This is a genomic window from Pseudooceanicola marinus (genome assembly GCF_002786295.1).
Lineage (GTDB): Bacteria > Pseudomonadota > Alphaproteobacteria > Rhodobacterales > Rhodobacteraceae > Pseudooceanicola > Pseudooceanicola marinus.
In genome coordinates this window covers 169,690-224,290 of record NZ_PGTC01000016.1, presented here as the reverse complement: position 1 = coordinate 224,290, position 54,601 = coordinate 169,690, and the positions used below count along the sequence as shown (strand labels likewise).

Below are 54,601 nucleotides of genomic sequence, written 5' to 3'. Positions count from 1 at the left end.
CTTGGAGGCGCCGGCCGACTTCAGGATGACGTCGAACTCGGTCTTTTCTTCTTCGGCTGCGCCGGCGTCGCCGCCTGCGGGGCCAGCCATCATGACGGCGCCGCCAGCTGCGGGCTCGATGCCGTACTCATCCTTCAGGATGGTTTTCAGTTCTTGTGCTTCCAGCAGGGTCAGACCAACGATGTCTTCTGCCAGTTTCTTCAGATCAGCCATTTGACTTCTTTCCGTATCTCTAGATGTGTTCCAACGTGTGGGCCTGCGGCCCTACGCCGGTTCTCATGTTGCTTACGCCGCCTCGCCACGCTCTTCGATCGTGGAGAGGATGGAGGCGATATTCGAAGCAGGGGCGCCAATGGCACCGGCAATGTTCGAAGCGGGTGCGCCGATGCAGGACGCGATCTGAGCGATAAGCTCGTCGCGCGAGGGCATCTTCGACACGGCTTCGACACCGGCCCGGTCCAGAGCGTTCTCACCCATTGCGCCGCCGAGAATTTCGAACTTCTTGTTCTCTTTGGCGAAATCTTCCGCGACCTTCGCAGCTGCGACAGGGTCCTCGGAATAGGTCAGAACGGTCATGCCCGTCAGGAATTCGGCCATGCTCTCGCAGGGCTTGCCTTCCAGGGCGATCTTGGCGAGCCTGTTCTTGGCGACGCGCACTGCGCTTCCGGCCTCGTTGGCCTTGGCACGCAGAGACTGCATCTCAGCAACCGTGAGACCGGTGTAGTGAGCAACCACCACAACGCCAGAGCTTTCGAAGATCTGGCCGAGTTCCTCGACCACTTTCTCTTTCTGGGCTCTATCCACAGTTTCACTCCAATCAGGGAGGTGTGACCCTCCGGCTCAGTTCTGCCGGGACTTACGTCCCGGCAAGCGGGTCCGTAACGGGGTCCGTCCAAGATCGTCCCGGGGAGCCGCACACGAGCGGGCCCGAAGAAATCTGGTGCTTACCCGTCTCAGGCAGGAATTATGAAGAGCAGATCCCCTTCACCCACCGTCTCGGACGAATCGTCGGGGCGGTCCGAATCCCGGATGCCCTGACAGAGCGGGCTTCTAGGGCTTTTGCCCGTGCTTGTGAAGACCCTATTCGCAAAGCCGGGCAAACCTGGGCACAGACAGCCCAACCGGCGCATCGCGGCATCGGCGGCATGCGCCCTGCCCCGCTCGCTGGACCCTGTGGTCACAGCCGATATACTCCGTCTTCCCAGCTCCCGGAAGGGACCCCGCCAGGAGACCCGCATGGCCCGCACCCCCGCCCGATCCTCCGCCGCCGGACGCAAGACCGCGAAGGGCCGACCGGCCAGCATCGCGGACCTGCGCACCAAGCTGACGAAGGCCCGCGCCCGCGGCATGCCCGCCGCGCTGGAAGATCGCGGGCGACGCATCCTGGACGCCTGGCTGGCCAGCGCCGAGACCCAGGGCCAGCCCTTTCGCGACATCCGGGCCGAGCTGGCCTCGGGCGAGGCCGCGCGCAAGCTGGCGGCGATGACCGGCGAGCAGATCCGCGCCAACAACCCCGAGCAACTGGTCAACGCCGCCTGCGCCGAGGGCTGCGCCTTTTGCTGCATCCTGCTGGAAGGCGACGGCGGGCTGATTACCGAGGCCGAGGCACGCCGCATGCATGCCGCCCTCGCCCCGCTGGCCGGCCAGCCCGATGGCCGCGCCTGGAACGCCAACGCCTGCGCGGCGCTGGATCCGGAGACCCGTGCCTGCCGGGTCTACGACGCCCGCCCCACGGTCTGCCGTTCCTTCCTGTCGGTCTCGGTCGAGGCCTGCCGGATCAATGCGGAGGGCGGCGAGGAAGACGGCTCCGGCATGCTGGGCAATCACCTGGACTACCTGGCGATCCTCGCCCTGTCGCGCGACGTGATGAAGGGCACCGCCCTGGTGCAGACCTTCGCGCTGGACCAGTTGGCCCGCGCCACGGTCGAGGGCGCCGACCTCGCCAGCGCCCTGAAGGCTGCGCGCCACCCCACGCGCGAGCTGGAGGAGACCTGCGAGGACATCGGCAACTCTCCCGACTGACCCCGCACCGGGGGCCGGACGGCCCTGCCCCATCCCCTTCGTCCAAGCAAAAAGGGCCGCGCACATGGCACGGCCCTTTCCGGAAACTGTTGCGGCAGAACTTAGTTCTGGGCGTAGTATTCGATGACCAGGTTCGGTTCCATCTGGACGGGGTAGGGAACGTCCGACAGGCCGGGGGTGCGCACGAAGGTCGCGGTCAGCTTGGAGGTGTCGACTTCCAGGTAGTCGGGCACGTCACGCTCGGGCAGCTGGATGGCTTCCAGGACGGCGGCCATCTGCTTGGACTTCTCGCGGACCTCGATCACGTCGCCTTCCTTCACGCGGTAGGAGGGGATGTTCACGCGCTTGCCGTTCACCAGGACGTGGCCGTGGTTCACGAACTGACGGGCCGCGAAGACGGTTGCGACGAACTTGGCGCGGTAGACGACGGCGTCCAGGCGGCGCTCCAGCAGGCCGATGAGCAACTCACCGGTGTCGCCCTTGCGACGCTCGGCTTCGCCGAAGATGCGGCGGAACTGCTTCTCGGTCAGGTCGCCGTAGTAGCCTTTCAGCTTCTGCTTGGCGCGCAGTTGCAGGCCGAAGTCGGACATCTTGCCCTTGCGGCGCTGGCCGTGCTGGCCGGGGCCGTATTCACGGCGGTTCACCGGGGACTTCGGACGGCCCCAGATGTTTTCGCCCATGCGGCGGTCGATCTTGTACTTGGCAGACGTGCGTTTGGTCACGGCTGATCTCCTTCTTGAGTTACGAAGGGCGTTGTCCTCTCCCCGGACCTCCCCCTTGCGGGACAGGCGACCCGGGTTGACAGGGATCCCCTTGCGGGGGCCACCAACACCAATGGAGCCGCGCTTATACGGGCAAACGGGACAGAGTCAATCGGCCCGCCCCGGTTTCTTCGGCTTTCCGCGTCACGCCCCACTCCCCCGGGCCGAGGCCGCGCAACGCCTGAAGGTAACTCATGTGACCAATTGCCGGGCACGGCCGCGGCAAGGCCCCGCCGAGGCGGACGGCAGGACGCAGGCCGATCTTGCAACCATCAGGTGAGTGCGGGACACTTCATACTAGAACGACCGAGTCGCCCATGGCGCGAACAGCCGACGTATTACTTGGACGTTACTTGGACGCACCGCAATTGGCACTTGGCCGCTGCCCTGTATTGGCGCCGCAGCTTGGGGCCACCAACAGTTTTTGACATTCTCATTTCACCTTGCGCCGCATATCCGCTGATGAATTGGCGGTCATGGGAGTAGCCCCCAATTCAAAACCTTAACGACGCGGGCTGGGGATTATCGGGTCGGGGCGCTCTCTGAAACCCTCGACAATACAAAGAAGGCCGCCGCGCATTCGCGCAGCGGCCGGCTTCTTCAATATACCTCAATTAGGGGGGGTAGCAGATTACAACCGCACCGAACGGCCGCCACGCGGCCCGGCCAGCAGCCAGATGATGAAGCCCAGGACCGGCAGGATCAGGATTAGCAGGGTCCACAGGATCTTGGCCCCGCCCGACGCGGCAGAGGTCAGCACCTGGTAGATGGCGTAGATGTCGGCGATGAGGACGATGAGTCCCAGAAGTCCGTATTCCATGGGTCAACTCCGTGCGGTTGTGCTCAATTTCTTAACTGGAAAGTGAACGTCCGAGCAGGGTCATAGGTTCCCGCGGCGCAGCCGGTGGCCCGTGGCCATCCAGATCATCACCTTGACCATTGACGCGGCTTCGCGCAGCCGGGCACGCTGCAGGCGCAGGCCCGAGGGACCATCGGTCGGGCTGGAGCTGGAGGCCGTCAGCCCCAGGTGACGGGCGATCAGTCGCGCTCGCGGCGCGTGGTAGGCATCGGTGACGATGACCACCTCCCGCAGGTCGGGACAAAGGCGCAGGGCATTGCCGATATTGCTGATCGTGTCAGTCGAGCGGCTCTCCAGCAGCAGCGCCTGCGCCGGCACACCCCCGTCTATCAGGATCGCGGCCATCACCTCGGCCTCGGACGGGCCATGGCGCCCGACCCCGCCACAGGGGATGACCCGCGCCACCTCGCCGCGGTGAAACAGGTCGGCGGCATGTTCCACGCGACGGCGCAGCCTGGGCGATGCGGAGCCATCGGGCCGCACCGCCGCCCCTAGGATCAGGGCCGTGCGGGTCACACGCCCCTCACCGCTTGCGCCGTTTCACGTTGCCGCCCCGCTGGCCGGGGCGACCGGCGGTGGACCGCCCGCGTGACTTGGTGGCTGCCTCCGAGGCGGCCTCGACCGCCGACTGCCGAGCCATGGGATCGTCGCCCACGACCAGGTCCACGGCTTCCAGCCGCTTGACCTCGTCGCGCAGGCGGGCGGCCTCCTCGAACTCCAGGTTCTCGGCGGCCTTGCGCATCTCGTCGCGCAGCCCCTCCAGGTGCGCCTGCAGGTTGGCCCCGACCAGCGGCTTGTCGACCTTGGCGGTGACGCGGTTCATGTCCACATCGCCCTGGTAGAGACCGGCCAGGATATCGTCGACGTTCTTCTTCACCGTCGCCGGCGTGATGCCGTGTTCCTCGTTGTAGGCGATCTGCTTCTCTCGCCGCCGCTCGGTCTCGGCCAGCGCCCGTTCCATCGATCCGGTGATACGGTCAGCATACATGATGACCCGCCCGTCGGCGTTCCGCGCCGCCCGGCCGATGGTCTGGATCAGCGAGGTCTCAGAGCGCAGGAAGCCTTCCTTGTCGGCATCGAGAATCGCCACCAGCCCGCATTCGGGAATATCCAGCCCCTCACGCAGCAGGTTGATCCCGATCAGCACGTCGAAGGCCCCCAGGCGCAAGTCGCGCAGGATCTCGATCCGCTCGATCGTGTCGATGTCCGAGTGCATGTAGCGGACCTTGATGCCCTGCTCGTGCATGTATTCGGTCAGATCCTCCGCCATCCGCTTGGTCAGCGTCGTGCACAGGGTCCGATACCCCTGTGCGGTCACGCGGCGCACCTCGTCCAGCAGATCGTCGACCTGCATTTCCACGGGTCGGATCTCCACCTGCGGATCCAGCAGGCCCGTCGGGCGGATCACCTGTTCGGTGAAGACGCCGCCGGTCTGCTCGATCTCCCACTTGCCGGGGGTGGCGGAGACGAAGACGGACTGGGGCCGCATCGCGTCCCACTCTTCGAACTTCAGGGGGCGGTTGTCCATGCAGGACGGCAGGCGGAAACCGTGTTCCGCCAGGGTGAACTTGCGCCGGTAGTCGCCCCGGTACATGCCGCCGATCTGCGGAACCGAGACGTGGGATTCATCTGCGAAAACAATGGCATTGTCGGGGATGAACTCGAACAGCGTCGGCGGCGGCTCGCCCGGCGCACGGCCCGTCAGATAGCGCGAATAGTTCTCGATCCCGTTGCAGACGCCGGTGGCCTCCAGCATCTCGATGTCGAAGTTGGTGCGCTGTTCCAGCCGCTGCGCCTCCAGCAGCTTGCCCTCCCCCACCAGCTGATCCAACCGCTGGCGCAGCTCCTTCTTGATGCCGATGATGGCCTGGTTCATCGTCGGTTTCGGCGTCACGTAGTGACTGTTGGCATAAACGCGCACCTGGTCGAAACTGTCGGTCTTCTGCCCGGTCAGCGGATCGAACTCGGTGATGCTCTCCAACTCCTCGCCGAAGAACGACAAATTCCAGGCGCGATCCTCAAGGTGGGCCGGCCAGATCTCCAGGCTGTCGCCACGCACCCGGAAACTGCCGCGCTGGAAGGCCTGATCGTTGCGCTTGTACTGCTGCGCGACCAGATCGGCGATCACCGCGCGCTGATCATATTCACCGCCCACCTTCAGGTCCTGGGTCATCGCGCCGTAGGTCTCCACCGACCCGATGCCGTAAATGCAGGAGACCGAGGCCACGATGATCACGTCGTCCCGTTCCAGCAGCGCCCGGGTGGCCGAGTGGCGCATCCGGTCGATCTGCTCGTTGATCTGGCTTTCCTTCTCGATATAGGTGTCCGACCGCGCGACGTAGGCCTCGGGCTGGTAGTAGTCGTAGTAGCTGACGAAGTACTCGACCGCGTTGTCCGGGAAGAAGCCCTTGAATTCGCCGTACAATTGCGCCGCCAGCGTCTTGTTCGGAGCCAGGATGATGGCCGGGCGCTGCGTCTGTTCGATGACCTTGGCCATGGTGAAGGTCTTGCCGGTGCCTGTCGCGCCCAGAAGGACCTGGTCACGCTCGCCATCGATCACGCCCTGGCTCAGTTCGGCAATCGCCGTGGGCTGGTCGCCCGCAGGGTCGAAGGTGGTGTTCATCACCAGCCGCTTGCCGCCCTCCAGCTTTTCGCGCGACTTCACGTCGGGCGCAGGGGCGTGCATTAGCGCCGGCAGGCTGTCGTTGTGGGCGTAGGCCATGGACTCTCCGATCGGGTTTGTTCCAGATTTGTCCTCTTTTCGCGCAGGTTCAACCCCGGCTGCCGCCATGATCCTGACAAAGGGCCCTCGGGCCCTGCGCCGCTTGCTCTTCGTCAAGAAATTCTCGATAAGGAAGCGTCATTTCAGGAGGCTTGCCATGCGCGCACGAATCTACCGCCCCGCCAAGACCGCCATGCAATCCGGGACCGCCAAGACCCACAATTGGGTGCTTGAGTACTTCCCGGAGACGCCGCGCGACATCGACCCGCTGATGGGTTGGACCTCATCCTCGGACACCCAGACGCAGGTCAAGCTGCGCTTCGAGACCAAGGAGGCCGCCGTCGAATACGCGGCCGAGCACGGGATCGACGCGGTGGTCACAGAACCGCATGAGCGCAAGCCCAACGTGCGTCCCTTCGGCTATGGCGAGAATTTCGCCACCAACCGCCGCGGCGCCTGGACCCACTGACGACCTCTCTCGCGGCCCGTTACCGGGACAGCCGACGCGGGCCGCGCAGACATTTGACACCCGATTAAGGATCGACTAAGGCGTCGACCTGAACGGGGCATACGTCCGATCCTTTACATTTCGAATACCCGACTCCACTGCAATCACAATTGCAGTGGCCAGTACCTTTTGGCACTGACATTTACCCCCTCCAATCACCTGAAAATCAATAATTTTCAAGCACGGTTTGATTATTGAACCGGCACGTCAGAAGATTCCGATGCTGTGTGAGCAACTAATCTCAGGCTTGTTACGTTTACATATTGCGCACCAGCCACCGGCACATGTAGGCGGACAGAGGGGACATTTTATTTGACGCGTTTAGAACGCTTGCTCGGACGGAATGGGGAATATCCGCTCATGGCATTACGAATTTTCACCTGCCGGGACTGCGGGCACCGTATGAGGTTCGCCCACGACCACTGCGGGAAATGCTACTGTCACAAGGAAACTTACCAGCAACCGATGCTATGGTATGGGGTCATTGCCGTGCTGTTCGTGCTCTTGATCCTCGGGCTGGTGCAACTGATCTCCAGCCAGATCTAGACCGGCCCCAGACCGGGGCTTGCCAAGCGACGCGGTTTCGCTGAAAACGCCCTCGTGGCCCCGTAGCTCAACTGGATAGAGCAGCCGACTTCTAATCGGCAGGTTGAGGGTTCGAGTCCTTCCGGGGTCGCCACTTCAAGACAGGCGACCTCGCCCGCTCCTGAACCGCCCATTCAGCTCCGCAAAACGGACCAAAATGTCAGAGACCAGCCGGGCGACCAGGCCCTGGTGGTCGTCGGCACCGCTTGAAGACAGAAGGCGCCCCGGAGCCATGCGGAACCGGGGCGCTTTCCATTTCGGGTGCGGCCCCAGTGAGACTGCGGCCCCTCACAAGCACAGTTCGCATGTTCAACCGGCGATGCCTGCGCTCCGTAGTCCGACAGTCGCGCCGCTGGCGGCGTACCGGACAGATCAACCGGCGCGCAGCTGTGCCGGCATACCCTGCACCTGCGTCTCCCAGGCGCTGCCGCCCGGGCGGATGTGCAGGGTCGACATCTGCTCCCGCAGCATGGCGCTCTTCTGTGACAGGCTCCGGGTCGCCTCCGCCGTCTCGATGGCAATCGCGGCGTTGCGCTGTGTCACCTGATCCAGGTTGGTGACGGCGCTGTTGATCTCACCAATGGTCGTTGTCTGCTGCGAAATTCCGCGGACGACCTCATCGATCTGCTGTGTCATCGCCTCCACGCGGTCGAAGATGCCGCGCAGTTCCGTGCCGGTTTGCCGCACGAGGCTGGATCCATGGGTCACATGGTCTGAACTCTGATCGATCAGAGCCTTGATTTCGCGCGCCGATTCCGAGGTACGGCTTGCCAGCGAACGCACTTCGCTTGCCACAACGGCAAACCCCAGCCCGGCCTCGCCCGCGCGTGCCGCCTCGACCCCTGCGTTCAGCGCCAGCAGGTTGGTCTGGAAGGCGATGTCATTGATCACCGACAGGATCTCTGCAATCGCCTTCGACGAATGTTCAATCCTCTCCATTGCATTGGTCACCTGGTCCATCAGGTCACTACTCGTCTGGGCCGCATTGCGGGTCTCGTCCGCCGAACGTTTCACGCCGCTGGCGCCGTCCGCAGCGACCCGCGCACTGGTGTTCAGCTCCTCGATTGCCGCAGCGGTCTGTTCCAGCGTCGCCGCCTGGCTTTCTGTCCTGCGTGAGAGATCGTCGGTCGTACTGCCGATCTGCTGGCTGACCCCTTCGACGTCGACCACCACAGATTGCACTTCGCCGATGATTTGCCCGAGATTCTCCAGGGAGGTGTTGAAGGCCAGGGTCAGCGTGTCGAGGTCGGGCACGCCAGGCGGTTGCACGCGAACGTTCAGATCACCCTGGCTCAGTTTCTCCAGCGCCGCGCTGATCCGTTCAATCGCGGTACGTCGCACAGTCACGTCGGTCGCGATCTTGGTCACCCGCACGATTTGACCCGAGGCATCACGTACCGGTGCATAGGTCGCCTGGATCCAGATCCGCTTGCCGTCCTTGGTGATACGGGGAAACTGGTCTGCAACGGGCTCGCCTGCCCGGAGACGCTCCCAGAAGCGGGCATATTCGGCTCCGGCGGCATAGGCGGGATCGACAAAGATGGAATGATGCTGACCGACCACCTCTTCCGCGCTGTAGCCCAGCACATCGAGGAAGTTTCGGTTTGCCCCGAGAATCCGTCCGGAAGGTTCGAAATGAATGACTGCCTGGGTCTTTTCCACGATCTGAAGGATCGCCGACTCATCGACCGATAGTCCGGCGGCAGCCGTCGTCCTGTTCCCGAATAGGCCCATGCCTTTCGCTCCTCGTGAGGTTCCGTCCAGGGGGTTCTAGTCCGTGGTTCTTGCTGCCGCGTTAATTGACGCGCGTCTCATTGGTCAAACTGTGGACAATAAGTCCGGGCCTTGGCTTCTGATGAGCCTCCCAGACTTTGCCGGGATCCGGATCCACCGGTCGCTTACGCGGCCTGGGCCATGTTCCGCTGGTGGTGGGCGATCGCCTCTTCCAGGTCTCCGTAGATCGTCAACCGCCCCCCTTCGAGCACGGCCCCCATGTCGCACAGCTCTCGCAACTGTGGCATGGAATGGCTGACGACGATGGCCCCGGCGCGGGTCAGCCGCTCCCGGAACAGGTCCGCGCTGCGACGGCGAAAGGCCGCGTCGCCCACTGCGGTGATCTCATCCACGAGATAGGTGTCGAAGCCCAGGCCCATGGACAGGCCAAAGGCCATGCGCGCGCGCATGCCCGAAGAAAAGGAGCTGTAGGGCAGTCGGATCCGTGCGCCGAGCTCCGCAAAATCCTCGACGAACTGCAGCAGGGCATCACTGTCCACCCCGTGGATCCGGGCGACGAAACGAACGTTCTGCACTCCCGTCAGGCGCGGATGAAAGGCCCCGGCGAAGCCCACGGGCCAGGAGACCGTCCCGGTGGTGATCACTGAGCCGCTGCTGGCGTCTTCGGTGCCCGCGATCATCTTCAGCAACGTCGATTTCCCGGCCCCGTTCCGCCCCAGAAGGGCGATCGAGCGGCGGGCTGGAAAGGTGGCACAGATCCGATCTGCCACCAAAACGCGCTGCCCGTCCCTGACATAGACCTTGCTCAGGTCCTGCAGCCGGATCATCCGGCGCCCCGGTCGCGCACGGCGTAGGCGCTCAACACGGCGATGGACCAGCCAAGCGCAAGGAAAATCCCCACGCAGAGCAGCAGAAGGCCGCGTTCGGGATAGCGCGCGGTTTCCGCCCGAGTCGGCTGCACATGGGCCGCCAGGTAGCGGCTTTGTCGGCGCGCCTCCGATTGCGCCGCGTCGAAACGCGCCAGGGCCGCACGGTGGGTCGCCTCGGCAAACTCGCGCTCCACCGCCAGTTCCTCATAGCGGCCGACAAGGCCGGCGAAGGCTTGCTCACCGCCTGCGGGACCGGCAAGGCCTAGCCGTGCGCGCTCCGCCTCTATACGGCGCTCGATCGTGGCGATCTTCAGCTCGGCATTCGCCGTTTGCACCTGGTGGCGCGCCGGACGTGCGAGCAGCATGTCCAGCTCCAGCTGGGCTTCGACAAGCTGGCTCTGCAACTCTCCCAGAAGGCCCACTCGTGTCGCCAGCTCGGCACCGGGGTCGACGATCTGGTGGCGGTTGCGGAATTCGGTCATCGCGCGGCGCGCGGCCTTCAGCCGGGTCAGCGTCAGCTCCACCTCCTGTCGCGCGTAGGCGATGGCGTCTTCCCGCGCAGAATCTGACAAGGCATTGATCATGCCGGAGCTTTTCTCAACAATCTGATCGGCGATCGCCGTCGCATCCTCGGGCGTGAAGGCCAGAACGCGCAGTTCGATCAGCCCGGTGCCACCATCGTAAAACACCTTCACCTTGCGCCGCCAATGATCCACCAGTCTCTCGATCGAGGCATCGGGGGGCAGTGCGAAAACCGGGTCGCCCTCCTGCCAACCGACGCCGGGGCGAGACCAGATTGCCCGCAGGTCCAACGCCCCTCCGACCGCGGCGACGAGATCCTGGCTTTGCAGGTAGCTGTAGAGAATGTCGATATCCGAGGTGCTGCTGCCGGACAGCTCCGATAGGCCGCCGAGGAAATCCAGGCTCGGCGTCTGCTCTTCCGAGCGCACGGTAAAGGCCAGGGACGAGGCATATTGGTCAGCCGCCCGCACCCAGAGATACCAGATCGCCAGGATCAGCGGCAGCACCACGCAGAGGATGAAACTGACGACGACACGCTTGCGTCGACGCGCCGCAGGTCGCCGGAACGGACGCTGCGCGCGGCTCGGCGGCGCTTTCTGCGGCGACAGCGCCGGAAGGCTCGGCGCCGCGACGGTATTTGCGGTTTGTTCATTCATCCGGGGAAGACTAGCCGGGCAAACGTCAGAGAAGGGTTAACAACACCCGTGTCAGAGGAGATGCCCCATCCCCCGCCTTTGGCGGTCCGCCCGCCGCGGCGCGGGGACAGCTTCCGCGTGATCCTCGCCCTGATGCTGAGGGAAATGGCGACCAGCCATGGACGCTCGCCCGGAGGCTATCTATGGGCGGTTATCGAGCCCGTGGCGGGCATCGCACTGTTGTCGTTCATCTTCTCGGTGGCGCTGCGCAATCCGGGCCTCGGCGTCACCTTCCCGCTGTTCTACGCGACCGGCATGCTGCCCTTCGGTATGTTCACCCTGCTGGTGTCGCGCACCGCCGGCGCGCTGGAATTTTCCCGCCCGCTCCTCGCCCTGCCCCGTGTCGGCTGGCGCGAGGCGATCGCCGCGCGTTTCCTGCTGAATCTCATGACCCAGGTGATGATAAGCTACATCCTTCTGGCCGGGATCCTGTGGATATTCCGCACCCGGGCCATCCTGGATTTCGGCGCGATCCTGGAGGCTTACACCCTTTGTGCCCTGCTGGGCCTGGGCTTGGGCACGCTGAACTGCCTGCTGCAGGGGATGATTCCCGTCTGGGTCCATTTCTGGTCCATCCTCATGCGGCCGATGTTCATCATCTCGACCATCTTCTTCCTGTTCGAAAGCGTGCCGCAGCCCTGGCGCGACTGGCTTTGGTGGAACCCGCTGGTGCATGTGGTCGCGATCCTGCGGCGGGGCATCTATCCCAGCTACGATGCAAGTTGGGCCTCCCCCGTCTACGTCGCGCTCTGGGGGCTGATCAGCCTGGTCTTCGGCCTGCTGTTCCTGAGGCGCCACCACCGCGAAATCCTGCGCCGCTAAGACGGCGAGCAGCCCCGCATTGCGCCCCACTTCCCTCCCGGTGCAGGAGACAGGGAACACATAGACACGCGCAGGCGCCAGTGCCCCGGCCGATCCGAAACAAACGGAGATCCTGGTCCCGCTCGCCTAGCCACCGTGCGACACCCCGTCCGGCACGAGTTCGCTTAATACGCGGCGTGTGACCGGCACTGCCGGCCTTCGTCAGCGCCACGATCCGGCTCAGAACCAGCGACCGATCTTCAGCTTCCCGCCGTCGATCGATACCGGGGTCCCGACAAAACTTGCTGGATCGGTGGTGATCGCGCTACCGCCATTGGTGCAGATCTGCGTACCGTCGGCCCAGCGGGTATAGGCGCCGTTGGCATTCGATCCGCTCTCGATCACCGCCCCCGTGGGCACACCGCCGCTTTGCGCCACCGTCCCCACCGTCTCGGCGCGGGTCACCAGCGCGGACCAGTTTCCCCAGGACGCCCCATCATGGCTGCGCAACCACAGCGTCCCGTCGGCAGCCGCAAAGATCTGGCGCGTGCCGCTACCGCCAGGCAACGCCATCAGGCTGCCGCCCGACGGATCGCCCACGGGGCAGTTTGCCCCCGAGGCTGTGAAGCCAAAGATCCCGCCCGTCACACAGCCGTTCGCATCATCCCCCGGGGCCGCCACAGCGCCGCCGCCCATCCCGAAAGCGCCCACGGCCAGCAAACGCCCGGCGCTCGCATCCCCCGCCGAGGTCTGCACGGCCGCACCGCTCGCCAGACCTGTCGCGCCATCGAACCGCAGGGCAGTCACCCAAGCGCTGCCATCGGCCGACACCTTGACGGAGAAGTCCTCCTCCCCGGCAAGGCCCATCTCGGCCCGGCCGCTCCACCCCGACTGGTACAGCAGGCTGGCCGTGTCGCCTGACCCCGCCTTGTTGATCTTCAGCTGGTGACCGCTTCCCGCGTGGGTCAGCAGGGTTGCCGCGGCCGACACAGCCAGCCGATTCACCGCATCCGAGGCGGTGCTGATACCCAGTTCGGCGGCCTCCAGCGGCAGACCGCTGTCGTCTTGCCAGGCGCCGCCACGCCAGGTCACCAACCGGTCTTCATCCGATACCCAGGCACGCCAACCGGGCTGCGGCTGGTGGAAGACCCAGGCAGCCCCATCGAACTGCGCCACGCGGTCGTCCTCGCCCGCCCAGGCGCCCGTCGCACCGCCCGCCACGATATAGCGGTCGCCCTCCGCAGGATCCGTGGGGGGCGCGGTCAGGTCGCGGTCGTACACGGCCAGCTGCACCAGCGCGTCGAGGATCAGCAGCGCCTCGTTATGGGTGACGTGTTTCTGCGCCTGACTGGGTTGCAGGTAGGGCATGGACAGGCTGGCGGACAGTTCCGGCATCGGGGGCTCCTCGCGTTCATCCGGCAATCGGAGAGATCGCCCAGACGCTAGGCGCGCAGGGGTAAACAGCCCCTCTTGCCACCGTACGCCGACCGGGCCGGTGTGCCCTCGTCAGGGTGCCTCGCCCAGCAACCCCAGCAGGTAGGCCCCGTAGGCATTCTTGCCGAAGACCTCCGCCCGCGCGCGCAGGTCGGCGTCATCGATCCAACCCTGGGCATGGGCGATCTCGTCCGGTGAGCCGATCTGCTGGCCCTGCCGTTCCGACAAGGTGCGAACGAAGTTGCCCGCGTCCAGCAGCGAGCCATGGGTGCCGGTATCGAGCCAGGCATAACCCCGCCCCATCTGTTGCACCTGCAGCGCACCCTCGGCCAGATAGCTTTCGAGGACCGAGACGATCTCCAGCTCGCCCCGCGCGGAGGGCGTGACCCGCCGCGCCCGCTCAGGCGCCGTGCCATCCAGAAAATAGAGCCCCGTTACCGCAAAGGGCGAGGGCGCGACGGGGGGTTTTTCAACGATAGTACGCACCTGCCCCTGCGCGTCGAAATCCACCACGCCATAGCGTTCGGGATCCGCCACGCGATAGCCAAAGACCGTGCCACCTTCGGCCTGGCCGGCCGCCTGCAGGAGCTCGGGCAGACCATGGCCGAAAAACAGGTTATCGCCCAGCACCATGGCCGAGGGGGCTCCGTCCAGGAACGCCTCAGCCAGGAGATAGGCCTGGGCCAACCCCTCCGGCCGGGGCTGTTCGAGCCAGGTGAACGACAGGCCCCAGGCACTGCCATCCCCCATAAGCCTTTGAAACTGCGCCTGATCCTCCGGCGTGGTGATGATCGCGATGTCACGGATCCCGGCGAGCATCAGCACCGACAGCGGGTAGTAGATCATCGGCTTGTCGAAGACCGGCAGCAGCTGTTTCGACACCCCCATGGTGATCGGGTAAAGCCGCGTGCCGGACCCTCCGGCCAGGATGATCCCCTTGCGTGGCCTGCTCATGCCGCCTCCTCCAATTGTTCCAAGACCGCGGCGAGGCCGGCCTTCCAGTCCGGCGGGTCGATTCCAAAATCCGCTCCGATCCGACGACAGTCGAGCCTGGAGTTGCGTGGACGGGTGGCCGGGGTCGGATAGGCTTCGGTGGCGATCTCATTCACGGTCACCGCGCGCCCGGCACGAGCGAAGATTTCGCGCGCGAAGCCGGCCCAGCTGACGGCGGGAGCCCCGGCAAAATGGTAAAGTCCCCCCGGCCGGCCATCGGCCATCTGCCGCCCCATCTCCAGCAGGGCCGCGGCGATGTCTGCTGCCGGGGTCGGCCCACCCACCTGGTCCGCCACGACGGACAGCTGATCGCGGGTCTCAGACAGTCGCAGCATGGTCTTCACGAAATTCGTCCCATGGGCCGAAAACACCCAGGAGGTGCGCAGGATCGCCCAGGATCCGCCGGCGTCCTGCACCGCGCTCTCCCCGGCCAGCTTGGTCGCGCCATAGGCATTGCAGGGGGCGGGCGTCATTGTTTCCCCCCAAGGCAACGCGCCACTGCCGTCGAAGACATAGTCGGTCGAGACATGCAGGAAGGGCAGGCCCCGGGCCGCACAGGCCCGCGCCATTTCCCCCGGGGCTTCGGCGTTCAGCCGGTTGGCCTCCGCCCGCTCCGTCTCGGCGCTGTCAACGCCGGTGAAGGCGGCGGCATTGATGACGATCCGGGGTGCATGGGCCGCGATGGCCGCCTCTGCCGCGCCCGGGTGCCGCAAGTCGCAGGCCTCGTGGCCCAGGGCGATCACCGGGGCGCGAGCCGCCAGTTCGGTCGCCACCTGGCCACTGCGCCCGAAGACCAGGATCGGCCCCGTCGCACTCATGCCCCGGCCCCCAGCCCCAGACGCCGACCAAGGCCCGCGCGTTCCAGCAGCGGCTGCCACCAGTCGCGGTTCTCCAGATACCAGTCGACTGTCCTGGACAGCCCCTCCTCCAGCGAAACCTGCGCCCGCCAGCCCAGCTCGGTCGCGGCGCGCCCGGGATCGATGGCATAGCGGCGATCATGGCCCGGCCGGTCGGCGACAAAGGTAATCAGCTCCGCATGCGGGGCGCCGGCTGGCCGGCGCAGATCCAACAGCCGACAGATGCGGCGCACCAACTCCAGGTTCGTCACCTCCGCCTCGGCGCCCAGGTTGTAACTGCGCCCGACCTTGCCCCGGGTCAGCACCCGCAGCAGGGCCTCGGCGTGATCCTCGACGAACAGCCAGTCACGCACATGACCGCCATCGCCGTAGATCGGGATCGGCTGCCCCGCCAGCGCCGACAGGATCACCACGGGGATCAGCTTCTCCGGGAAATGGAAGGGGCCGTAATTGTTGGAACAATTCGACAGGACCACGGGCAGGCCATAGGTCCGCCCCCAGGACCGCACCATGTGGTCCGAGGCGGCTTTCGACGCCGCGTAGGGCGAATTGGGGGCATAGGGCGTTGCCTCAGTGAAACGCTGCCCCGGCGCCTCCGGCAGGCTGCCGAAGACCTCATCCGTGGAGACATGGTGAAAGCGGAAACCGGCGGGCCGCCCCCGCCCTTCCCAGTAGCCCCGCGCAGCCTGCAGCAGAGTCGCCGTGCCCGTCACGTTGGTGTCCACGAAACCGCCCGGTGCATCGATGGACCGGTCCACGTGACTTTCGGCGGCCAGGTGCATCACGGCATCGGGCGCATGGTCGCGGAAGATCCGGCGCAGGGCCTCCGCATCGCGGATGTCGGCACGTTCGAAGGCATAGAGCGGGCTGTCGGCGACGCTGGCCAGGTTGCCCAGACAGGCCGCGTAGGTCAGCGCATCCAGGTTCACCACCGCATGCCCCTGGGCCACCGCGTGGCGCACCACGGCCGACCCGATGAACCCTGCGCCTCCTGTCACCAGGATCTTCATGCCATGCCCTCCGTGCCGGTGAAGGGACTCTGCACATCGCGCCACCGCGGCGCGGACGCATCCTTGTCCGACAACACTGGGCGATCGACGCCCCAGTCGATGGCCAGATCGGGATCGTCCCAGCACACCGCGCCTTCGGCCTCCGCGGCATAGAAATCGGTGCATTTGTAGCAAATTTCAGTGCCCGGCTCGCGGGTGACGAACCCGTGCAGGAAGCCCGGCGGGATCCACAGCTGTCGACCGTTCTCGAAGCTCAGCTCGACCCCGACCCAGTGCCCAAAACGGGGCGACCCGGGGCGGAAATCCACCGCCACGTCCCACAACCGTCCGCGCCCGCATCGCACCAGCTTGCCCTGGGCATGGGGCGGCGCCTGAAAATGCAGACCGCGCAGGGTGCCAGGGGCCTCCGAATAGGACTGATTGTCCTGGACGAAGGTCAGATCCAGCCCCGCTTCGGCCATGCGGGCGGCGTTCCAGGTCTCGCTGAAAAACCCACGGGAATCGCCGAAACGACGAGGGGTCAGCATCAGGACCTCGGGCAGATCCGTCGGGGTGATGTCCATTCTGGCACCGTTTCCTTGCGCCCGCGTCGGGGCTGGCGTCTGGGCTGTCCGGTCCGGGCCGAACGACCAAAGGCATAGCGGACGAAGCGTTTATTTTTTCTTTGCATAGCAGAAGCACGGGGTCACGCCTCCTGCTTTTCGGACCAGGATCGGGGAACGGGCCCCGATTGCGGCACTGGCGGAGTGGCTTCGACGCAACAGATTGCAAGTCAAAACACTTCCCTCGGGAACGTTAACGGTCCGAGATGTGTTGGTCCGTCAAATTCGTCCGCATACTCGCTGTCGAATGTCCCCGTGATTCCCAAAGGTTACCGCCGATGACCAGCCGCCGTTCCTTCCTCGCCTCCGCCCTCGCGGCCCCTGCCGTTCTTGCGCTGGCCGGCCCCGCCGCCGCCGTGCAAAGCCCGCCGATCCTGGCCGCGCAGCGGGTCAGCTTCTCGCGCGACTACGCCGAAGGCTCCATCGTGATCCTGCCGCGGGCCTATTTCCTCTACCATGTCACCGCCCCGGGCGAGGCCATGCGCTATGGCATCGCCGTGGCCCGTCCTGGCCTGGGCTTCACCGGCACCGCCGTGATCGGCCGCAAGGTGGAATGGCCGTCCTGGCGCCCGACCCCCGACATGATCGAGCGCGACCCGGACATCTACGGCAAGTTCAAGGGCAACACCGACCGGATGCCCGGCGGTCCGGGCAACCCGCTCGGCGCCCGCGCGCTTTACCTCTACCAAGACGGGCGCGACACGGCGATCCGCATACACGGCACCACGCAGCCCAATTCGATCGGGCGCAACGCCTCCTCGGGCTGCTTCCGGATGCTGAACGAAAACGTCATCTCGCTTTATGAACAGGTGCCGACCGGCACGCCGGTCACCGTGCTCTGACCGTCGCGCCATGCGCCTGCCCGGCCTGACGGCCCTCTCGACGTTGATCCAACTGGTCCGCCGGCTGCCCCTGCTGCTGGCGGTCTTGGGTATTGTAGCCTGCGCCCCCCTGCCCGGCCCGGACCGGGCGGGCACCTTCCCGCTGCTGCAGGACGGCAACGCGCGCCCCGGCGTCAAACGCGCCATCGTGGCGATCCCCGGCGCCTTCGCCTCCGCCAACATCTTCGCCCCCGTGCTCGACTGGCAGGTGCCCGACAGCACCGTCATCGTCTACCGCTTCCCGGACATGGACGGGCTGCCGCTGGACCACCGGGTGCAGATCGACGGCTCGGCCCAGCTCATCGCCGACTACGTCAACGACCTCGGCGCGCAGGAGGTCTACCTGCTCGGCTATTCCACCGGCGGTCCCATCGCGATCGAGACCGCGCAGCGGATCGAGGCGCCGGAGGTCTCCCTGGCCCTGATCTCCACCGCCGGGCCGGCGCCGTCAGGCATCCTGTCGTCCATGCGATCAGGGGTCGAGGTGGTGCGCGCCATGCTGCGCACGGGATCCCTGCGCCCGCGTGATGCCTGGACGGAGAACTACCGCACCCTGCTTTACGGCGACGAGGGACTCAACGATCCGGCCCGGGCCCGCGACAGCGCCGCGCGGGCCGAGGCGCAGCGGGAGAACATGTCGACCCCCTCGCTGCGGCGCACCTTCGCCCATACCCTCAGCCTGATGTTCTGGACGCTGGATCGGCCCGGCGCGCTGGCAGATGCCCGTGTTCGCCTCTTTCACGGCGATGCGGACACGGTGTTTACCCCTGCCATGGCCCGCCGGCTGGCGTCCCGCCTTCCGGCGGATCAGATTACCTACTATCAGGGACAGGGCCATCTGCTCTTCGTGACCTCGCAACGGCTCTTCGACGACATCCACAGCTTCTTCTTCGACGAGGACTGAGCCTTGACCGATCCCGCCCGCGCCCCGGCCCCCGACACTTTCGACGTGATCGTGCTGGGCGCCGGGCCCGCGGGCGCAGCGGCGGCCATGACCGCCTGCCGTCAGGGCCTGACGGTCGCCCTGGTCGACAAGGCGTGCTTTCCCCGGGCAAAGCTCTGCGGCGGTGGCGTGACCGGTCGATCTGCCCGCTATTTCGAGGAGATCTTCGGCACGCCCCTGCCGCCGGAGCTGATCGACACCAAGACCGCGGTGGAGTTCCACGCCGAGGACCGCCCCCTGGGCGCGCTGCCGCAGATCCCGCCGATGCACCTGACCATGCGGTGGCATTTCGATGCCGACCTGGTGGCGCGGGTGCTGGCCGCCGGGGCGACGGACCTGACCGGCTGCCGCGTCGCCGAAATCGACACCACCACCCCGGCGCTGACGCTCTCCGACGGGCGGCGCCTGACGGCCCGTGTCCTGATCGGGGCCGACGGGGTCAATTCGCCGGTGGCGCGGGCGCTCTTCGGGCGGGCCTATGATCCCGCGCGCATCGGCTTCGGGTTGGAGGTCGAGGCCCCCGCACCGCCCGGCAATGCTGACCGCCCCCTGCGCATCGACTTTGGCGCCGCCCAGTGGGGCTACGGGTGGGACTTCCCGAAAAGCGGCAGTTCGACCATCGGGATCGGCGGGGTGCTGTCGCGCAACGGGGACATGAAAGGGGCCATGGCGGCCTACCTCGACCTGCTGGGCCAGGATCCGACGCAGCCGGTAAAGGGGCACCACCTGCCCTTCGGCGACTTCCGCAGGCGCCCGGGACGTGGCGCGGTACTGCTGGCCGGCGATGCGGCCGGGCTGGTCGATCCGATCACCGGCGAGGGGATCGCCTATGCGCTGAAAAGCGGGCAATTGGCAGCACAGGCCGCCGCCCGCGCGCTGGCCGAGGATGCCCCCGCGACGGCCCTGCGCCGCTACCGCGCGACCCTGCGCCCGATCCACCGGGCGATCCGCCAGGCGCGGGCCATCCGCCTGCTGCTCTTCGCGCCGCTCTTCCGCCCGGCCTTCCTCGCGGCCTTCCGCCGCTCCGGGCACCTGCGCCATCTCTACATGCGGCTGCTGGCGGGAGAGATCGAATATCCCGACCTGGCGCGTGCCACGCTGCGGCGCCTGCCCGCCTTCCTCACCGGGGCCCTGCAGCGAGGCGGAACAAAGCCGCCGCCTGCGCGAGACGCTTGATTTATCGCCAGAATCGGCGAAAGATTTTCGGGCAACGGACCAGCGATGACAGGGGCTCTTTAGGCCTCTCTCCGCCGCCGCGCACCGGGCCGCTCTGCCGCATGTCGCGGGCAGGAAAGTCGGCGCATCCCCCGAAACGGGCAGGACCGCCGAACCAGGGTGGATCAGACAGATGAAAACCGGAATCGTGAAGTGGTACAATGAAACCAAGGGCTACGGGTTCATCGCACCCGAAGGCGGCGCGAAGGACATCTTCGTGCACATCTCGGCCCTGCAAAGCTCGGGCCTGCCCGGGCTGTCGGATAACCAGAAAGTCCATTTCGACCTGAAGGAAGGCCGCGACGGTCGCCTGTCGGCGATCAACGTCTCGGTGGACTGATCCGAGCGGAAAGCCCTGTGGCATCCGGGGCGGGGGCGCAGCGCCCTTTGGCCTGCGGCTCAATTCACCCGGAATATTTTCGGCAAGGAGAAGAACGGGCGCCGGTGACGGGGCCCTGCTTTGCGTGCGGTCAGCGATCAACCCGCGCCAGTAGATCCTCGACCTGCGGGCCAAGCGCCTCGACGATCCGCGCCACGCCCTCGGCATTCGGATGGATCCCGTCGGCCTGCAGGAAGGCACGGGCCGCGGCCGGGTCGGGCGCCTCCGGATCACCCATCAGGGGCGCGAGGAAGCTGGGCACGTAGACCGCATCATGGGCCTCCGCCAGCTCCGGATAGAGGCCGTCGAAGGCCTGCTGATAGGCGGTGCCGTAGTTGCCCGGCGCCTGCATCCCCACCAGCATCATCGGCAGGTCGCGGACGGCGATCTCCGTCAGGATGCCGTCCAGATTGGTGCGGGTGTCCGCCGGGTCGAGACCGCGCAGCAGGTCGTTGCCGCCCAGTGTCACCATGACCGCATCCACGTCAGGCGTCAGGGACCAGGCGATACGCGACAGCCCGCCCGCGGTCGTGTCGCCAGAGACACCGCCGTTGATCACCGTCACGTCCTGGCCCCGCTCACGCAGCCAGCTCTCCAGCTGGGGCACCAGCCCCTCGCCCTGGGGCAGACCGTAGCCCTGGGTCAGGCTGTCCCCGAAGGCCAGCAGCTGCAACGGCTCGTCCTGTGCAGCCGCCACGCCAGGCAGCGCCCAAAGCCCTGCCAGTAAAGAAAATGTCACGAATGCGCCGGGTCTCTTGCCCCGTGTCCCCCTGCGCCCATATCCAAGAAGACGCGCCGCAAGGTGCCGCCCCCGAGCAAGACAGGACACCGCCGCCATGACCCATCCGGACCCCGTGATCGAACTGTCGGGCGCCGCCCTGTCGCTGGCGGGCAACGCCGGCCCGGTCGAGATCCTGCATGGCATCGACCTGACGGTCGCGCGTGGGGAAACGCTGGGGCTCATCGGGCCATCGGGGTCGGGCAAATCGTCTCTCCTCATGCTCATGGGCGGGCTGGAACGCGCCAGCGCCGGCACCGTCCGGGTGCTGGGGCAGGACCTGACCGGCCTGTCCGAAGATGCGCTGGCCCGGGTCCGCAGGGATCATATGGGGGTGGTCTTCCAAAGCTTCCACCTGATCCCGACGATGACGGCGCTGGAAAATGTCGCGACGCCGCTGGAACTGGCCGGCCACGCCGATGCGTTTGAGCGCGCGGCGGAGGAACTGGCCCAGGTCGGCCTGGCGCAGCGTGCCGATCACTACCCCAGCCAGATGTCGGGCGGCGAGCAGCAGCGCGTGGCCCTGGCCCGAGCTGCCGCGCCCCGGCCCGAGATCCTGCTGGCCGACGAACCTACCGGCAACCTGGACGAGGCCAATGGCGGCGCCATCATGGACATGCTCTTCGGCCTGCGCGACCGCCACGGGGCGACGCTGGTCATGGTGACCCACGCCCCCGACCTGGCGGCGCGCTGTGATCGCGTGGTGCCCCTTCGGGACGGACGCATCGCCCTGCAGGACACCCCGGCATGAGCGACCTGACCCGTGCCGCCCGCCTGGCCGCCCGCGAGCTGCGCGGCGGCCTCTCCGGTTTCCGCATCCTCATCGCCTGCCTCGCCCTCGGGGTCGCGGCCATCGCCGCCGTGGGCTCCGTCCGCCAGGCCATCGAAAGCGGTCTGGCCGAACAGGGAGCCGAGATGCTGGGCGGCGACGCCGAGGTCTCCCTGACCTACCGTTTCGCGGACGCCGACGAACGCGCCTGGCTGGCCGACCGTGCCACGGCGGTCTCCGAGATCGCCGATTTCCGCTCCATGGCCACCACGCCCGGCGCGGACGGCACACGCGCCCTGTCACAGGTGAAGGCCGTGGATGACGCCTATCCGCTGGTCGGAGAGGTCGCGCTGGATCCCGCCATGCCGCTGGCAGAGGCGCTGGCAGGCGACGGGGATCGCCCCGGCGTGGTCATGGCACCTGCGTTGATCTCGCGCCTCGACATCACCCCTGGCAACGCGGTTGAGATCGGCGGCGTGGCCTTCACCCTGATGGCCGCGCTGACCGAGGAACCCGATGCCAATGCCTCGGGCTTCACCCTCGGACCGCGCAGCCTGGTGGCCCGCTCCGCGCTGGAGGGCAGCGCCCTGCTCGCCCCCGGCACGCTTTTCGACTCACGCCTGCGCCTGGTGCTGCCGAACGATACCGACCTCGATGCGATGCAGGCCGCGGTGGCCGAGCGTTTCGCCACCAGCGGCGCGCGCTGGCGGGATGCGCGCAACGGCGCGCCAGGCATCTCCTCCTTCGTGGAGCGGCTGTCGGCCTTCCTCGTCCTCGTCGGGCTGGCCGGGCTGGCCGTGGGGGGCGTGGGCGTCTCGGCGGCCGTGCGCGCCTACCTGGCGGGCAAGATCCGCATCATCGCCACGCTAAAGACGCTGGGGGCGACGCGGCGGGTGATCTTCCTGACCTATTTCCTGCAGATCGGGGCCCTCGCGGCGCTTGGCATCCTGCTGGGCCTGATCCTGGGCGGCGCCCTGCCGCTGCTGCTGGCCCCGACACTGGGGGAGATGCTGCCGATCCCGGCCGACTTCGGCCTCTACCCCGGTCCGCTGGCCGAGGCCGCGCTTTACGGCGCGCTGACCGCGCTGATCTTCACCCTCTGGCCCCTGGCCCGGCTGGACGAGGTGCGCGCGGCGCAGCTCTTCCGCGATCCCTCCGGCGGGCGCGGCTGGCCCCGGCCCCGCTTCCTGGTGCTGCTCGCCGTGCTGCTTGCGGCGCTGGTCGCCAGCGCCGCCTGGCTGTCGGGTGCGGTGGAACTGACCCTCTGGACCTTCGCGGGCATCGCGGTGGCGCTGGTGCTGCTGGCCGCCGCAGCCGCGGCCCTGCAGCGCGCGGCCCGCACCCTGGCCCGTGCCGCGCGCGGCCGCCCGGCGCTTCGCTGGGCCGCCGCCGCCATCGCCGGGCCGGGAACAGAGGCCCTGCCCGTGGTGCTGTCACTGGGCCTCGGCCTGTCGGTGCTGGCCTCCGTGGGCCAGATCGACGGCAACCTGCGCGCCGCCATCGCCGAGGAACTGCCCACCCGCGCGCCGTCCTTCTTTGCGGTCGACATCCAGCCCGGGCAGCTCGATCCCTTCCTCGACCGGGTAACGACGGACCCGGCCGTCAGCCGCGTGGATCGCGCCCCGATGCTGCGCGGGGTGATCACCCAGATCAACGGCCAGCCCGCGGCGCAGGTGGCCGGCGAGCACTGGGTGCTGAACGGCGACCGCGGCGTCAGCTATGCCGATGCCCTGCCCGAAAACACCACCGTCACGGCGGGGGAGTCGTGGGGCGAAGGTTATGACGGCCCGCCGCAGGTCTCCGTCTCCGCCGAGGAGGCCGAGGAGATGGGCCTGAGCCTGGGCGACCGGCTGACCGTGAACGTGCTGGGCCGCGACATCGAGGCCGAGATCACCTCCTTCCGCGCGGTGGATTTCTCCACCGCCGGGATGGGTTTCATCCTGGTGATGAACCAGGCGGCACTGGCGGGCGCCCCGCACAGCTGGATCGCCACGATCTACGCCGAGCCACAAGCCGAAGCGGCGATCCTGCGCGACCTCGGGCGCGATTTCCCCAATGTGACGGCGATCTCGGTGCGTGACGCCATCGCGCTGGTGACCGACCTGATGGGCTCCATCGCCGCCGCGACCTCCTGGGGGGCCGGGGCGACGCTGGTCACGGGGTTCCTGGTCCTGATCGGCGCGGCGCTGTCGGGGGAACGGGCCCGGCGATACGAGGCGGCGCTGCTGAAGACGCTCGGCGCCTCGCGCGCGCGGATCCTGGGCAGTTTCGCCCTACGCGCGGCCCTTCTGGGCGCGGGCGCGGGGCTGGTGGCCCTTCTGACCGGTATCCTCGGCGCCTGGGCGATCAGCCACTTCGTGCTGGAGACGTCTTTCCGGGTGATCTGGCCCAATGCCCTGGCGGTGGTGCTGGGCGGGCTGGCGCTGAACCTGGCCGCAGGACTTCTCTTCGCCTGGCGGCCCCTCTCGGCCCGCCCGGCCCAAGTGCTGCGGGCGCGGGACTAGCGGGCGCTTCGCCCCCGGCCCTTGCGAGCTTCCCCCAGAGTATTTTCAGCCATCGAATAGGGAAAGAGAGTCCTTATTCCATACAATGGCCAGAAATACTCCGGGGGAGTCTCCAACGGAGACGGGGGCAGAGCCCCCCTGCCCGGCGGATCTCCTACTCTGCCGCCTCTGCATAATCCGACATCGGCGGGCAGGTGCAGGTCAGGTTGCGGTCGCCCCAGGCGTTGTCGACGCGGTTGACCGGCGGCCAGTACTTGTCCACCCGGAAAGCGCCGGGGGGGAAGCAGCCCTGCTCGCGGCCATAGGCGCGGTCCCAGTCGGCCGCGACCAGATCCTCCACCGTGTGCGGGGCGAACTTCAGCGGGCTGGCGTCGGGCGCCACCGCGCCGGACTCGATCTCCGCGATCTCGGCGCGGATCGCCAGCATGGCATCGCAGAAGCGGTCGAGCTCGGCCCGGGTCTCGCTTTCGGTGGGTTCCACCATCAGCGTGCCGGGGATCGGGAAGGACATTGTGGGCGCGTGGAAACCGCAGTCGACCAGCCGCTTGGCGATGTCATCCACGGTCACGCCCGCGCTTTTCTCGAAGGGGCGGGTGTCGAGGATGCACTCATGCGCCACCTGGCCGCGCGGCCCCTTGTAGAGAACCTCATAGGCCCCTTTCAGACGCGCCGCGATGTAGTTGGCGTTGAGGATCGCGACCTTGGTGGCCTGGGTCAGCCCGGCGCCGCCCATCAGCAGGCAATAGGCCCAGGAGATCGGCAGGATCGAGGGCGAGCCGTAGGGCGCCGCCGAGACGGCGCCGGTGCCGCCCGTCGTCACATGGCCCGGCAGATGCTCGACCAGGTGCGCCGCCACCCCGATGGGGCCCATGCCGGGGCCGCCGCCGCCGTGGGGGATGCAGAAGGTCTTGTGCAGGTTCAGGTGGCTGACATCGCCGCCCAGGTCGCCGGGCCGCGACAGGCCCACCATGGCGTTCATGTTGGCGCCGTCGATATAGACCTGGCCGCCGTTCTCATGGGTGATCTTGCAGACCTCGCGCACCGTCTCCTCGAAGACCCCATGGGTGGAGGGATAGGTAATCATGCAGGCCGCCAGATCGGCGGCGTATTTCTGCGCCTTCTCCAGGAAGTCGCCCAGGTCGATATCGCCATTGTCGCGCGATTTCACCGGCACGACCTTCCAGCCCGCCATATGGGCCGAGGCCGGGTTGGTGCCATGGGCCGAAGTGGGGATCAGGCAGATATTGCGATGCCCCTCGCCACGCGCCGCGTGGTAGCGGCGGATGGTCAGAAGCCCCGCATATTCCCCCTGCGCGCCCGAGTTGGGCTGCATGGAGAAGCCCGCGTAGCCGGTAATGTCACACAGCTTGGCGGAGAGATCCTCGAAGAGCTGCGCATAGCCGCCCGCCTGCTCCTTCGGCGCGAAGGGGTGCAGGGCTGCGAACTCGGGCCAGGAGATCGGCTCCATCTCCACCGCCGCGTTCAGCTTCATCGTGCAGGAGCCCAGCGGGATCATCGCCCGGTCCAGCGCTAGGTCACGGTCGGCGAGACGCCGCATGTAGCGGGTCATCTCCGTCTCGGCCCGGTTCATGTGGAAGATCGGGTGATCGAGATAGCTGCTTTCGCGCACGAAGCCCTCGGGAATGCGGTACTCATAGGGTTCCACCGCATCCGCCCGCTCGATCCCGAAGGCCCGCCAGACGGCCTCGATCGTGGCCGGGCGGGTGCATTCGTCCAGCGCGATGCCGACCTTCGTGTCGCCCACGGCCCGCAGGTTCAGCCCCTCGTCCCGGGCCGATTTCAGCACGGCGGACTGCAACGCGCCCACCTCCACGTGGATCGTGTCGAAGAAGGCCTTGGGGCCGACCTCGAACCCGGCCTCCTCGAACCCTTTCGCCAGGCGCACCGCCTTGCGGTGGATGCGCTGCGCGATGCCCTTCAGGCCCTGCGGCCCATGGAAGACAGCATACATCGAGGCCATGACCGCCAGTAGCGCCTGGGCGGTACAGACGTTCGACGTGGCCTTCTCGCGCCGGATGTGTTGTTCACGCGTCTGCAGCGCCAGCCGGTAGGCGCGGTTGCCGCGGGCGTCGATGGAGACGCCGACGATCCGGCCCGGCATCGAGCGTTTGTACGCATCACGACAAGCCATGTAGGCGGCATGCGGGCCGCCATAGCCCAGGGGCACGCCGAAGCGCTGCGTGCTGCCCACGGCGATGTCCGCGCCCATGGCGCCCGGTTCCTTCAGCAGGCAAAGTGCCATGATGTCGGCAATGACGATGCCCACGGCCTTGGCCTCGTGCAGCGCCTCCATCTGGGGGGTGAAGTTGGTCAGCCCGCCGTGGGTGCCGGGATACTGGAAGACGGCGCCGAAGACCCGGGCAGCGTCCAGATCCTCGGGGGCGCCGACGATCACCTCGATCCCCAGCGGTTCGGCGCGGGTGCGGATCACGTCGATATTCTGCGGATGGCAGTTCTCATCCACGAAGAAGGCCCCGGCCTTCGACTTGGCCACCCGCTGCGCCATGGTCATGGCTTCCGCCGCCGCCGTCGCCTCGTCCAGCAGGGAGGCATTGGCGATGTCGAGCCCGGTCAGGTCGCTGACCATGGTCTGGTAGTTCAACAACGCCTCCAGCCGGCCCTGGCTGATCTCGGGCTGATAGGGGGTGTAGGCGGTGTACCAGGCCGGGTTTTCCAGGATGTTGCGCTTGATCGCCGGGGGCGTGATCGTATCGGCATAGCCCTGCCCGATCAGTGAGGTGAAGACCTGGTTCTTCGCCGACACCCCACGCAGGAACTTCAGCAGATCCGCCTCCGACAGGGCCGGGCCGAAGTCCAGCGGATCGTCCTGGCGGATGCCCTTCGGCACGGTTTCGTCGATCAGCGCGTCCAGGCTGTCGGCGCCGATCACCTGCAACATCTCCGCCATCTCGTCCGGCGAGGGGCCGATGTGGCGGCGGTTGGCGAAATCATAGGGGCGGTAGTCGGTGGGCGTGAAGGGCATCTGAGGCTCCTTTGCGGCAGGGGGCATCCCACAGGCAGGATGCAGAAACAGGGCCAGTGCCCGGAGCGGGCATCGGAGGGGGCACCCCGGAGATCCGGGGCTGTTGCGGGGCGATGGGACCCGGCCCTGGCCGGGTCCGGGTCGATCAGGTCAGGATCAGCCGACGTACTTCATGTAGGCGGCTTCACTCATGTATTCGTCCATCTGCTCGGGCTCGGCCGGCTTGATCTTGAAGAACCAGGCGTCGCCGGTCGGATCCTCGTTCACCTTGCCCGGGTCCTCGACCAGGGCCTCATTGACCTCGACGATCTCGCCGTCGATGGGCGCCAGGATGTCGGAGGCGGCCTTCACGCTTTCGATCACCACCACCTCGTCGTCCTTGTTCACCTGGGTGCCCACCTCGGGCAGCTCGATGAAAACGATGTCGCCCAGCTGTTCGGCGGCATGTTCGGTGATGCCCACGACGACCAGCTCGTCTTCGGGGCGCAGCCATTCGTGTTCTTCGGTGAATTTCATATCCATGGTCTCCCTGGTTTGTCTCGGGCCGGGCGGCTTTGGCGCTCCGGTGTGTCGGGTTGTGTGTCAGCGTTTGAAGTTGGCGGGCAGGAAGGGCAGCGAGGCGACACTGACGGGCAGCATCTTGCCACGCAGGGCGCCCTCGACCGCGGTGCCGGGCGTGGCCAGCGCGGCGGGCAGGTAGCCCATGGCGACGGGGCCGGCAACCGAGGGGCCGAAGGCGCCGGAGGTGATCCGGCCCACTTCGGCGCCCGCATGATGCAGTGTCACGCCCTCGCGCATGGGCGCGCGGCCCTCGGGACGCAGGCCGACGCGCAGGCGGGCCGGGCCGCTGTCCAGCTCGGCCAGGATGCGTTCGGCCCCGGGGAAGCCCCCCGCGCGGTCCCCGCCGGCGCGGCGGGCCTTCTGGATGGACCACTGCAACGCGGCCTCGATGGGGCTGGTGGTCTCGTCGATGTCATGGCCGTAAAGGCACAGGCCCGCCTCCAGCCGCAGGCTGTCGCGGGCGCCCAGCCCGATGGGCAGCACGCTGTCATCGGCCAGCAGCGCACGCGCCACGGGTTCGGCGGCCTCGTTGGGGATGGAGATTTCGAACCCGTCCTCGCCGGTGTAGCCAGAGCGCGAGATCCAGCACTCGGCGCCCTCCAGCGTGACATAGCCCACGTCCATGAATCGCATCTCGGCCACCTCGGGCGCCAGACGCGCCAGCGCCGCCTCGGCGCCCGGGCCCTGTAGGGCCAGCAGGCAGCGGTCAGTGATCTCCTCGACCTCGATGCCGGGCAGATTGGCGCGCATATGGGCAATGTCGGCGGCCTTGCAGGCGGCGTTGACGACGACGAACAGGTGATCGCCGCGATTGGCGAACATCAGGTCGTCGAGGATCCCGCCCGCATCATTGGTCAGCAGGCCATAGCGCTGGCGGCCCTCCTTCAGGCCCAGCACAGCGGCAGGCGTCAGGCTCTCGAAGGCCAGGGCCAGGGTCTCGGCATCGGCGCCGCGCAGAATCACCTGGCCCATGTGGCTGACATCGAAGAGGCCGGCGGCGGCGCGGGTGTGCTGATGCTCCTTCATCACGCCGGCGGCATATTGCACCGGCATGGCATAACCCGCGAAGGGCACCATCTTGCCGCCCAACTCGGCGTGCAGCCCGGCCAGCGGCAGGTCGATCATTTCATCGGCAGGTGCATCCTGGCCCATTGGTCACTCCCTCAACTCCCGGGCCAATGCGCCGGGCATCATCGCGCGGCCACGCCACGCCTTGATGCCCCCTCTGTTCTTCTGCCTGAGATCGCTATCCCTTCGGCGGACCCGTCCCGGGCCTCTCTCCAGAGTCTGACTGTCGGGCGGTCCTGAAGCCTGAGAGTTTCCGGGGCGGTTGCTCCTTCGGCACCGGCCTTGCGGCCAGTTCTCCCGTTCCGACAGGACCCGGATACCGTCAAAGCCGCGCGTCGTGCAAGCCTCTTCAAGCGTCGTATTCCCCCGGACCGCCAAAAGGGCCGAAAAAGTCAGGCCGGGCAGGCGACGGGGCTCAGAAGTTCGGCAAGGCCGGGATTGTCGCAGACCAGCTCATCCAGGGTGACCCCGTCCAGCGAGGTGTAGAAGGCCTGGGTGGCCTGGTCGATCGCCTCTCGCAGGCGGCAGACATCGACCAGCGGGCAGGTGTTGGCCTGGTCGGCGAAACACTCGGCGATCGGCACGGCCGATTCCACGGCGCGGAACACGTCGCCCACGCGGATCTTGTCCGCCGGGTGGCCCAGGGTCATGCCGCCGTTGCGGCCCCGCTGCGTCATCAGGAAGCCCAGCTGACCCAGTCGGTTGATGACCTGAGCCAGGTGGTTTTCCGAGATATTGCAGGCCTCGGCGATCTCGGCCTTGGTGACCAGCCGTCCCTTGTTCACCGCGCAATACATCAGTACGCGCATGGAGATGTTGGTTCGTTTCGTCAGCCGCATGTCATGCCCTCTCGCCTGGCTCCCCGGGGGGCCCTCCCCTCGCTTGCGTCTTCGCGACACATTCGGGCCAGCATGGCACGCAATGCGTCAGCGATACCTTTGACCACTCCGCTGCAAGATGTATTTGACCTGCATCAAAGGAGGCAGAAATTGACCCAGGACCCGCATTTCTTCGGCTATGGCAGCCTCGTGAACCGTCAGACCCATGTCTACGGCGGTGCCCGCCCGGCCACCGCACGCGGCTGGCGGCGCCTGTGGCGCCATTCTGGCGATCACGAGGTGGCGATCCTGACGGCGGTTCCCAGCCCGGGCAGCGAAATCGAGGGGCTGATCGCGGCGGTGCCCGGTGGCGACTGGGTCGCGCTGGACGCGCGCGAGGCGGCCTATGACCGGCTGATCGCCACGCTCGACATCACCCCGCCCGATGCGCCGGCGATAGCGCCCGAGATCGCCATCTACTCGATCCCCGCCGACAAGCATCCCGCCGCCCCGGCCCCGCGCGCGATCCTGCTGTCCTACCTCGACGTCGTGGTGCAGGGCTACCGGGCCGAGTTCGGGGACGCAGGTGTCACGCGCTTCTTCGACACGACCGACGGCTGGGACATGACGCCCATCCTCGATGACCGCGCCACGCCGCGCTACCCCCGCGCGCAGCGGCTGACAGCGGAGGAGACGGAACTGGTCGATCACCACCTGGCCCGACTGCGGGTGGCGCGCCTTTCGGACTAGGCGGCACGCGCGCGGCCCGGTCCGGTCGCCTCCGGCGGGAGTATTTTCAGCTTTCGGATAAGACGGGCGCACCGCGCGGCCCCCGCGCCCTTTCTCTTATCCGACAGCCGGAAATACTCCGGGGGAGGCTTCGGCACGGAGCCGGGGGCAGCGCCCCCTGCCCGGTCAGAGTGGCGAGGCCATCTGGTTACGCCGCACGTAGCGGATCACCTCGAGCACGATGGCCGAGATCATGCCGATGTTGAGAAAGCCGTTCACCGCCGTCATGCCCCCCAGGATTCGCCAGTCGTTCGGCGCCAGCAGGTCGCCGAAACCGAGGGTGGTGAAGCTTTCCAGCGCGAAGTAAAGCGATTCCTCCAGCCCGCCGAAGACCCCCAGCCAGAGGAAGGCCAGCGCCCAGATCCAGACGCTGATGGTGATCATCGCCAGCGCCCCGATCACCGTGCCGACCAGCACCAGCGCCAGCTTCGGACGGTGCGGCGGGCGCATCAGCCAGCGGTGCAGGCGCGCCACCAGCGCCTCCAGCGTGACGAAGACCACGGCCGAGACGAGAACCGAGATGATGACCAGGACCGAGCCGATCCAGATCTGGTGAAACAGCGAAGCCATGGGCGTCGCGACCCTCCTCCACAGGTGTCGTCGGACGGTCTTGCCACGAAAGCATGACCTGCGCCAAGCACGGGGCAGATCGGCGCGACGATCCCGCGCGCCCGGACCGGGTCTTTCAGAGCGCCGCGCGCCCGCCGATCCACACCGCCTGCACTGCCCGGTCATCGCCCATCATGATGGTGGGGAAGACCGCCTCCCAGATGTCCCCGGCCTGGGCTTCGCGCTGTGCGATAGCCGGTGTCGAGGCGAGATCCAGGACGACCACATCGGCCTCCGACCCCGGGGCCAGGGTGCCGATGCGATCAGCCATGCCCAGGGCGCCGGCCGACCCGGCGGTCGCCAGCCACAGCAGTTGCGCCGGATGCAGCGGATTGTGCCGCAGCTGGCCCACCTCGTAGGCCGCGGCCATCGTCCGCAGCATGGAGAAATCGGACCCGCCGCCGGTATCCGTGGCCAGGCCCACCCGGATTTTGGTCTGGGTGATCCCCTTCATGTCGAACAGGCCCGAGCCGATGAAGGTGTTGGAGGTCGGGCAATGCACCATCGCCGCACCCATCTCGTCCAGCCGGGCGATCTCGCGCGGTTCCAGGTGGATCGAATGGCCGTAGAGGCCGTTGCGGCCCAACAGCCCGTAGGCCTCGTAGGTATCGAGGTAATCGCGCGCCTCGGGGTAGAGGCCCTTCACCCAGGCGATCTCGTCGGTCTGCTCGCTTAGATGCGTCTGCATCAGCACCTCGGGGTGCTCGGCCCAGAGCGCCCCCAGGGCCTCCAGCTGTTCGGGTGTGGAGGTGGGCGAGAAACGCGGCGTGATGGCATAGCCGATCCGCCCCTGGCCGTGCCATTTCTCCAGCAGGGCCTTCGACTGGTCATAGGCCGTCTGCGCCGTGTCCCGCAGCCCCTCCGGCGCGTTGCGGTCCATGCAGGTCTTGCCCGCAACGACCCGCTGGCCGCGCTTGCCGGCCTCGGCAAAGAAGGCCTCCACGCTTTCGGGATGGATGGTGCAGAAGCTGACCATCGAGGTGGTGCCATGGGCCGTGGTCAGGTCGAGGTAGCGCGCCGCGATCTCGGCGGCATAGTCGAGGCTGGCGAACTTCATCTCCTCGGGGAAGGTATAGGTGTTCAGCCAGTCGATCAGCCGCTTGCCCCAGCTGGCAATCATCGCCGTCTGCGGAAAATGCACGTGGGCGTCGACGAAGCCGGGCAGGATCAGACCCTTGCCATAGTCCACCACCCGCGCGTCGGGATGATCGGCCTTCAGCGCATCGGCGGCGCCGCGGGCGAGGATCTGGCCGCCCTCGATCAGCAGCCCGCCATGCTCTTCGTAGGACACGCAGTCCGCCCAGGGCGCCTTGAAGGGATCCGCGGTGAAATCCATCACCCGCCCCGTCATAAGAACTTTTTCACCCATCGCACCCATCCCGGTCCCGTCCCTGCCAATTGGCCGCCAACGCGACGACCGCCGCTCAGATTATCCTCTGCAAAGGGGCGGGTAAACGTGCCTCGCCCATTGTTTCCGCGCCCCGGCGTCCGATATGGTCGGGGCAAAGCATAGAGGGCGGCGCATGACCGAGATCGAGCAGGAAATCGACCCCGAAACCGCCCCCGAGGCCGGCACGGAAGAGCAGGAGAGCTATACGCTCGACCGGCGCAATGTCGCGGCGATTCTCTATGCCGTGGACACCGGCGACCGCGCGCAGTTGCTGGAGCTGATGGAGCCGCTGCACGCGGCGGACATCGCCGACCTTCTGGAACAGGTCAACGCCTATGACCGGCGCCGGCTGGTCCTGCTTTATGATCGCGATTTCGACGGGGACATCCTGTCGGAACTGGACGAGGGCATCCGCGAGGAGGTCATCCAGCTCCTGACGCCGGACGTGCTGAAGGAAGCTGTCCGCGACCTTGATTCCGATGACGTGGTCGACCTGGTCGAATACCTGGAGGAACCGCAGCAGGAAGCGATCCTCGGCGCTCTGGAGGACAGCGACCGGCACGCGGTCGAACAGGCGCTGAACTACCCCGAGGAATCCGCAGGCCGCCTGATGCAGCGCGAGGTCGTGGCGGTGCCCGAGTTCTGGACCGTCGGCCAGACCATCGACATGATGCGCGAACGCGAGGACCTGCCGGAACAGTTCTACCACGTCATCCTGCTGGATCCGAAGATCCGTCCCGTCGGCCATGTGACCCTGGGCAAGCTGATGGCCTCGCCCCGCCGCACCCGCCTGCAGGAGATCACCGAACCGGCCTTCCGCACCATCCCGGCGATGCAGGACGAGGGCGAGGTGGCCTATGCCTTCAACCAGTACCACATCATCTCCGCCCCGGTGGTCGACGAGGAAGAGCGCCTGGTGGGTGTCATCACCATCGACGACGCGATGATCGTGCTGGATGAGGAACACGAGGAAGACATCATGCGCCTGGCCGGTGTCGGCGAAGGCAGCCTTAACGACCGTGTGTCGGAAACGGTGAAACAGCGCCTGCCCTGGCTGGCGGTGAACTTGGCGACGGCGGTGATCGCCTCGATGGTGATCTCGCTCTTCGAGGATACAATCGCGCAGTTCGTGGCCCTGGCGGTGCTGATGCCCATCGTGGCCTCCATGGGCGGCAACGCCGGCACCCAGGCCCTGACCGTCGCGGTGCGCGCCATCGCCACCAAGGACTTGACCGGCTCCAACGTCTGGCGGGTCCTGAGACGGGAGATCATGGTGGGTCTGTTCAACGGTCTGGCCTTCGCGGTGATCATGGGCATTGTCGGCCTCGTCTGGTTCGGCAGCCCGGCCCTTGGCGGGGTGATCGCGGCGGCGATGGTGATCAACCTGGTGATCGCGGGGCTGGCGGGCATCGCGGTGCCGGTCATCCTCGACAAGTTCCGGATCGACCCCGCCCTGGCCTCGGGCACTTTCGTGACCACGGTGACAGACGTGGTGGGCTTCTTCGCCTTCCTCGGCCTCGCCGGGATTGTCCTGCTATGAGAGACGACAAGATGACTGCAGATGCGCTGACCGAAGCCAAGACCGCCGCCCGACAGGCGGCCTTCCCCCGTCGCAAGGAGGCTCATGACACGGCCGGGCCGGGACGCGCGGGGCTGCTGTCCTCGGTGCTGGCGGGCTACCGCGGGGTGCCGCTGGCGGGCTACTGGCCGATCCGCACCGAAATTTCGCCGATCCCGGCCATGGAAGAGGCCGCCGCCCACGGCCCCGTCGGCCTGCCGGTCATTGAGGATCACGGCCTGCCCCTGCGCTTTTCCCGCTGGGAACCGGGCTGCGCCATGCGCGATGGCCTCTTCGGCGCGGCGGCGCCGGCGGTGGACGACTGGATCACGCCGGAAATCCTCATCCTGCCGCTGGTGGCCTTCGACCGCGCCGGCACGCGCCTGGGCTACGGCGGCGGTTTCTACGACCGCACCCTGGAGGGGCTGCGCGCCAATCGTCCCACGCTGGCCATCGGCTTTGCCTATGCCGCGCAGGAGGCGGAGAGCCTGCCGCGCGAGGACACCGACCAGCCGCTGGACATGATCGTGACCGAGACGGAAGTCCTCAGCTTCACCCGCTAAGCCCGGTCTGACCGAGGGAGGGGGCGCTGCCCCCCGCCTCCGGACCGGAGGCGCCCCCCGGAGTATTTTCAGCCATCGTATGGAAAAAGGCGGGTGCCCCCAATCCGGGCGCGGCGCCCCTGCCCCATACCCTGGCCGGAAATACTCCCGCCGGAGGCCTCGCCCGGCATGGGCGATCCCTTCGTTTTCTGGACAATCGCCGCAGCGCATGCTTAGAGGCGGCCAACAGGAGTTCGCCATGACCACCACCCGTTTTGCCCCCTCGCCGACCGGCTACATCCACGTCGGCAACCTGCGCACCGCGCTGTTCAACTTCCTGATCGCCCGCAAGGCCGGCGGGACGTTCATCCTGCGCATCGACGACACCGACCAGGAACGCTCGAAGCAGGAATATATCGACGGGATCATGGAAGACCTGGAATGGCTCGGCCTGACCTGGGATCGCGTGGAATACCAGTCCAAGCGGATGGATCGTTACCTGGACGCCGCCGACCGGCTGCGCGACATGGGCCGCTTCTACGAGGCCTTCGAGACCCCGACCGAGCTGGACCTGAAGCGCAAGAAGCAGCTGAACATGGGCAAGCCGCCGGTCTACGACCGCGCCGCGCTGGAGCTGTCGGACGACGAAAAGGTCAAGCTGCGCGAGGAGCGCGGCCCCGGCGTCTGGCGCTTCAAGCTGGACCAGGAGCGGATCACCTGGGAGGACGGCATCCTGGGCGAGATTTCCATCGACGCGGCTTCCGTCTCGGACCCGGTGCTGATCCGGGCCGACGGGCAGATGCTCTATACCCTCGCCTCGGTCGTCGATGACACCGAGATGGGCGTGACCCATGTCGTGCGCGGCAGCGACCACGTGACCAACACCGCCACCCAGATCCAGATCATCGAGGCGCTCGGCGGCAGCGTGCCGACCTTCGCCCACCACTCGCTGCTGACCGGCCCGCAGGGCGAGGCGCTGTCGAAGCGTCTGGGCGTGCTGTCCATCCGCGACCTGCGCGCCCAAGGGGTCGAACCGATGGCCCTGCTGTCGCTGATGGCCCGCCTGGGCTCCTCCCTGCCGGTCGAGGTGGCAGGCTCGGTCGAGGAGCTGGCGGAGGGCTTCGATCTGGACACCTTCGGCTCGGCGCCGACGAAGTTCGACGAGAAGGACCTCTTCCCGCTGACCGCCCACATCCTGCAACAGCGCCCGCTGGCCCACGTGGCCGACGAGGTCGCGGCGCTTGGCGTGCCCGACGACCGGGCCGAGCTGTTCTGGACCGTGGTGCGCGACAATATCACCACGCTGCACGACCTGCCGGCCTGGTGGACGATGTTCCGCGACGGTGCCGACCCGCTGATCGATCCAGAGGACGAGGATTTCATCGCGGAGGCCATGACCCTGCTGCCCGAGGGCCCGCATGACGAAACCACCTGGGGCGACTGGACCAAGGCCGTGAAGGAGGCGACAGGCCGCAAGGGCCGTGGCCTCTTCATGCCGCTGCGCAAGGCCGTGACCGGCATGTCGCACGGTCCGGACATGTCCAAGGTTCTGCCGCTGATGCAGGTGATCCGCGCCAAGAAGGGCTGAGGCCCGCCGGGTCGCGCCAGTGGCGCGACCCCACCCCTCACCTGAGCCTGCGGCAGCTCAGCAGGGTTTGACGAAGACCGCCACCCAGATCTCGCCGTTTCGCGCCGTGCCGACCAGGGTGTAGTCCCCCAGCAGGTTGCGGCGGTGGCCCGGGCTGACAGACCAGCCGGTCACGGCCATCTCGGCGCTGGACTGGCCGCGGGCCAGGTTCTCGGCCACGCGGCACCAGGCCATACCTTCGCGGCTGACCCGTTCCCCCACACTGCTGCCATCGGATCCGACATGGCTCAGCTCGCCCAGGCCGCGCAGGTCACGGGCATGGCGTTCCGCCGCCAGGCGCGCCTGCGGATCGGGCTCCAGGGGCGCGCGGCCACGGGCGCTGCGAAAGGCGTTGATCGCCGTCAGAAGATCGCCCTGCTCGCGGGTGACCACGGGGGCCGGCAGGCTGGCGGGCAGGGCCACCGCCGCGCCGGCGGGCGCGGTCAGCTGGGCCGCCTGCCGGGCCGTTCCGCCCTGACAGGCCATCAGTGCCAGACAGGTCAGCAGGGCCAGGCGCGCGCGCGGGCGCTGGGGCAGAGGCCGAACGCCGCTCATGCCATCAGCCCTTCGGTCAGCTGGCGCTGCCGCGCCACCAGCGCCGGCAGATCCAGATGCGGCATCTGCCCGTCGCGCACCACCTGCCGGCCCTCGACCAGCAGGTGTTTCACCCGCATCGGCCCAGCCAGCAGCAGGGCGGCGGGATCCCAGCTTCCGGCACTGTCGATGCCGGAAACGTCCCAGATGGCGACATCGGCGCGCTTGCCATGGGCCAGGCGCCCGCAGTCGGGGCGGCCCAGCACATCGGCACCGCCGCGTGTCGCGATCTCCAGCGCCTCACGGGCGCTCATGGCGTCAGCCCCCTGGCTGACCCGCTGCAACAGCATCGCCTGCCGCGCCTCGGCCACCAGGTTCGACCCGTCATTGCTGGCCGATCCGTCGACGCCCAGCCCGACCTTCACGCCCGCATCGCGCATGCCGCGCACCGGCGCGATGCCCGAGCCAAGGCGGCAGTTGGAACAGGGGCAATGGGCCACGCCCGTGCCTGTGCGGGCGAAAAGCGCCACTTCGCTGTCGTCCAGCTTGACGCAATGGGCATGCCAGACATCGTCCCCGGTCCAGCCCAGATCCTCAGCGTACTGCCCCGGACGGCAGCCGAAATTGGCCTCGGAATAGGCGATGTCCTCGGCGTTTTCCGCCAAGTGGGTATGCAGCATCACCCGCTTGTCCCGCGCCAGCAGGGCCGCATCGCGCATCAGCTCGCGGGAGACGGAGAAGGGCGAACAGGGGGCGATGCCCACACGCAGCATGGACCCTTCGCTCGGGTCGTGGAAGGTGTCGATGACGCGAATGCAATCGTCGAGGATCGCCGCCTCGTCCTCCACCAGGTTGTCGGGCGGCAGGCCGCCCTGGCTGACGCCGATGGACATGGCGCCGCGCGTAGGGTGGAACCGCAGGCCGACCTCCGCCGCCGCCTCGATGGTGTCATCCAGCCGCGACCCGTTGGGGAAGAGGTACAGGTGATCGGAGGTCAGCGAACAGCCCGACAGGGCCAGTTCCGCCAGGCCGATCATCGCGGAAGAACGCATTTCGGCCGGGCCGAAGCGTTCCCATATCGGGTAAAGCGTTTGCAGCCAGCCGAAGAGCAGAGCATCCTGTGCCGCCGGCACCGCCCGCGTAAGCGTCTGGAACAGATGGTGGTGGGTGTTCACCAGCCCGGGCGTCACCACGCAGCCGGTGGCGTCGATCACCTCCGCCTCGGGCTGGCTGAGCTTGGGGCCGATGGCGCGAATCTTGCCGCCGGAGACAAGGATGTCGGCGCCGAAAAGCTCGGTCCGGTGATCATCCATCGTCAGGATGTGTTCCGCGTTGCGGATCAGGTAGCTGCGCTCCATGCGACTTTATTCCGGGAAAGCCGCGAGAATGTCCAGCGCCGCGCGATGGATCGCCGGGTTCGCCGCCGCCAGAACGCGCCCGCCCTGCAGGGCCGGGCCACCACGCCAGTCGGTGACGAGACCGCCGGCGGCCTCGATCACGCCCAGGGGCCCCTGGATATCGTAGGAATTCAGCCCGGCCTCGATCACCAGATCGACCTGACCGGCCGCCAGCAGGGCGTAGGCATAGCAATCCATGCCATAGCGGGTCAGCTTCACCTGTTCGGCCACGGCGCGGAAGGCCTCGGCCTCGGTCGGGCTGCCGACCTCGGGGAAGGTGGTGAAGAGGATCGCACCGGCAAGACCGCCCGGCGTCTCGGCGCGGGCCGCCAGCGGGCGGTCTCCCTGCGGGCCGGTCATCCGGGCCTCTCCGAAGCCACCCCAGAATCGTTCGCCGGTGTAGGGCTGGTCGACCATGCCCATCAGGACCCGGTCGCCATCGGTGAGACCGATGAGCACGCCCCAGGTCGGCGTGCCGCTGACGAAGCCGCGAGTGCCATCGATCGGATCCAGCACCCAGGTCAGGCCGCTGTCGCCCGACTGGGCGCCATATTCCTCGCCCAGGATCGCGTCCTGCGGGCGCCGGTCTGCCAGCACCTTGCGCATGGCACGTTCCGCGGCGCGGTCGGCCTCGGTCACCGGGTCGTAGCCCCCGGCCAGCTTGTTGTCCTCGGAAAGGGTCTGGCTGCGGAAATGCGGCAGGATCGCCGCGCGGGCGGCCTCGGCCATTTCGTGCGCCGTCGCCAGGATCTCGGTTCCATCCGGCTGCATCGTCTCGCCTTCCCTACGTCACGTGGAGGCGAGAGCTAGCCCGAGATGGCCCCGGTGACAAGAGTCACGGGCCACTGCACACACCGCATTTTCTGAAGTCTCGTGTCCTGCCGGGGTCCCGCCCGGCCGATCACTGTCCCCATGTCGATCATCGGATCCGCCACCCCGGATCCTGATCGCCCCTGTCGGCCCTCCACGGGCCAAGGTCATTCTTGAATGGCCAATCGAACCTGCGTCCCCAGGTCAGATCACACCTGATCGCCCTTTCAGGCGACGTCACTCAGCACGCGGGCCAGTTCGAACAGGCGGCGGCGCTGGTTCTCGGGAATCGCGTAGTAGGACCGGATCAGGTCCAGCGCTTCCTTGTCGCCCATCACATCGGCCGGCACGGCGGTCGGTGCGACTGCGGCTTCGCCCTCTGCCGCCTCACCTTCGATACCTTCGAAGAAGAAGCTGACGGGAACGTCCAGCGAGTCGGCGATATCCCAAAGCCGGGAAGCGCTGACGCGGTTCGCGCCGGTTTCGTATTTCTGGATCTGCTGAAACTTAATGCCAACGCGTTCGGCAAGCTGCTGCTGGGTCATTCCGACCAGCCAGCGGCGATGCCGGATCCGTTTTCCCACGTGCACATCGACCGGATGAGTCATTCGCGGCTCCTGTCATACCCGACGTCGCCCCTCGCGAAGTACGAGAGCCGCCAAGCCGAGCTTTGGTTTTCGTTTTTGACACGCCGCACATCCCTACAGCGTGAGAGGATCGTAACAGTTTTCAACTTTTACGCAACTTGTCTCCACCCGAAAGAGCAGACTGACGAAATAGTTAACTCAATTGGCAGATGTGCATCAAGCGTCCTGATTTCCTAAACTTGCAGGAACCGCCGCATTGCAGCAAGAATTGCAACGAGGAGGGCCCGGGAGAAGATCGTTTCTAAGCAAACTATCCTCCCGAAATCAAACAACAATAGGAGAGGCAAATGCGCGCGTGGCGGTGTCGGGGTGCTGACAGTCAACCCCAGTTGGAACATTTGGACGCAGACACCCCGGGTCCGGGAGAACTGCTGGTCGAGGTCCGAGCCTGCGGTTTGAACTTCGCCGATTTGCTCATGATCCGGGGCCAATACCAGGAAACGCCGACTCACCCATTTACACTCGGCATGGAAATTTCGGGCCTTGTCCGGGCCGTGGGCGACGGCGTTGACATTGCAACCGACACGCGAGTCGCAGCCTTCCCTGGGCAGGGAGGTCTCGCCGATTACGCCATCGTATCTGCCGATCGCGCCGTGACCCTGCCCGAGGGGATGGATTACGATTCGGCGGCGGCCCTTCAGATCGCCTACGGCACCTCCCACCTGGCGCTTGACCACCGCGCGCGCCTGCGCCCGGGCGAGACGCTTCTGGTGCTGGGGGCCACCGGCGGGGTCGGGCTGACGGCGGTAGAACTGGGCAAGTTGATGGGCGCCCGGGTCATCGCCGTGGCCCGAGGTGCCGACAAGGAGGAGATCGCGCGCAGCGCCGGGGCCGACATCTACCTGGACAGCGAAACGGCCGACCTGCGCGCCGAGGTGAAGGCGCTTGGCGGGGCTGACGTGGTCTATGACCCTGTGGGCGGCGCCCTGGGCGAGGCGGCGTTCCGCGCCTGCAATCCGGAGGCGCGCTATCTGCTGATCGGCTTTGCCTCGGGCAGCACGCCGGCGATCAAGCCCAACCACATGCTGGTGAAGAACATCGACCTGATCGGCTTCTACTGGGGCGCCTATTTCAAGTTCCGCCCCGAGGTGCTGACCCGATCGCTGGCCACGCTGCTGGACTGGCATGCCCAGGGGCGCATCCACCCCCACATCAGCCACCGCCTGCCGCTGGAGCAGGCGATGGAAGGGCTGGACCTGCTGCGCGACCGCGCCGCGTCGGGCAAGGTCATCATCCAGCCCTGAGCCAAGTCAGTCGGCAGGGGCGCCCGGCACGGGCCTCCCTGCTGCGGCGGTGCCATCAGACAGAGGCGCGACGGGTCCGGCTCAGTTCCTGCTGCCAGGCGTAGCGGCCCAGGCCGCTGGCGCCGCCCTGTTCCGCCTCGCGTTGCGCGGCAGACTTGTAGCCGCCGGAACTGCAGCTGAAGCCCAGGCGCAGCATCTCCGCCATGCGCTCCATCACCTGGCCGGCGCCGCGATCCTGGCGGTACATGCAGATCTTCTGGGTGCCCAGTTCGGGCAGGTCCCCGCCATGATCCACCACGGCCAGCTGCGGCGGCTCGGTCCCGGCGATCATCGCCGAAACGGCCAGGTCGGCGCTGACCGTCGCCTCGACCGTGCGGTCACTGGAGGTATCCACGGCGTTTTCCCAGTCGACGCTGTTCTCTTCCATGGTGCGGATCACCAGCGGCCGGAACAGGCAATTGCGCCCCGAGGCAAAGCGCAGCGGGCGCTGCCGCCAGGCCTGTCCGCCCGGGGCCCCGATCCAGGCCAGGGGGCGTTCATCCAGGATCTCGCCGCGATTGTCAGGCTCCGCCTCCGTGGTCAGGATGATATCCGTCTCACCCCGGTCGAAGCTTTCCTTCAGGCTGCGGGTATAGGCCGAGACCAGCTGCACCTTCATGCGCGGGAACTCCTGCGCGAACTGCTGCAGCACCGTCGGCACCACCGGGTAGACGATGTCATGGGGCACGCCCAGGACGATCTCGCCCTCGTAGCTCTTGCAGGTCAGCCGGGTCAGCGCCTCATCATTCATGTCGATGATGCGACGCGCATAGCCCAGCAGTTGTTCGCCCGCAGGCGTCAGCGCGATGCGCCGGTTCGACCGGTCCAGTAGGGCGATACCCAGCATTTCCTCCAGCCGCTTCAACTGCATCGACACCGCGCTCTGGGTGAAGTTGAGGATGCCGGCCGCCTTGGTCACGCCACCGTGGTCCGCCACGGCAACGAAGCTGCGCAGCGATGTCATGTCGAGATTTCGCATATCATCACCCCTCGTGATGTGATCCGTCAGAAACATTCATTTTCAATATTGATCATACGGGCGCATATACATCAACAGAAATCATGAAGCCCTCGCTCACTCATCAATTTTTGAAAGGTAAGACCGATGAGCACCCAAAGCCTGACGTCCGACGTCGCCTGCACCCCGCGCGCGTCCCGCGCGCCTTTCGCCCGCCTGATGACCATGCTGGGCATTCACCGCGAACGCCGCGCCCTGCGCAATCTCGACGCGGCCCTGCTGAAGGACATCGGCATCACCCCCGACCAGGCGCGCCTCGAATCCGCCCGCCCGATCTGGGACACCCCGGTGCGCCCGTTCTGATCCCATCCCGGCGGTGACGCGCACAGCCCCCCAGTGCCCGCCACGCCCTGCCGCGCCCGTCCTGCCCCTGCGGGCGGCGCGGCCCCTATCTCCCCGTGACCGTTCCCGACGGTCCGTGACTGACCCGCAGCGCCCGGTTCCCCCGATGGGTGACCTCGGCCTGCGGGTTTTTTCTTCTGATTTTTCAAACCCCTTCCGGGCCGCATAGCCTTATGTTCAAGGCTCGGGGCACTCCGCCCGAGCACAGGGGCGTTGAAAGCCCGGCAAAAAGGCCTTCACCGGCGCGATTTGCGAGCTGAAAATCTTGAAAACGGGGGCCACCTTCCCGATATTGGACACGACATCCGCCCCCATGGGCTTTGCTGTTTGATCGGAGGCAAGAATGGCTGACTACAGAACGATGCAGGCAACGGCAGGTAGCCGGTCCGCCGCCATCGACGAAGGGCTCCGCGCCCACATGAACAAAGTCTACGGAACCATGTCCGTGGGCACGCTGCTGACCTTCCTCGTGGCCTGGGCCGTCGGCTCCTCGCCCGAGCTGCTCGGCATCTTCCGCGACCCGCAGACGCTGCAGCCCAATATCCTGGGCTGGATCATCATGTTCGCTCCGCTGCTGATGGTCTTCGGCTTCGGCGCCATGATCAACCGACTGTCGGCTGCCGGTGCGCAGACGTTCTTCTATGTCTTCTCGGCGGTGATGGGCCTGTCCCTGTCGTGGATCTTCGTGGCCTTCACCGGCATCTCGATCGCCCAGGTCTTCCTGGTGACCTCGATCGCCTTCGCCGGCCTGTCCCTCTACGGCTACACCACGAAGCGTGACATCTCCGGTTGGGGTGCCTTCCTGATGATGGGTGTGATCGGCCTGGTCGTGGCCTCGATCATCAACATCTTCCTGGGCTCCCCCGCGCTGCACTTCGCGATCTCCGCGATCGGTGTCCTGATCTTCGCAGGCCTGACCGCCTACGACACGCAGAACATCAAGACCACCTACCTGCAGCACGCCCATTCGATGGACCAGGAGTGGCTGGGCAAGTCCGCGATCATGGGCGCCCTGCAGCTCTACCTGGACTTCATCAACCTGTTCATGTTCCTGCTGCAGTTCCTCGGCAACCGCGAGTGATCTGCGCAAGGATCTGAAAACAACGACGAAGGCCGGCCCCGAGGGACCGGCCTTTTTCTTTGCCTGAGTATCGGCGCCATTGCCGCGCGCCTCAGGCCCGCCAACGCATCTGCACCGCCGGGAACAACAGCCCGTTGGGCAGCCGCAGGTCGATCTCCCCGCGCGCCTCGAAGCCCAGGCTTTCATAGAAGGGCACGGCGGTCAGCGTCGCCTGGCAATGCAGCAGCTCCACCCCCGCGGCGGTCGCAGAGCGGATGACCTGCCCCATGATCTGCCGTCCGAGCCCCTGGCGGGCGACATCGGGATCGGTGGCGACATGGCGCACGTGCCCCTCACCGGGCCGACCGGCCGCACCCCAGGGCGAGGTATCGGTCCAGCCACCCGCCGCCAGCACCCGGTCATCCGCCGGATCCAGCGCCAGGAAATAGGTGCCGCAGGTCAGCAGGCCGGGGCGCGGCCGCTTTACGAAGGGCAGCGCCTCGCGCAGCAGCTCGGCCGGGTAGTCTGGGGCTAGCAGCGCCCGGTAGGAGCGTGCCAGCATCCGGTTCAGCGCCTCGGTATCCGCGGGCAGTCCGGGACGCATCATCAGGTCGTCCGGCAGGATCACCGGCGCCAGCTTGCGCGGGGCGGCGGACAGGACCGCCGCAAGGGCGCCCCGATCGGTGTCGAGGCTCGGGCGTAGGGCGGGCTGAGCAGGGGCCGCAGGCGCGGCGCGTGCGGTCAGCAGTTCCGCCAGCTCGCCCTCATGCAAGGGCTCGTCGGAATGGTCGGGGGGCGTGTCTTCGCCGGAAGAAAGGGGCATCGGGGCGGTCCTTGTCTCTCACCCCGGCGGTTACCGGGGCCTGTCGGGTGTGGGGGGGGGAGACAGGGCGCGGCCCAAAAGCAAAAAGCCGCGCTCTGCGGCGCGGCTTTGCATGGTCTTCAAGGTGTTCAGATCTTACTTGATCTTGCCTTCCTTGTACTCGACATGCTTCCGCACCACCGGATCGTACTTTCGTACGGTCATCTTTTCGGTCATGGTACGCGCGTTTTTCTTGGTCACGTAGAAATGGCCCGTGCCCGCGGTCGAGTTCAGACGGATCTTGATGGTCGTCGGCTTCGCCATTGTGCTTCTCCTACAGCAGGCGCACTCCGGGCCGCCCGCGAAATCTCTTGAAGCCCGCCTTTTACCGGGACTCGGTCACGAGTCAACCGGGGATCTGGGGAAAAAGCGGAAATCGTCGACTTTGTGGACCGACACGGCACGAAAAAGGGGGCCCGAAGGCCCCCTATTGCTCCGACCGGGGAGGAATAGGCCGAAACGCGATCACTCGATGGGCGCTTCGCTGCCGCCAGTGGTCGTTTCCTCCTCCATCCGGAGGGCGTCGGCCTCGCGGGCCTGCTCCTCGGCGGTGACGAATTCGGGCGCCGATTCCAGGTCGGCCTTGGTGGCGTTGGTCACCAGGCGCGGGGAACCTGCGTCGTCACGCACCACATCCAGGCTGGCCATCTCCACGGCCACGTCCTTTTGGCCCATCCCGAGGAAGCCGCCGACGCCGATCACGACGCCCTCGACCTCACCGCCGAGGGAGATGATCAGGTCGTTGATGTCGCCGACCTTCTCATCGGCGCCGTTGTAGACGGCGGCGCCCAGCAGGTCATCGGCAAGGATGGTGTCCTGGTCCTGCATGGTGATCTGGCCATCGACCGGCTTGGCGGGCTCCTCGGCCTCGGCCATGTCGCTGGCCTCGCCTTCCATCGGGTCAGCGGCCATCGGATCCGAGGCCATCGGATCAGCTGACATGTCACCGCCTTCAGCGGTCTCGCTGTCGGGCATCAGGGCCGGCTCGCCCTCTTCGACAGCGGGGGCCATTTCCTCGGGCACGGCTGGGTCTTCGGCGGGCTGCTCGACACTCTGGTCGCTGGTCTGGGCGATGGCCGTCACCGGCGCCACGACAGGGGCGGCCAGGGCGAGGGCGACAAGGGTTGCACGGCTGGTACTACGCATCAGAGAGGTCATGAGTTCTCCTCCTCAAGCTCATCCACGCAGGGTGCGGGGATCTCTGCCAGCCCAACGTGGCGCCGGCCCCGACGTTCCCGCGGCCCCTCCCGCCCACTGGCGGGTTTCAGCGCGCCGCAGCGCAGCGGACAGGCGGGTTCCCTCCGATAGTCCCGAAACGGGACAATCGGAGGATCTGCGCGAACTATGGGCGGATGTGCGCGGAGGGCCTGTAAGCCGGATTCTGTTCCCCGGCCGAAGCCGGTTCGATGACCATTCATCTGGGACGCCGGTCGCCCGGCGCCTCAAGCTGCCAACCCGAACCTCCGGGCCAAGGCGGCCCTGCGGTGGCGGCGGTTTCGGTTGCCCGACCTGCCCGCCCCGCGCGAGGTTCCTATTCGGCATTGCTCCCGGTGGGGCTTGCCATGCCGGTCCCGTTGCCGGTCCCGCGGTGCGCTCTTACCGCACCGTTTCACCCTTACCCTGCGTGCAGGGCGGTCTGTTCTCTGTGGCGCTGTCCCTGGGGTCGCCCCCGCCGGGCGTTACCCGGCACCGTTGCCTTGTGGAGTCCGGACTTTCCTCGGAGACGCCGTTTCCAGCCTGCCCCCGCGGCCATCCGGCCCTCCGCGCGCCCTGCCCTTAGCGGGCGGCCCCGGCGCGGTCAATCACCCCGGCAACAGGCGGCCATTGCCCCCGCCCCCTCCATGCGTCATGATCCGGTCGGAAAAGGGGAAACTCATGCGCAAGTTCCTGGTCATCCTCGACGACAGCCGCGAATGCCTCAACGCCATGCGCTTTGCCGCCATGCGCGCCGCCAACTCTGGCGGCGGAGTCGCGATCCTGTCGATCATCCCCCCGGAGGAGTTCAACCACTGGATGGGCGTGGCCGACATCATGCGGGCCGAGGCGCGCGAGCGGATCGAGGCGCATTTCAACGTCTTCGCCAAGTGGATGCGCGACCGCCAGAAGATCGAGCCCGACCTGATCGTGCGCGAGGGCGAGGCCTATGAACAGATCCTGGCCCAGATCCGCGAAGACGAGGAGATCGGCGTGCTGGTGCTCGGCGCCTCTGCCGGCAAGGGCGGCCCCGGCCCCCTGGTCACCCAGATGAGCCGCAACGCGGGCTCCCTGCCCGTGCCCATCACCATCGTGCCCGAGGACCTGTCGAAAGACCGGCTGGAGGCCATTACCTGACCCCGGCAGCGCCGCGCGGGGCCCGGACAAGGGCCCGCACCCCGTGCACAGCCGCACATCGCGGCTCGCCACCTTAGAACGGTTCCAATTCTTGACAGAACGCCCCCGAAGACGCATATCGGGAGCCAACCAGAGAAAGGTCCGCCGATGTTCATCCAGACCGAATCCACGCCGAACCCGGCGACACTGAAATTCCTGCCCGGCCAGTCCGTCCTGGAGGCCGGCACCGCCGACTTCCCCACGGCCGAAACGGCCGAGAAATCGCCGCTGGCGCGGCGCCTGTTCTCGATCGACGGCGTGACGGGCATCTTCTTCGGCACCGACTTCATCACCGTGACCAAGCGTGACGGGCTGGAGTGGGACCACCTGAAGCCCGCCCTGCTGGGCGCCATCATGGAGCACTACCAGTCGGGCGAGCCCGTGATGGGTGGTGCTGCGCAGGCCACGGCCCATGCCGAGCATGACGGCCCCGACGGCGAGATCGTCGGCCAGATCAAGGAGCTGCTGGACACCCGCGTGCGTCCCGCCGTGGCCCAGGATGGTGGCGACATCACCTTCCACGGCTTTGAACGCGGCGTCGTCTACCTGCACATGCAGGGCGCCTGCGCCGGCTGCCCCTCCTCGACCCTGACCCTGAAGATGGGGATCGAGAACCTGCTGCGGCATTACATTCCCGAGGTGACCGAGGTTCGGCCCGTTGCCGTCTGACGACAGCCTGATCCTGTCCTTCGACACATCGGCCGCGCATTGCGCGGCCGCTTTGCTGTGCGGTGACCGGATCCTGGTGCACCGGCGCGAGGAGATGGCCCGCGGCCAGGCCGAACGGCTGGTGCCGCTGCTGGAAGAGCTGCTGGCCGAGGCCGGGCACGGCTGGGCCGATCTGTCGGCCCTGGCCGTGGGCGTCGGCCCCGGCAATTTCACCGGCATCCGCATCTCCGTCGCTCTGGCGCGCGGGTTGGCTCTGGGCCTGGGCGTGCCCGTGATCGGCGTCACCGGCTTCGAGGTGCTGAGCGAGGGCGCACCGCGCCCGGTGCTGGCCACGCTGCCCGCGCCACGTGGACAGGTCTACGCCCAACTCGTCACCGACAGCGGCAGCGGCACGCCGCAGCTCTGCCCCGCCGATTCCCTGCCAGATGAGATGATGCCGCCCGGCACCGGCCTGCTTGGGTCAGCCCCCGGTGCGACACCGGGGCCGGAAAATCCCGCTCCGGCGATTGCCCGGATCGCAGCCGCCCGACTGGAGGAAGCGGCCCCCGGCGCCCTGCCCGCGCCGGCGCCCTTCTACCTGCGCCCCGCCGATGCGGCGCCGCCCCGTGACGCACCGCCCCGGATTGTGCCGTGACCGACACTGCCACGCTGGCCCGCATCCATGCCGCCTGTTTCACCACGCCCCGCCCATGGACCACGGAGGAACTGGACCGGCTGATCGCCGATCCGGCCTGTTTCCTGGTCGCGAAGCCGGGCGGCTTCCTGCTGGGCCGCACCACCCTGGACGAGGCGGAGATCCTGACGCTCGCCGTCGATCCTGCGCATCGGCGCCAGGGCCTGGGCCGTGCCCTTGTCGCCGCGTTCGAGGAGACCGCGCGCGCCCGCGGCGCCACCATCGCCTTTCTGGAGGTGGCCGCCGACAACGCCCCTGCCATCGCCCTGTACCTCGGCGCGGGCTTCGTCCGCGCCGGCCGCAGGCCACGCTATTACCGCGCCCCGGACGGAGAGATGAAAGACGCTGAAATCTTGCGCAGGGACCTAGGGTAAAGTCGGGCGTATCGCGGGTTTCTCCTACCAAACGGTCAGAGAATGGTATTGACCAGTCTGACCCGCTCTGTCCTAAATCGGCCAGACCGAAACAATCTGCACAAAGCAGGGCCGCGACGCCGAAGACCGGCTTGGACGGCCATAAACCGGGAGACCCCAATGACCCTGATGACCAAGATGTTCGGCGCCGCCGCGACCGGCCTGGCCCTGACCGCAACTGCTGCCGTCGCGGACCCCGCGCTGATCTACGACCTGGGCGGCAAGTTCGACAAATCCTTCAACGAAGCCGCCTTCGTCGGCGCCTCCCGCTGGGCGGCCGAAACCGGCGGCGAGTTCCGCGACATCGAGCTGACCTCGGAAGCACAGCGCGAGCAGGCCCTGCGCCGCTTCGCCGAACAGGGCTTCTCCCCGGTCATCACCACCGGCTTCGCCTTCTCGACCCCGATCGCCAACGTCGCGGCCGACTACCCCGACACCAAATTCGTCACCATCGACGGCTATGTCGATCCGGAAGCGAACCCCAACGTCCTGTCCATCGGCTTCTCCGAGCATGAAGGCTCCTTCCTGGTCGGCATGATCGCCGGCCTGACCACCGAGACGGACACCGTGTCCTTCGTCGGCGGCATGGACATCCCGCTGATCCGCAAGTTCGCCTGCGGCTACGCCCAGGGCGTGAAGGCCGTCAACGAAGACGCCACGATCATCCCGAACATGGTCGGCACCGACCCCTCCGCCTGGGCAGACCCGGTGAAGGGCTCCGAGCTGGCACAGGCCCAGATCTCGCAGGGCTCCGACGTGGTCTTCGCCGCTGCCGGCGCCTCGGGCCTGGGTGTGCTGCAGACTGCCGCCGACCAGGGCATTTACGGCATCGGCGTGGACAGCAACCAGAACTACCTCTACCCCGGCTCGATCCTGACCTCGATGCTGAAGCGCGTGGACAACGCCGTCTATGACGCGATGAGCGCGGGGGACGACCTGGAAACCGGCGTCCAGACCAAGGACCTGTCGAACCGCGGCGTGGGCTTCGCGCTGGACGGCTACAACGAGATGCTGATCGACTTCGACACCCTGTCCGAGGTCTATGCCGCCGCCGCCGACATCGTCGCGGGCGAGATCTCGGTTCACGACTACTCCACCGACAACACCTGCCCGGCAGTGGAATTCTGATCGGGTCCGGCGGGGCTTTGCGGCCCCGCTCCACTTTCACAGGGGCCGCCCCCGCGCGGTCCCTGTTTCCTTTCACGGGACGCTGCACATGACAGAACCAGCCAACCGGCCCGCTCCAGCCCCGGGCGCCCACCCGGCGATCGAGCTGAAGGGCATTTCCAAGGCCTTCGGCCCGGTCCAGGCCAACAAGGACATCTCCATCCGCGTCATGCCGGGCACGATCCACGGCATCATCGGCGAGAACGGCGCGGGCAAGTCGACGCTGATGTCGATCCTCTACGGATTCTACAAGGCCGACGCGGGCGAGATCTTCATCAACGGCACGAAGACGACCATCAACGACAGCCAGGACGCCATCGCGGCCGGCATCGGCATGGTCTTCCAGCATTTCAAGCTGGTCGAGAATTTCTCGGTGGTCGAGAACATCATCCTCGGCGCCGAAGAGGGTGCCTCGCTGCAACCCTCGATCCGCAAGGCGCGCAAGTCGCTGAAAAGCCTGGCGGACGAGTATGAGATGCACGTCGACCCCGACGCCCTGATCGAGCACCTCTCGGTCGGGCACCAGCAGCGGGTGGAGATCCTGAAGGCGCTCTACCGCGAAGCCAACATCCTGATCCTGGACGAACCGACCGGCGTGCTGACGCCCGCCGAGGCCGACCACCTGTTCCGGATCCTCGACAACCTGCGGCGTGAGGGGAAGACGATCATCCTGATCACCCACAAGCTGCGCGAGATCATGGAGATCACCGACACCGTCTCGGTCATGCGCCGGGGCGAGATGACGGCCACGGTGAAGACCTCGGAAACCAACCCCGAGGAGCTGGCCGAGCTGATGGTGGGCCGCAAGGTCCTGCTGCGCGTCGACAAGAAACCGGCGACCCCGGGCGACGTGGTGCTGTCGGTGAAGGACCTGCGCGTGACCGATGCCAAGGGCGTCGAGCGGGTGAAGGGCATTTCCTTCGACATCCGCGCGGGTGAGATCCTCGGCCTGGCGGGCGTCGCGGGCAACGGCCAGTCGGAACTGATGCACGTTCTCGGCGGTATCATGGACGGCACCGGCGAGATCACCATGCTGGGCCAGCCCCTGCCCCTGTCAGGCAAGGGATCCGACGGCGCGGCGCGACGCAAGGCCTCGATCGGCAACGTGCCCGAGGATCGCCAGCGCGAAGGGCTGATCATGGAGTTCACCGCCTGGGAGAACACCGTCTTCGGCTATCACCGCGATCCGCAGTGGCAGTCGGGCGCGCTGATGAACAACGCGGCGATCCAGAAGGAGGCCGCGGGCAAGATGGAACGTTTCGACGTGCGTCCCCCCGACCCCAACCTGAAGGCCAAGAGCTTCTCCGGGGGCAACCAGCAGAAGATCGTGCTGGCCCGCGAGATCGAGAAATACCCGGACCTGCTGCTGGTCGGCCAGCCGACGCGCGGCGTCGACATCGGCGCGATCGAGTTCATCCACCAGGAAATCGTGCGCCTGCGCGACCAGGGCAAGGCGATCCTGCTGGTCTCGGTCGAACTGGACGAGATCATGTCGCTGTCCGACCGGATCGCCGTTATGTTCGACGGTCAGGTCATGGGCTTCCGCGACCCGTCGGAGACCGACGAACGCGAGCTCGGCCTTCTGATGGCCGGTATCTCGGGCGAACCCGACAAGGATGATTTCAAGGCGGTCGAGGAGAATATCACCGCCGTCGAACAAGGAGAGGCGCCGCACAATGGATAGGATGCCTGTCTGGGCCGACGTGGTCCTGATCCCGCTGATCTCGCTGTTGCTGGCCGCGGCCTTGTCGGCCGTCGCCATCTGGGCCATCGGCGAAAACCCCTGGGACGCCTTCTCGCTGATGGTGGACGGGGCGTTGATGCGTTCCTCCGGCTGGGGCTACACGCTGTATTACGCCACCAACTTCATCTTCTGCGGCCTGGCCGTTTCGGTGGCCTTCCACGCCAAGCTGTTCAACATCGGTGGCGAAGGCCAGGCGGTGATCGGTTCGCTCGGCGTGGCGCTGTGCTGTCTCTACATTCCCTGGCCGCACTGGACCATCGCCCTCCTGGGCTCGACCGTCTTCGCCGCGCTCTTCGGCGCGCTCTGGGCGCTGATCCCGGCCTACCTTCAGGCGGCGCGCGGCAGCCACATCGTGATCACCACGATCATGTTCAATTTCATCGCCGCCGCCCTGCTGAACTACGTCCTGGTCAACCACCTGCGCCCCGTGGGCGCGATGGAACCGGCCTCGGCCACCTTCCCCGCAGCGACGCATCTGCCCGACTTCCGCGACATCTTCGCGGGTGGCGAGGGCGTGCTGTTCCGCGGCTCGCCGGCCAATGTGACCTTCTTCGTCGCCCTGGCGGCCTGCGTGCTGGTCTGGCTGCTGATCTGGCGCACCAAGCTGGGCTACGAGATCCGCAGCCAGGGCTATTCCGAGAGCGGCGCCAAATATGCCGGCATCTCGCCCTTCCGCATCATCATCGTGGCGATGCTGATCTCCGGCGGTCTGGCCGGCCTGATGGGCATCAACGTGACCCAGGGCGAGGCCGAACGGCTGATCCTCAACTCTGCCGAGGGCGCGGGCTTCATCGGCATCGCTGTCGCCCTGATGGGGCGCAACCACCCCTTCGGCGTGCTGCTGGCCTCGATCCTCTTCGGCTTCCTCTACCAGGGGGGCGCCGAACTGGCGATGTGGACCTCGATCCCGCGCGAACTGATCGTGGTGATTCAGGCCCTGGTGATCCTGTTCACCGGCGCGCTGGACAACATGGTGCGCTGGCCGCTGGAGCGGGTCTTCATGGCGATGCGGAAGGAGGGCTGAGGTGGACGAGCTTCTGACCTATCTGCCCCGCTTCGTCGCGGCCTTCTCGATCCTGACCTTCGCGGCGATCTCGCCGGGGCCCGCGGTGGCCTTCCTGCTGGGGGTCTCGGCGGCGCGCGGGCGCGGCCCGGCCCTGCTGGCCACCACCGGCATTGCCGCCGGATCCTCGACCATCAACGTCTTAACCCTGGTCGGCGTCGGCCTGCTCCTGAGCCAGCTGGCCTGGGCCATGGAGATCCTGCGCCTGGCGGGCGCCAGCTATCTGGCCTGGCTGGCCTGGGGGTCGTTCCGCAAGGCGCTCAACCCGCCGCAGGTGGTCGCGGCCAAGGTGACACCCGCCAAGGCGCATCACCTTTTCGCCTCGGGCTACCTGATGCAGGTGACCAACCCGAAGGCCATTGCCTTCTGGCTGGCCATCGCCGCCGTCGGCGCCACCGAGGGGGGCAGCGCGCTGGTCGTCGCGGCCTTCATCGCCTGCTCCTTCGTCATTTCCTTCACCTGCCACGCGGCCTGGGCGCTGATCCTGTCCTCGGCCCCCGTGCGCCGGGCCTATGCCGCCGGGCGGCGCTGGATCGAAGGGGCGCTTGGCGTCTTCTTCGCCTTCGCCGCCTGGAAAATCGCCACATCGGAGAGCTGACCCATGGACCTGATGACGATCCTCCAGATCCTCGATTCCACCGTCCGACTGGGCACGCCGCTGTTGCTGATGTGCCTGGCCGGGCTCTTTTCCGAACGTGCCGGCGTGGTCGACATCGGCCTGGAAGGCAAGGCGCTGGCCGCCGCCTTCTTCTCGGCCGCCTTCGCCTACTATTCCGGCTCCGTCTGGGTGGGCATGCTCGTGGGCATCGTCGCCGCGATCTGCTTCTCGCTGATCCACGGCGTCGCCTCGATCACCTTCCGCGGCAACCAGCTGATCTCCGGCGTTGCGCTGAACTTCCTCGCCTCCGGCCTGACGGTGCTGGTGGCACAGACCTGGTTCGCGCAAGGCGGGCGCACGCCGACGCTGGAGCAGGCCCGGTTCAACGCCATCCCCCTGCCCGGCGCCGAGGCGCTGCGCGATGTGCCGGTGCTGGGCCCGATCTACGCCGAGCTGATCTCGGGCCACTCGATTCTGGTCTACGTGGCCTTCCTGCTGGTGCCGCTGTCCTGGTGGGTCCTCTACCGGACACGCTTCGGCCTGCGCCTGCGCGCCGTGGGGGAAAACCCGGCCGCCGTGGATACCGCCGGCATCTCGGTGGTGCGCCTGCGCTTTGCCGCGATCCTGATTGCCGGGATCCTGTGCGGCCTGGCCGGCAGCTACCTGGCCACCGGCCTGCAGGCGGGCTTTACCCGCGAGATGACCGCCGGACGGGGCTACATCGCCCTGGCGGCGCTGATCTTCGCCAAGTGGCGGCCCTGGTACTGCCTGTCGGCCACGATGCTGTTCGGCCTGCTGCAGGCGGTGGCGCTGCGGTATCAGAACATCGACCTGGGCGCCTTCGTGATCCCGGTGCAGTTCATGAACGCGCTGCCCTACATCCTGACCATCGTGATCCTGGCAGGCTTCGTCGGCGCGGCCATCCCGCCGCGCGCCTCCGGCGATCCCTACGTCAAGGAACGATAGCACGCCCCGAGCGGGGCGCACCTGACCCAATGTGCGCCCCGGCTCTCGCAGCGCCGCCACGCGCCGCATCCCCCCCCTCAGATCCTCACCCCCGGCACTCCGGCAACACCCGGCCGCTGACACGAGCCGGGTGATTGCCCTCGCCCGCGCTTCGCGGCAAAGTCGAAATTAACCCCCGCGCCGGGATCCAGCTCGTCGCGGACCTCCATTGCGGCACTGCGGCAATCGCGCTAGGAGACAGCATGCAGATCTACCTCCCCATTGCCGAGGTTTCCGTGAACATGTTCCTGCTCCTGGGGCTTGGGGGCATGGTTGGGGTCCTGTCGGGCATGTTCGGGGTCGGTGGCGGTTTCCTGATCACGCCCCTGCTGTTCTTCATCGGCATCCCGCCAACGGTCGCCGTGGCCACCTCCGCCAACCAGATCATCGCCTCCTCCGTCTCCGGCCTCTTCGCGCACCTGAAGAGGCGCAACGTGGACCTGCGCATGGGGATGCTGTTGCAGGGCGGCGGTGTCGTCGGGGCCGGGCTGGGCATGGTCCTGTTCAACTGGCTGAAACAGCTGGGCCATGTCGATC

The 54,601-nt window shown here is 67.1% G+C and carries 56 protein-coding genes, 1 tRNA gene, 1 other RNA gene and 2 riboswitches (2 of these 60 running past the window's edge); of the genes, 28 read left to right on the top strand and 30 right to left on the bottom strand.

Annotation, left to right across the window (positions count from 1 at the left end; genetic code table 11):
• Positions 1 to 213: the 5' portion of a 50S ribosomal protein L7/L12 gene (gene rplL, locus CVM50_RS12000; protein WP_085889489.1), read on the bottom strand. It extends 168 nt beyond the left edge of the window; the window shows 213 of its 381 coding nt (coding positions 1–213); its start codon is at positions 211 to 213; its stop codon lies off the left edge, out of view.
• A 72-nt stretch (positions 214 to 285) separates the two neighbouring features.
• Positions 286 to 804, bottom strand: coding sequence for a 50S ribosomal protein L10 (gene rplJ / locus CVM50_RS11995; RefSeq protein WP_085889488.1), 519 nt, complete (start codon positions 802 to 804; stop codon positions 286 to 288).
• Positions 805 to 1,236: 432 nt separating this feature from the next.
• Between rplJ and CVM50_RS11990 the strand changes: the two genes are divergently transcribed.
• Positions 1,237 to 2,022, top strand: a complete 786-nt coding sequence (locus CVM50_RS11990) for a YkgJ family cysteine cluster protein (protein WP_085889487.1) — start codon at positions 1,237 to 1,239, stop codon at positions 2,020 to 2,022.
• Between the two features lie 101 nt (positions 2,023 to 2,123).
• Here CVM50_RS11990 and rpsD read toward each other — a convergent pair whose 3' ends face one another.
• From rpsD to uvrB, 4 genes are all read right to left on the bottom strand, one after another.
• The gene (rpsD, locus tag CVM50_RS11985) at positions 2,124 to 2,744 is read right to left on the bottom strand and encodes a 30S ribosomal protein S4 (RefSeq protein WP_085889486.1); all 621 of its coding nucleotides are present in this window, start codon (positions 2,742 to 2,744) and stop codon (positions 2,124 to 2,126) included.
• Positions 2,745 to 3,414: 670 nt separating this feature from the next.
• On the bottom strand, positions 3,415 to 3,603 hold the full coding sequence (locus tag CVM50_RS11980) for a PLDc N-terminal domain-containing protein (RefSeq protein ID WP_085889485.1): 189 nt from the start codon (positions 3,601 to 3,603) through the stop codon (positions 3,415 to 3,417).
• A 60-nt stretch (positions 3,604 to 3,663) separates the two neighbouring features.
• Positions 3,664 to 4,158 carry a YdcF family protein gene (locus CVM50_RS11975; protein ID WP_085889484.1) on the bottom strand — a complete coding sequence of 165 codons (495 nt, stop codon included), beginning with the start codon at positions 4,156 to 4,158 and terminating at the stop codon, positions 3,664 to 3,666.
• 7 nt (positions 4,159 to 4,165) lie between these two features.
• Complete coding sequence (uvrB, locus tag CVM50_RS11970; protein WP_085889483.1) at positions 4,166 to 6,364, bottom strand: excinuclease ABC subunit UvrB; 2,199 nt, start codon at positions 6,362 to 6,364, stop codon at positions 4,166 to 4,168.
• A 157-nt stretch (positions 6,365 to 6,521) separates the two neighbouring features.
• Here uvrB and CVM50_RS11965 point away from each other — a divergent pair, with 157 nt between their 5' ends.
• From CVM50_RS11965 to CVM50_RS11960, 3 genes are all read left to right on the top strand, one after another.
• A complete protein-coding gene (locus tag CVM50_RS11965; RefSeq protein ID WP_085889482.1) occupies positions 6,522 to 6,833 on the top strand; it encodes an ETC complex I subunit in 312 nt (103 codons plus the stop codon).
• Positions 6,834 to 7,274: 441 nt separating this feature from the next.
• On the top strand, positions 7,275 to 7,418 hold the full coding sequence (locus tag CVM50_RS21350) for a hypothetical protein (RefSeq protein WP_157792177.1): 144 nt from the start codon (positions 7,275 to 7,277) through the stop codon (positions 7,416 to 7,418).
• Positions 7,419 to 7,474: 56 nt separating this feature from the next.
• Positions 7,475 to 7,551: transfer RNA gene (locus CVM50_RS11960), tRNA-Arg, on the top strand.
• A gap of 278 nt (positions 7,552 to 7,829) precedes the next feature.
• On the opposite strand, the gene CVM50_RS11955 is transcribed toward CVM50_RS11960, so the two are convergent.
• From CVM50_RS11955 to CVM50_RS11945, 3 genes are all read right to left on the bottom strand, one after another.
• Complete coding sequence (locus CVM50_RS11955) at positions 7,830 to 9,191, bottom strand: methyl-accepting chemotaxis protein (protein ID WP_085889481.1); 1,362 nt, start codon at positions 9,189 to 9,191, stop codon at positions 7,830 to 7,832.
• 164 nt (positions 9,192 to 9,355) lie between these two features.
• Positions 9,356 to 10,018 carry an ABC transporter ATP-binding protein gene (locus CVM50_RS11950; RefSeq protein WP_085889480.1) on the bottom strand — a complete coding sequence of 221 codons (663 nt, stop codon included), beginning with the start codon at positions 10,016 to 10,018 and terminating at the stop codon, positions 9,356 to 9,358.
• A complete protein-coding gene (locus CVM50_RS11945) occupies positions 10,015 to 11,238 on the bottom strand; it encodes a capsule biosynthesis protein (protein ID WP_143515634.1) in 1,224 nt (407 codons plus the stop codon). Before CVM50_RS11945 ends, CVM50_RS11950 begins: the two co-directional genes overlap by 4 nt.
• 60 nt (positions 11,239 to 11,298) lie before the next feature.
• On the opposite strand from CVM50_RS11945, the gene CVM50_RS11940 reads away from it, so the two are divergent.
• Positions 11,299 to 12,099: an ABC transporter permease gene (locus tag CVM50_RS11940; protein WP_198431893.1), complete on the top strand. Its 801-nt coding sequence runs from the start codon at positions 11,299 to 11,301 to the stop codon at positions 12,097 to 12,099.
• A 219-nt stretch (positions 12,100 to 12,318) separates the two neighbouring features.
• Here the strand turns inward: CVM50_RS11940 and CVM50_RS21955 are convergent, their stop codons facing one another.
• The 5 genes from CVM50_RS21955 to rfbC form a co-directional block, all read right to left on the bottom strand.
• Positions 12,319 to 13,473, bottom strand: coding sequence for a DUF2793 domain-containing protein (locus CVM50_RS21955; protein ID WP_085889478.1), 1,155 nt, complete (start codon positions 13,471 to 13,473; stop codon positions 12,319 to 12,321).
• A gap of 111 nt (positions 13,474 to 13,584) precedes the next feature.
• Positions 13,585 to 14,466, bottom strand: coding sequence for a glucose-1-phosphate thymidylyltransferase RfbA (gene rfbA, locus CVM50_RS11930; protein ID WP_085889477.1), 882 nt, complete (start codon positions 14,464 to 14,466; stop codon positions 13,585 to 13,587).
• Entirely contained in the window at positions 14,463 to 15,323 is an 861-nt protein-coding gene (gene rfbD / locus CVM50_RS11925) for a dTDP-4-dehydrorhamnose reductase (protein WP_085889476.1), read from the bottom strand. Before rfbD ends, rfbA begins: the two co-directional genes overlap by 4 nt.
• Positions 15,320 to 16,372, bottom strand: coding sequence for a dTDP-glucose 4,6-dehydratase (rfbB, locus tag CVM50_RS11920; protein WP_085889475.1), 1,053 nt, complete (start codon positions 16,370 to 16,372; stop codon positions 15,320 to 15,322). The genes rfbD and rfbB overlap by 4 nt, the downstream gene beginning before the upstream one ends.
• On the bottom strand, positions 16,369 to 16,935 hold the full coding sequence (gene rfbC, locus CVM50_RS11915) for a dTDP-4-dehydrorhamnose 3,5-epimerase (RefSeq protein WP_085889474.1): 567 nt from the start codon (positions 16,933 to 16,935) through the stop codon (positions 16,369 to 16,371). The genes rfbB and rfbC overlap by 4 nt, the downstream gene beginning before the upstream one ends.
• 317 nt (positions 16,936 to 17,252) lie before the next feature.
• Between rfbC and CVM50_RS11910 the strand changes: the two genes are divergently transcribed.
• From CVM50_RS11910 to CVM50_RS11895, 4 genes are all read left to right on the top strand, one after another.
• A complete protein-coding gene (locus CVM50_RS11910) occupies positions 17,253 to 17,816 on the top strand; it encodes a L,D-transpeptidase (protein WP_085889473.1) in 564 nt (187 codons plus the stop codon).
• 10 nt (positions 17,817 to 17,826) lie between these two features.
• On the top strand, positions 17,827 to 18,759 hold the full coding sequence (locus tag CVM50_RS11905; protein WP_100148489.1) for an alpha/beta fold hydrolase: 933 nt from the start codon (positions 17,827 to 17,829) through the stop codon (positions 18,757 to 18,759).
• 3 nt (positions 18,760 to 18,762) lie between these two features.
• The gene (locus tag CVM50_RS11900; protein ID WP_232618229.1) at positions 18,763 to 19,974 is read left to right on the top strand and encodes a geranylgeranyl reductase family protein; all 1,212 of its coding nucleotides are present in this window, start codon (positions 18,763 to 18,765) and stop codon (positions 19,972 to 19,974) included.
• Between the two features lie 172 nt (positions 19,975 to 20,146).
• Positions 20,147 to 20,353 carry a cold-shock protein gene (locus CVM50_RS11895; RefSeq protein ID WP_085889472.1) on the top strand — a complete coding sequence of 69 codons (207 nt, stop codon included), beginning with the start codon at positions 20,147 to 20,149 and terminating at the stop codon, positions 20,351 to 20,353.
• 130 nt (positions 20,354 to 20,483) lie between these two features.
• On the opposite strand, the gene CVM50_RS11890 is transcribed toward CVM50_RS11895, so the two are convergent.
• A complete protein-coding gene (locus tag CVM50_RS11890; protein ID WP_232618228.1) occupies positions 20,484 to 21,131 on the bottom strand; it encodes an arylesterase in 648 nt (215 codons plus the stop codon).
• Positions 21,132 to 21,228: 97 nt separating this feature from the next.
• Here CVM50_RS11890 and CVM50_RS11885 point away from each other — a divergent pair, with 97 nt between their 5' ends.
• Complete coding sequence (locus CVM50_RS11885; protein ID WP_085889470.1) at positions 21,229 to 21,921, top strand: ABC transporter ATP-binding protein; 693 nt, start codon at positions 21,229 to 21,231, stop codon at positions 21,919 to 21,921.
• The gene (locus CVM50_RS11880) at positions 21,918 to 24,443 is read left to right on the top strand and encodes an ABC transporter permease (RefSeq protein WP_085889469.1); all 2,526 of its coding nucleotides are present in this window, start codon (positions 21,918 to 21,920) and stop codon (positions 24,441 to 24,443) included. Before CVM50_RS11885 ends, CVM50_RS11880 begins: the two co-directional genes overlap by 4 nt.
• Before the next feature lie 154 nt (positions 24,444 to 24,597).
• On the opposite strand, the gene gcvP is transcribed toward CVM50_RS11880, so the two are convergent.
• The 4 genes from gcvP to CVM50_RS11860 form a co-directional block, all read right to left on the bottom strand.
• Entirely contained in the window at positions 24,598 to 27,447 is a 2,850-nt protein-coding gene (gcvP, locus tag CVM50_RS11875) for an aminomethyl-transferring glycine dehydrogenase (RefSeq protein WP_085889468.1), read from the bottom strand.
• A 156-nt stretch (positions 27,448 to 27,603) separates the two neighbouring features.
• Positions 27,604 to 27,963, bottom strand: a complete 360-nt coding sequence (gene gcvH / locus CVM50_RS11870) for a glycine cleavage system protein GcvH (RefSeq protein WP_085889467.1) — start codon at positions 27,961 to 27,963, stop codon at positions 27,604 to 27,606.
• A gap of 66 nt (positions 27,964 to 28,029) precedes the next feature.
• Positions 28,030 to 29,160 (bottom strand): glycine cleavage system aminomethyltransferase GcvT, encoded by a 1,131-nt coding sequence (gcvT, locus tag CVM50_RS11865; RefSeq protein WP_408634059.1) that lies wholly within the window; start codon positions 29,158 to 29,160, stop codon positions 28,030 to 28,032.
• A 71-nt stretch (positions 29,161 to 29,231) separates the two neighbouring features.
• A riboswitch (glycine riboswitch) is annotated at positions 29,232 to 29,294 on the bottom strand.
• 3 nt (positions 29,295 to 29,297) lie between these two features.
• Positions 29,298 to 29,387: riboswitch (glycine riboswitch) on the bottom strand.
• 81 nt (positions 29,388 to 29,468) lie between these two features.
• On the bottom strand, positions 29,469 to 29,915 hold the full coding sequence (locus CVM50_RS11860; protein WP_085889466.1) for an RrF2 family transcriptional regulator: 447 nt from the start codon (positions 29,913 to 29,915) through the stop codon (positions 29,469 to 29,471).
• 150 nt (positions 29,916 to 30,065) lie between these two features.
• Between CVM50_RS11860 and CVM50_RS11855 the strand changes: the two genes are divergently transcribed.
• A complete protein-coding gene (locus CVM50_RS11855; protein ID WP_100148488.1) occupies positions 30,066 to 30,644 on the top strand; it encodes a gamma-glutamylcyclotransferase family protein in 579 nt (192 codons plus the stop codon).
• A gap of 165 nt (positions 30,645 to 30,809) precedes the next feature.
• On the opposite strand, the gene CVM50_RS11850 is transcribed toward CVM50_RS11855, so the two are convergent.
• Positions 30,810 to 31,253, bottom strand: coding sequence for an ion channel (locus tag CVM50_RS11850; protein ID WP_232618227.1), 444 nt, complete (start codon positions 31,251 to 31,253; stop codon positions 30,810 to 30,812).
• 115 nt (positions 31,254 to 31,368) lie between these two features.
• Positions 31,369 to 32,661 carry a guanine deaminase gene (gene guaD, locus CVM50_RS11845; protein ID WP_085889508.1) on the bottom strand — a complete coding sequence of 431 codons (1,293 nt, stop codon included), beginning with the start codon at positions 32,659 to 32,661 and terminating at the stop codon, positions 31,369 to 31,371.
• A 154-nt stretch (positions 32,662 to 32,815) separates the two neighbouring features.
• Here guaD and mgtE point away from each other — a divergent pair, with 154 nt between their 5' ends.
• The 3 genes from mgtE (at position 32,816) to gltX (ending at position 36,370) form a co-directional block, all read left to right on the top strand.
• Entirely contained in the window at positions 32,816 to 34,222 is a 1,407-nt protein-coding gene (gene mgtE / locus CVM50_RS11840) for a magnesium transporter (protein ID WP_085889465.1), read from the top strand.
• Between the two features lie 11 nt (positions 34,223 to 34,233).
• Positions 34,234 to 34,803 (top strand): 5-formyltetrahydrofolate cyclo-ligase, encoded by a 570-nt coding sequence (locus CVM50_RS11835; protein WP_085889464.1) that lies wholly within the window; start codon positions 34,234 to 34,236, stop codon positions 34,801 to 34,803.
• Positions 34,804 to 35,041: 238 nt separating this feature from the next.
• Positions 35,042 to 36,370, top strand: coding sequence for a glutamate--tRNA ligase (gene gltX / locus CVM50_RS11830; protein WP_085889463.1), 1,329 nt, complete (start codon positions 35,042 to 35,044; stop codon positions 36,368 to 36,370).
• Positions 36,371 to 36,427: 57 nt separating this feature from the next.
• On the opposite strand, the gene CVM50_RS11825 is transcribed toward gltX, so the two are convergent.
• From CVM50_RS11825 to CVM50_RS11810, 4 genes are all read right to left on the bottom strand, one after another.
• Positions 36,428 to 36,964 carry a CAP domain-containing protein gene (locus CVM50_RS11825; protein ID WP_085889462.1) on the bottom strand — a complete coding sequence of 179 codons (537 nt, stop codon included), beginning with the start codon at positions 36,962 to 36,964 and terminating at the stop codon, positions 36,428 to 36,430.
• Positions 36,961 to 38,301, bottom strand: a complete 1,341-nt coding sequence (locus CVM50_RS11820; protein ID WP_085889461.1) for an 8-oxoguanine deaminase — start codon at positions 38,299 to 38,301, stop codon at positions 36,961 to 36,963. The genes CVM50_RS11825 and CVM50_RS11820 overlap by 4 nt, the downstream gene beginning before the upstream one ends.
• A gap of 6 nt (positions 38,302 to 38,307) precedes the next feature.
• Positions 38,308 to 39,111, bottom strand: a complete 804-nt coding sequence (hisN, locus tag CVM50_RS11815) for a histidinol-phosphatase (protein WP_085889460.1) — start codon at positions 39,109 to 39,111, stop codon at positions 38,308 to 38,310.
• Between the two features lie 266 nt (positions 39,112 to 39,377).
• Positions 39,378 to 39,758, bottom strand: a complete 381-nt coding sequence (locus CVM50_RS11810; RefSeq protein ID WP_085889459.1) for a helix-turn-helix domain-containing protein — start codon at positions 39,756 to 39,758, stop codon at positions 39,378 to 39,380.
• Positions 39,759 to 40,084: 326 nt separating this feature from the next.
• Here CVM50_RS11810 and CVM50_RS11805 point away from each other — a divergent pair, with 326 nt between their 5' ends.
• Positions 40,085 to 41,041, top strand: a complete 957-nt coding sequence (locus CVM50_RS11805) for an NADPH:quinone oxidoreductase family protein (RefSeq protein ID WP_085889458.1) — start codon at positions 40,085 to 40,087, stop codon at positions 41,039 to 41,041.
• A gap of 55 nt (positions 41,042 to 41,096) precedes the next feature.
• On the opposite strand, the gene CVM50_RS11800 is transcribed toward CVM50_RS11805, so the two are convergent.
• Positions 41,097 to 42,059: a LysR family transcriptional regulator gene (locus CVM50_RS11800; RefSeq protein WP_085889507.1), complete on the bottom strand. Its 963-nt coding sequence runs from the start codon at positions 42,057 to 42,059 to the stop codon at positions 41,097 to 41,099.
• A gap of 126 nt (positions 42,060 to 42,185) precedes the next feature.
• Between CVM50_RS11800 and CVM50_RS11795 the strand changes: the two genes are divergently transcribed.
• Positions 42,186 to 42,401, top strand: a complete 216-nt coding sequence (locus tag CVM50_RS11795) for a DUF1127 domain-containing protein (protein WP_085889457.1) — start codon at positions 42,186 to 42,188, stop codon at positions 42,399 to 42,401.
• Between the two features lie 382 nt (positions 42,402 to 42,783).
• Positions 42,784 to 43,521 (top strand): Bax inhibitor-1/YccA family protein, encoded by a 738-nt coding sequence (locus CVM50_RS11790; protein ID WP_085889456.1) that lies wholly within the window; start codon positions 42,784 to 42,786, stop codon positions 43,519 to 43,521.
• Between the two features lie 91 nt (positions 43,522 to 43,612).
• On the opposite strand, the gene CVM50_RS11785 is transcribed toward CVM50_RS11790, so the two are convergent.
• The 4 genes from CVM50_RS11785 to rnpB form a co-directional block, all read right to left on the bottom strand.
• The gene (locus CVM50_RS11785) at positions 43,613 to 44,323 is read right to left on the bottom strand and encodes a GNAT family N-acetyltransferase (RefSeq protein WP_232618226.1); all 711 of its coding nucleotides are present in this window, start codon (positions 44,321 to 44,323) and stop codon (positions 43,613 to 43,615) included.
• A gap of 135 nt (positions 44,324 to 44,458) precedes the next feature.
• On the bottom strand, positions 44,459 to 44,626 hold the full coding sequence (gene rpmG / locus CVM50_RS11780; RefSeq protein ID WP_007799108.1) for a 50S ribosomal protein L33: 168 nt from the start codon (positions 44,624 to 44,626) through the stop codon (positions 44,459 to 44,461).
• A gap of 201 nt (positions 44,627 to 44,827) precedes the next feature.
• Complete coding sequence (locus CVM50_RS11775) at positions 44,828 to 45,520, bottom strand: PRC-barrel domain-containing protein (protein ID WP_085889455.1); 693 nt, start codon at positions 45,518 to 45,520, stop codon at positions 44,828 to 44,830.
• 196 nt (positions 45,521 to 45,716) lie between these two features.
• Positions 45,717 to 46,127: RNase P RNA component class A (gene rnpB / locus CVM50_RS11770), an RNA gene on the bottom strand.
• A gap of 110 nt (positions 46,128 to 46,237) precedes the next feature.
• On the opposite strand from rnpB, the gene CVM50_RS11765 reads away from it, so the two are divergent.
• The 10 genes from CVM50_RS11765 to CVM50_RS11720 all read left to right on the top strand — a co-directional run.
• A complete protein-coding gene (locus CVM50_RS11765; RefSeq protein WP_157792176.1) occupies positions 46,238 to 46,693 on the top strand; it encodes a universal stress protein in 456 nt (151 codons plus the stop codon).
• Positions 46,694 to 46,840: 147 nt separating this feature from the next.
• Positions 46,841 to 47,401: a NifU family protein gene (locus CVM50_RS11760; protein ID WP_085889453.1), complete on the top strand. Its 561-nt coding sequence runs from the start codon at positions 46,841 to 46,843 to the stop codon at positions 47,399 to 47,401.
• Entirely contained in the window at positions 47,391 to 48,035 is a 645-nt protein-coding gene (gene tsaB, locus CVM50_RS11755; RefSeq protein ID WP_085889452.1) for a tRNA (adenosine(37)-N6)-threonylcarbamoyltransferase complex dimerization subunit type 1 TsaB, read from the top strand. The genes CVM50_RS11760 and tsaB overlap by 11 nt, the downstream gene beginning before the upstream one ends.
• Positions 48,032 to 48,448 (top strand): ribosomal protein S18-alanine N-acetyltransferase, encoded by a 417-nt coding sequence (gene rimI, locus CVM50_RS11750; RefSeq protein WP_085889451.1) that lies wholly within the window; start codon positions 48,032 to 48,034, stop codon positions 48,446 to 48,448. The genes tsaB and rimI overlap by 4 nt, the downstream gene beginning before the upstream one ends.
• 159 nt (positions 48,449 to 48,607) lie before the next feature.
• Complete coding sequence (locus CVM50_RS11745) at positions 48,608 to 49,615, top strand: BMP family lipoprotein (RefSeq protein ID WP_085889450.1); 1,008 nt, start codon at positions 48,608 to 48,610, stop codon at positions 49,613 to 49,615.
• An 88-nt stretch (positions 49,616 to 49,703) separates the two neighbouring features.
• Entirely contained in the window at positions 49,704 to 51,338 is a 1,635-nt protein-coding gene (locus CVM50_RS11740) for an ABC transporter ATP-binding protein (protein WP_085889449.1), read from the top strand.
• On the top strand, positions 51,331 to 52,422 hold the full coding sequence (locus tag CVM50_RS11735; protein WP_085889448.1) for an ABC transporter permease: 1,092 nt from the start codon (positions 51,331 to 51,333) through the stop codon (positions 52,420 to 52,422). The genes CVM50_RS11740 and CVM50_RS11735 overlap by 8 nt, the downstream gene beginning before the upstream one ends.
• 1 nt (position 52,423) lies before the next feature.
• Entirely contained in the window at positions 52,424 to 53,059 is a 636-nt protein-coding gene (locus CVM50_RS11730; protein WP_085889447.1) for a LysE family translocator, read from the top strand.
• Positions 53,060 to 53,062: 3 nt separating this feature from the next.
• On the top strand, positions 53,063 to 54,025 hold the full coding sequence (locus CVM50_RS11725) for an ABC transporter permease (RefSeq protein ID WP_085889446.1): 963 nt from the start codon (positions 53,063 to 53,065) through the stop codon (positions 54,023 to 54,025).
• 242 nt (positions 54,026 to 54,267) lie between these two features.
• On the top strand, positions 54,268 to 54,601 hold the beginning of the coding sequence (locus CVM50_RS11720; protein WP_085889445.1) for a sulfite exporter TauE/SafE family protein. It continues 584 nt past the right edge of the window; 334 of the gene's 918 nt are visible here — the first part of the coding sequence; the start codon lies at positions 54,268 to 54,270; the stop codon falls past the right edge of the window.

Excerpts from the sequence above, each read along its gene's own strand:
- CVM50_RS11990 (WP_085889487.1), top strand. The coding sequence starts at position 1,237 with ATGGCCCGCACCCCCGCCCGATCCTCCGCCGCCGGACGCAAGACCGCG.
- CVM50_RS11980 (WP_085889485.1), bottom strand. The coding sequence starts at position 3,603 with ATGGAATACGGACTTCTGGGACTCATCGTCCTCATCGCCGACATCTAC.
- uvrB (WP_085889483.1), bottom strand. The coding sequence starts at position 6,364 with ATGGCCTACGCCCACAACGACAGCCTGCCGGCGCTAATGCACGCCCCT.
- CVM50_RS11965 (WP_085889482.1), top strand. The coding sequence starts at position 6,522 with ATGCGCGCACGAATCTACCGCCCCGCCAAGACCGCCATGCAATCCGGG.
- CVM50_RS21350 (WP_157792177.1), top strand. The coding sequence starts at position 7,275 with ATGAGGTTCGCCCACGACCACTGCGGGAAATGCTACTGTCACAAGGAA.
- CVM50_RS11955 (WP_085889481.1), bottom strand. The coding sequence starts at position 9,191 with ATGGGCCTATTCGGGAACAGGACGACGGCTGCCGCCGGACTATCGGTC.
- CVM50_RS11950 (WP_085889480.1), bottom strand. The coding sequence starts at position 10,018 with ATGATCCGGCTGCAGGACCTGAGCAAGGTCTATGTCAGGGACGGGCAG.
- CVM50_RS11945 (WP_143515634.1), bottom strand. The coding sequence starts at position 11,238 with ATGAATGAACAAACCGCAAATACCGTCGCGGCGCCGAGCCTTCCGGCG.
- CVM50_RS11940 (WP_198431893.1), top strand. The coding sequence starts at position 11,299 with ATGCCCCATCCCCCGCCTTTGGCGGTCCGCCCGCCGCGGCGCGGGGAC.
- CVM50_RS21955 (WP_085889478.1), bottom strand. The coding sequence starts at position 13,473 with ATGCCGGAACTGTCCGCCAGCCTGTCCATGCCCTACCTGCAACCCAGT.
- rfbA (WP_085889477.1), bottom strand. The coding sequence starts at position 14,466 with ATGAGCAGGCCACGCAAGGGGATCATCCTGGCCGGAGGGTCCGGCACG.
- rfbD (WP_085889476.1), bottom strand. The coding sequence starts at position 15,323 with ATGAGTGCGACGGGGCCGATCCTGGTCTTCGGGCGCAGTGGCCAGGTG.
- rfbB (WP_085889475.1), bottom strand. The coding sequence starts at position 16,372 with ATGAAGATCCTGGTGACAGGAGGCGCAGGGTTCATCGGGTCGGCCGTG.
- rfbC (WP_085889474.1), bottom strand. The coding sequence starts at position 16,935 with ATGGACATCACCCCGACGGATCTGCCCGAGGTCCTGATGCTGACCCCT.
- CVM50_RS11910 (WP_085889473.1), top strand. The coding sequence starts at position 17,253 with ATGACCAGCCGCCGTTCCTTCCTCGCCTCCGCCCTCGCGGCCCCTGCC.
- CVM50_RS11905 (WP_100148489.1), top strand. The coding sequence starts at position 17,827 with ATGCGCCTGCCCGGCCTGACGGCCCTCTCGACGTTGATCCAACTGGTC.
- CVM50_RS11895 (WP_085889472.1), top strand. The coding sequence starts at position 20,147 with ATGAAAACCGGAATCGTGAAGTGGTACAATGAAACCAAGGGCTACGGG.
- CVM50_RS11885 (WP_085889470.1), top strand. The coding sequence starts at position 21,229 with ATGACCCATCCGGACCCCGTGATCGAACTGTCGGGCGCCGCCCTGTCG.
- CVM50_RS11880 (WP_085889469.1), top strand. The coding sequence starts at position 21,918 with ATGAGCGACCTGACCCGTGCCGCCCGCCTGGCCGCCCGCGAGCTGCGC.
- gcvP (WP_085889468.1), bottom strand. The coding sequence starts at position 27,447 with ATGCCCTTCACGCCCACCGACTACCGCCCCTATGATTTCGCCAACCGC.
- gcvH (WP_085889467.1), bottom strand. The coding sequence starts at position 27,963 with ATGAAATTCACCGAAGAACACGAATGGCTGCGCCCCGAAGACGAGCTG.
- gcvT (WP_408634059.1), bottom strand. The coding sequence starts at position 29,160 with ATGGGCCAGGATGCACCTGCCGATGAAATGATCGACCTGCCGCTGGCC.
- CVM50_RS11860 (WP_085889466.1), bottom strand. The coding sequence starts at position 29,915 with ATGCGGCTGACGAAACGAACCAACATCTCCATGCGCGTACTGATGTAT.
- CVM50_RS11850 (WP_232618227.1), bottom strand. The coding sequence starts at position 31,253 with ATGGCTTCGCTGTTTCACCAGATCTGGATCGGCTCGGTCCTGGTCATC.
- guaD (WP_085889508.1), bottom strand. The coding sequence starts at position 32,661 with ATGGGTGAAAAAGTTCTTATGACGGGGCGGGTGATGGATTTCACCGCG.
- mgtE (WP_085889465.1), top strand. The coding sequence starts at position 32,816 with ATGACCGAGATCGAGCAGGAAATCGACCCCGAAACCGCCCCCGAGGCC.
- CVM50_RS11835 (WP_085889464.1), top strand. The coding sequence starts at position 34,234 with ATGACTGCAGATGCGCTGACCGAAGCCAAGACCGCCGCCCGACAGGCG.
- gltX (WP_085889463.1), top strand. The coding sequence starts at position 35,042 with ATGACCACCACCCGTTTTGCCCCCTCGCCGACCGGCTACATCCACGTC.
- CVM50_RS11825 (WP_085889462.1), bottom strand. The coding sequence starts at position 36,964 with ATGAGCGGCGTTCGGCCTCTGCCCCAGCGCCCGCGCGCGCGCCTGGCC.
- CVM50_RS11820 (WP_085889461.1), bottom strand. The coding sequence starts at position 38,301 with ATGGAGCGCAGCTACCTGATCCGCAACGCGGAACACATCCTGACGATG.
- hisN (WP_085889460.1), bottom strand. The coding sequence starts at position 39,111 with ATGCAGCCGGATGGAACCGAGATCCTGGCGACGGCGCACGAAATGGCC.
- CVM50_RS11810 (WP_085889459.1), bottom strand. The coding sequence starts at position 39,758 with ATGACTCATCCGGTCGATGTGCACGTGGGAAAACGGATCCGGCATCGC.
- CVM50_RS11805 (WP_085889458.1), top strand. The coding sequence starts at position 40,085 with ATGCGCGCGTGGCGGTGTCGGGGTGCTGACAGTCAACCCCAGTTGGAA.
- CVM50_RS11800 (WP_085889507.1), bottom strand. The coding sequence starts at position 42,059 with ATGCGAAATCTCGACATGACATCGCTGCGCAGCTTCGTTGCCGTGGCG.
- CVM50_RS11795 (WP_085889457.1), top strand. The coding sequence starts at position 42,186 with ATGAGCACCCAAAGCCTGACGTCCGACGTCGCCTGCACCCCGCGCGCG.
- CVM50_RS11790 (WP_085889456.1), top strand. The coding sequence starts at position 42,784 with ATGGCTGACTACAGAACGATGCAGGCAACGGCAGGTAGCCGGTCCGCC.
- CVM50_RS11785 (WP_232618226.1), bottom strand. The coding sequence starts at position 44,323 with ATGCCCCTTTCTTCCGGCGAAGACACGCCCCCCGACCATTCCGACGAG.
- rpmG (WP_007799108.1), bottom strand. The coding sequence starts at position 44,626 with ATGGCGAAGCCGACGACCATCAAGATCCGTCTGAACTCGACCGCGGGC.
- CVM50_RS11775 (WP_085889455.1), bottom strand. The coding sequence starts at position 45,520 with ATGACCTCTCTGATGCGTAGTACCAGCCGTGCAACCCTTGTCGCCCTC.
- CVM50_RS11765 (WP_157792176.1), top strand. The coding sequence starts at position 46,238 with ATGCGCAAGTTCCTGGTCATCCTCGACGACAGCCGCGAATGCCTCAAC.
- CVM50_RS11760 (WP_085889453.1), top strand. The coding sequence starts at position 46,841 with ATGTTCATCCAGACCGAATCCACGCCGAACCCGGCGACACTGAAATTC.
- CVM50_RS11745 (WP_085889450.1), top strand. The coding sequence starts at position 48,608 with ATGACCCTGATGACCAAGATGTTCGGCGCCGCCGCGACCGGCCTGGCC.
- CVM50_RS11740 (WP_085889449.1), top strand. The coding sequence starts at position 49,704 with ATGACAGAACCAGCCAACCGGCCCGCTCCAGCCCCGGGCGCCCACCCG.
- CVM50_RS11735 (WP_085889448.1), top strand. The coding sequence starts at position 51,331 with ATGGATAGGATGCCTGTCTGGGCCGACGTGGTCCTGATCCCGCTGATC.
- CVM50_RS11725 (WP_085889446.1), top strand. The coding sequence starts at position 53,063 with ATGGACCTGATGACGATCCTCCAGATCCTCGATTCCACCGTCCGACTG.